This window comes from Kitasatospora sp. NPDC127035, from assembly GCF_042726075.1.
In the GTDB taxonomy this organism is placed as follows: domain Bacteria; phylum Actinomycetota; class Actinomycetes; order Streptomycetales; family Streptomycetaceae; genus Kitasatospora.
The window spans coordinates 34,857-77,268 of the sequence record NZ_JBHXDN010000047.1 but is presented as its reverse complement, the minus strand read 5'-3'; the positions used below and the strand labels follow the sequence as shown (position 1 = coordinate 77,268).

General features: G+C 74.6%; 33 protein-coding genes. 19 read left to right on the top strand and 14 right to left on the bottom strand.

What is annotated here, in order from left to right:
• Positions 1-91: 91 nt before the first annotated feature.
• Both ACFWIC_RS27835 and ACFWIC_RS27830 read right to left on the bottom strand, forming a co-directional pair.
• Positions 92-1,672: an alkaline phosphatase family protein gene (locus ACFWIC_RS27835; RefSeq protein ID WP_380520295.1), complete on the bottom strand. Its 1,581-nt coding sequence runs from the start codon at positions 1,670-1,672 to the stop codon at positions 92-94.
• 178 nt (positions 1,673-1,850) lie between these two features.
• Entirely contained in the window at positions 1,851-2,624 is a 774-nt protein-coding gene (locus tag ACFWIC_RS27830) for a GntR family transcriptional regulator (RefSeq protein ID WP_329952576.1), read from the bottom strand.
• A 425-nt stretch (positions 2,625-3,049) separates the two neighbouring features.
• Here ACFWIC_RS27830 and ACFWIC_RS27825 point away from each other — a divergent pair, with 425 nt between their 5' ends.
• The 3 genes from ACFWIC_RS27825 (at position 3,050) to ACFWIC_RS27815 (ending at position 9,470) form a co-directional block, all read left to right on the top strand.
• Complete coding sequence (locus tag ACFWIC_RS27825; protein ID WP_380520294.1) at positions 3,050-4,186, top strand: glycoside hydrolase family 19 protein; 1,137 nt, start codon at positions 3,050-3,052, stop codon at positions 4,184-4,186.
• Between the two features lie 144 nt (positions 4,187-4,330).
• The gene (locus tag ACFWIC_RS27820; protein WP_329952575.1) at positions 4,331-5,410 is read left to right on the top strand and encodes a serine hydrolase domain-containing protein; all 1,080 of its coding nucleotides are present in this window, start codon (positions 4,331-4,333) and stop codon (positions 5,408-5,410) included.
• Between the two features lie 331 nt (positions 5,411-5,741).
• Positions 5,742-9,470, top strand: coding sequence for a SpoIIE family protein phosphatase (locus ACFWIC_RS27815; RefSeq protein ID WP_380520293.1), 3,729 nt, complete (start codon positions 5,742-5,744; stop codon positions 9,468-9,470).
• 69 nt (positions 9,471-9,539) lie between these two features.
• On the opposite strand, the gene ACFWIC_RS27810 is transcribed toward ACFWIC_RS27815, so the two are convergent.
• From ACFWIC_RS27810 to ACFWIC_RS27800, 3 genes are all read right to left on the bottom strand, one after another.
• Complete coding sequence (locus ACFWIC_RS27810; protein WP_380520292.1) at positions 9,540-10,616, bottom strand: S-adenosylmethionine:tRNA ribosyltransferase-isomerase; 1,077 nt, start codon at positions 10,614-10,616, stop codon at positions 9,540-9,542.
• Complete coding sequence (locus ACFWIC_RS27805) at positions 10,613-11,494, bottom strand: SDR family NAD(P)-dependent oxidoreductase (RefSeq protein WP_380520291.1); 882 nt, start codon at positions 11,492-11,494, stop codon at positions 10,613-10,615. Before ACFWIC_RS27805 ends, ACFWIC_RS27810 begins: the two co-directional genes overlap by 4 nt.
• 86 nt (positions 11,495-11,580) lie before the next feature.
• Positions 11,581-12,600 carry a pseudouridine synthase gene (locus tag ACFWIC_RS27800; RefSeq protein ID WP_380520290.1) on the bottom strand — a complete coding sequence of 340 codons (1,020 nt, stop codon included), beginning with the start codon at positions 12,598-12,600 and terminating at the stop codon, positions 11,581-11,583.
• A 178-nt stretch (positions 12,601-12,778) separates the two neighbouring features.
• Here ACFWIC_RS27800 and ACFWIC_RS27795 point away from each other — a divergent pair, with 178 nt between their 5' ends.
• The 3 genes from ACFWIC_RS27795 (at position 12,779) to ACFWIC_RS27785 (ending at position 15,298) form a co-directional block, all read left to right on the top strand.
• The gene (locus ACFWIC_RS27795; RefSeq protein WP_380520289.1) at positions 12,779-13,879 is read left to right on the top strand and encodes a PP2C family protein-serine/threonine phosphatase; all 1,101 of its coding nucleotides are present in this window, start codon (positions 12,779-12,781) and stop codon (positions 13,877-13,879) included.
• Positions 13,880-14,005: 126 nt separating this feature from the next.
• Positions 14,006-14,401, top strand: a complete 396-nt coding sequence (locus ACFWIC_RS27790; protein ID WP_329884162.1) for a DUF3224 domain-containing protein — start codon at positions 14,006-14,008, stop codon at positions 14,399-14,401.
• Between the two features lie 114 nt (positions 14,402-14,515).
• The gene (locus tag ACFWIC_RS27785) at positions 14,516-15,298 is read left to right on the top strand and encodes a DUF5995 family protein (RefSeq protein ID WP_380520288.1); all 783 of its coding nucleotides are present in this window, start codon (positions 14,516-14,518) and stop codon (positions 15,296-15,298) included.
• A gap of 3 nt (positions 15,299-15,301) precedes the next feature.
• Here the strand turns inward: ACFWIC_RS27785 and ACFWIC_RS27780 are convergent, their stop codons facing one another.
• A complete protein-coding gene (locus ACFWIC_RS27780) occupies positions 15,302-16,741 on the bottom strand; it encodes a GuaB1 family IMP dehydrogenase-related protein (RefSeq protein ID WP_380520287.1) in 1,440 nt (479 codons plus the stop codon).
• A 302-nt stretch (positions 16,742-17,043) separates the two neighbouring features.
• On the opposite strand from ACFWIC_RS27780, the gene ACFWIC_RS27775 reads away from it, so the two are divergent.
• A complete protein-coding gene (locus ACFWIC_RS27775; protein WP_380520286.1) occupies positions 17,044-18,549 on the top strand; it encodes an SDR family NAD(P)-dependent oxidoreductase in 1,506 nt (501 codons plus the stop codon).
• Between the two features lie 47 nt (positions 18,550-18,596).
• Positions 18,597-19,052, top strand: a complete 456-nt coding sequence (locus ACFWIC_RS27770; RefSeq protein WP_380520285.1) for an NUDIX hydrolase — start codon at positions 18,597-18,599, stop codon at positions 19,050-19,052.
• 69 nt (positions 19,053-19,121) lie between these two features.
• Here ACFWIC_RS27770 and ACFWIC_RS27765 read toward each other — a convergent pair whose 3' ends face one another.
• From ACFWIC_RS27765 to ACFWIC_RS27755, 3 genes are read right to left on the bottom strand one after another with little or no spacing between them, the layout of a single operon-like run.
• Positions 19,122-21,353 carry an FtsX-like permease family protein gene (locus tag ACFWIC_RS27765; protein WP_380520284.1) on the bottom strand — a complete coding sequence of 744 codons (2,232 nt, stop codon included), beginning with the start codon at positions 21,351-21,353 and terminating at the stop codon, positions 19,122-19,124.
• Positions 21,350-22,060 (bottom strand): ABC transporter ATP-binding protein, encoded by a 711-nt coding sequence (locus ACFWIC_RS27760; protein ID WP_329948584.1) that lies wholly within the window; start codon positions 22,058-22,060, stop codon positions 21,350-21,352. The genes ACFWIC_RS27765 and ACFWIC_RS27760 overlap by 4 nt, the downstream gene beginning before the upstream one ends.
• Positions 22,057-22,581 carry a PadR family transcriptional regulator gene (locus ACFWIC_RS27755; protein ID WP_329948583.1) on the bottom strand — a complete coding sequence of 175 codons (525 nt, stop codon included), beginning with the start codon at positions 22,579-22,581 and terminating at the stop codon, positions 22,057-22,059. The genes ACFWIC_RS27760 and ACFWIC_RS27755 overlap by 4 nt, the downstream gene beginning before the upstream one ends.
• A gap of 503 nt (positions 22,582-23,084) precedes the next feature.
• Here ACFWIC_RS27755 and ACFWIC_RS27750 point away from each other — a divergent pair.
• The 4 genes from ACFWIC_RS27750 (at position 23,085) to ACFWIC_RS27735 (ending at position 25,109) form a co-directional block, all read left to right on the top strand.
• Positions 23,085-23,495, top strand: a complete 411-nt coding sequence (locus ACFWIC_RS27750; RefSeq protein WP_380520283.1) for a hypothetical protein — start codon at positions 23,085-23,087, stop codon at positions 23,493-23,495.
• A gap of 188 nt (positions 23,496-23,683) precedes the next feature.
• Positions 23,684-24,349, top strand: a complete 666-nt coding sequence (locus ACFWIC_RS27745; protein WP_380520282.1) for a hypothetical protein — start codon at positions 23,684-23,686, stop codon at positions 24,347-24,349.
• A gap of 8 nt (positions 24,350-24,357) precedes the next feature.
• The gene (locus tag ACFWIC_RS27740) at positions 24,358-24,882 is read left to right on the top strand and encodes a GNAT family N-acetyltransferase (RefSeq protein ID WP_380520281.1); all 525 of its coding nucleotides are present in this window, start codon (positions 24,358-24,360) and stop codon (positions 24,880-24,882) included.
• Entirely contained in the window at positions 24,879-25,109 is a 231-nt protein-coding gene (locus ACFWIC_RS27735) for a hypothetical protein (protein WP_380520280.1), read from the top strand. The genes ACFWIC_RS27740 and ACFWIC_RS27735 overlap by 4 nt, the downstream gene beginning before the upstream one ends.
• Before the next feature lie 109 nt (positions 25,110-25,218).
• Here ACFWIC_RS27735 and ACFWIC_RS27730 read toward each other — a convergent pair whose 3' ends face one another.
• From ACFWIC_RS27730 to ACFWIC_RS27720, 3 genes are all read right to left on the bottom strand, one after another.
• Positions 25,219-25,899, bottom strand: coding sequence for a YoaK family protein (locus ACFWIC_RS27730; RefSeq protein ID WP_380520279.1), 681 nt, complete (start codon positions 25,897-25,899; stop codon positions 25,219-25,221).
• A gap of 319 nt (positions 25,900-26,218) precedes the next feature.
• Positions 26,219-28,051 (bottom strand): asparagine synthase (glutamine-hydrolyzing), encoded by a 1,833-nt coding sequence (gene asnB, locus ACFWIC_RS27725; RefSeq protein WP_329876715.1) that lies wholly within the window; start codon positions 28,049-28,051, stop codon positions 26,219-26,221.
• 252 nt (positions 28,052-28,303) lie between these two features.
• Complete coding sequence (locus ACFWIC_RS27720) at positions 28,304-29,101, bottom strand: DUF2785 domain-containing protein (protein ID WP_380355046.1); 798 nt, start codon at positions 29,099-29,101, stop codon at positions 28,304-28,306.
• 242 nt (positions 29,102-29,343) lie between these two features.
• Here ACFWIC_RS27720 and ACFWIC_RS27715 point away from each other — a divergent pair, with 242 nt between their 5' ends.
• Positions 29,344-30,279: a TIGR01777 family oxidoreductase gene (locus tag ACFWIC_RS27715; protein ID WP_380355049.1), complete on the top strand. Its 936-nt coding sequence runs from the start codon at positions 29,344-29,346 to the stop codon at positions 30,277-30,279.
• Positions 30,280-30,346: 67 nt separating this feature from the next.
• Here ACFWIC_RS27715 and ACFWIC_RS27710 read toward each other — a convergent pair whose 3' ends face one another.
• Positions 30,347-30,931, bottom strand: a complete 585-nt coding sequence (locus tag ACFWIC_RS27710; RefSeq protein WP_355402027.1) for a helix-turn-helix domain-containing protein — start codon at positions 30,929-30,931, stop codon at positions 30,347-30,349.
• 138 nt (positions 30,932-31,069) lie between these two features.
• Here ACFWIC_RS27710 and ACFWIC_RS27705 point away from each other — a divergent pair, with 138 nt between their 5' ends.
• From ACFWIC_RS27705 to meaB, 4 genes are all read left to right on the top strand, one after another.
• Complete coding sequence (locus ACFWIC_RS27705; protein ID WP_380520278.1) at positions 31,070-32,548, top strand: MFS transporter; 1,479 nt, start codon at positions 31,070-31,072, stop codon at positions 32,546-32,548.
• Between the two features lie 304 nt (positions 32,549-32,852).
• A complete protein-coding gene (locus ACFWIC_RS27700; protein ID WP_380520277.1) occupies positions 32,853-34,769 on the top strand; it encodes a methylmalonyl-CoA mutase family protein in 1,917 nt (638 codons plus the stop codon).
• The gene (gene scpA / locus ACFWIC_RS27695) at positions 34,769-36,973 is read left to right on the top strand and encodes a methylmalonyl-CoA mutase (RefSeq protein WP_329876728.1); all 2,205 of its coding nucleotides are present in this window, start codon (positions 34,769-34,771) and stop codon (positions 36,971-36,973) included. Before ACFWIC_RS27700 ends, scpA begins: the two co-directional genes overlap by 1 nt.
• Positions 36,974-36,984: 11 nt before the next feature.
• On the top strand, positions 36,985-37,983 hold the full coding sequence (meaB, locus tag ACFWIC_RS27690) for a methylmalonyl Co-A mutase-associated GTPase MeaB (RefSeq protein WP_329876730.1): 999 nt from the start codon (positions 36,985-36,987) through the stop codon (positions 37,981-37,983).
• 192 nt (positions 37,984-38,175) lie between these two features.
• Here the strand turns inward: meaB and ACFWIC_RS27685 are convergent, their stop codons facing one another.
• Positions 38,176-38,778 carry a superoxide dismutase gene (locus ACFWIC_RS27685; protein ID WP_329876732.1) on the bottom strand — a complete coding sequence of 201 codons (603 nt, stop codon included), beginning with the start codon at positions 38,776-38,778 and terminating at the stop codon, positions 38,176-38,178.
• Between the two features lie 203 nt (positions 38,779-38,981).
• Between ACFWIC_RS27685 and tsaD the strand changes: the two genes are divergently transcribed.
• Entirely contained in the window at positions 38,982-40,034 is a 1,053-nt protein-coding gene (gene tsaD / locus ACFWIC_RS27680; protein ID WP_355402116.1) for a tRNA (adenosine(37)-N6)-threonylcarbamoyltransferase complex transferase subunit TsaD, read from the top strand.
• 221 nt (positions 40,035-40,255) lie between these two features.
• On the top strand, positions 40,256-42,412 hold a 2,157-nt coding region (locus tag ACFWIC_RS27675), incomplete at its 3' end, for a collagenase (RefSeq protein WP_380520276.1).

The following is a 42,412-nucleotide window of genomic DNA, read 5'->3' as shown; positions in this document are numbered from 1 at the left end:
CGCATCCGCAGTGAGAAGGGTCTGCGCTGGGGCGGCAGGCCCGTCCTCGCCGCGTGATCAAGCAACCCGGTGAACGAATGCGGTCACAGCACTAGCTCTGGCCGACCCGGACGTTGTCGAGCACCCAGTACCAGTTGTTGCTGCCGGTGTACCGGAACCGCAGCCGCAGGCGGCTCGCGCCCGCCGGGACGGCCAGGTTCAGGGTCTGCCGGCCGTTGGTCTCCGCGGTGTAGCTCTTCACCTGGACCGGCGCGCCGCCGTCCCAGACGGCGAGCACCTGGGCGGTCTGGGCGCCCTCCTGCTGGTAGTAGGTGGTGAAGGAGACCGGCACGGTGGCCAGTCCGGCGACCGGGTACTCGGGGCTGACCAGGGTGGAGTCGTAGCTGCCCTTGAAGGTCTTGTCGGCCCACTCGTCGGAGTCCGCGACGGCGAACACGTTGCGGGCGCGGACGTTGAGCTCGCGGGACTGGTCGCGCTGGGCCTTGGTCCAGAACTCGTCGGTGGTGAACGACCAGCCGCGCCACTCGGTGACACCGCCGGTGCCCATCGCGGAGTTGTCGACCGACCAGCCGCTCGGCGGGGTGTGGGTGAAACCGAGGACCCCGGCCGGGATGCCGGTCTCGTCGACCCGGCCGGTCAGCTGCGGGCGCAGCGCGTCGAAGGCGTCCGGGACGAGGCTCGGGACCGGGCTGCCGTCGAGGCCCCAGGCCGGGTCGACGGCGATGCCGAGGTGGGCGAGGGCGGTGGGGGCGATGTCCACCATGCGCACGTCGTACCGGACCGAACCGGCCGGGAAGGCCGAGCCGTTGGCGATCACGAAGGTCTGCCGCTCCTCCCAGGTGGAGCCGCCGTGGCCGCCGGTGGGGGTGTGCCCGTGGTCGGCGGTCACCATGACCAGCCAGTCCTCCTGCGCGTACCCGGTCCGGCCGCGGACGGCGGCGAGGATCTGGCCGACCTGGGCGTCCACGCCGCGGATCGCCTCCAGGTAGGCCTGGCTGGCGGAGCCACTGCTGTGGCCGGCGTGGTCGACGTTGTCGAGCTGCACGAAGACCGCGTCCGGGTCGGTGTCGCGGAGCCTGGCGACGGCGCGGGAGGTGGTGCCGGCGTCGTACTCGGCGGACGGCGTGGCCACCCGGGTGTCGACCCGCCCGGAGTAGATGATGTCGGCGATCGGCGCCCAGGAGGCGACCACGTAGGTGTTGAGCGCGGGCCTGGCGGTCTCGGCCCGGGTGAGGAAGTCGGGGTAGGCGGCGAAGGCGGGGGCGGTGAAGTTGTTGTCGCGGACGTTGTGCTTGTCCGGCCAGACGCCGGTGGCGACGGTCGACCAGCCCGGGCCCGAGCTGGTGCCGGCCATCGGGTTGGCGTAGAGGCTGCCGGCGGCGGTGAGTCCGCCGGCCATCAGCGCGTTGAGGTTGGCGGCGCCCGAGTCCTTGATGCGGTTGAGCATGGTGCCGTCGAGGCCGATGACCAGCACCTTGGGGGTGCGGCCGGCCACGGCGGCGGTGGCGGCACGGGCGGCGCCGGCGGTCAGCGGGGCGGCGGCGAGTACGGCGGCGGCGGAGCCGAGGAGCAGGCCGCGGCGGGAGAGGCCGGAGGCGGCCGGGGCGGCGGGGATGGCGGCGGGCGTGGCGGGGGTGTGCGGGGTCACGTCGTCCTCCTGATGCTGCGTCATGGCGGGGAAGGGGGCGGTGACCACGGTCGGATCGGCGGATGGACGGCGGTGGCCCGGCTTCCGACCCGGGCATGAACAGCGCTCGAAATTCGGTCCAGACCCGTTATCTCGACGTGATCAACAAGGGGTTGGGGCAGGGTCGGGGACAGGACCGGGGCCGGGCCGGGCCCCGGGGTCGTCAGCCGGCTTCGAGACGCGTGGTGAAGCTGAAGCGGTCACCCCGGTAGAGCGAGCGCACCCGCTCCACGGGGGCACCGGCCGGATCCCTGGTCAGCCGGTGCAGCAGCAGCATCGGCAGCGCCGGCGGCGTACCGATCAGCAGTGCCTCGCGCGGCGAGGCCAGCACCGTCTCGATCCGCTCGTCGGCCGCACCGAAGGTGATGCCCGCCTTCTCGGCCAGGAACGCGTAGAGCGAGGATCCCGGATCGAACTCCCGGTCCAGCGCCGGGACCCGCCGCACCGCCAGGTAGGTGCTCTCCAGCCCGACCCGCTCTCCGTCCGCGAGCAGTACCCGCTCCAGGTGCCAGACCGGCTCGCCCGGCGCGATCCGCAGCTGTCCGGCCAACTGGGTCCCGGCATCGAGCCGTTCCAGCCCGATCAGGGTGCGGCCGGGGACCCGGCCCTGGCGGCGGACCCCCTCGGTGTAGCTGGCCAGCGAGAGCGGCTGCTCCAGCTTGGGGCCGGCCACCACCGTGCTGCGCCCGCGCCGGCGGACCCGGCCCTGGATCAACAGGTCGCGCAGGGCCTGGCGGAGCGTCTCGCGGGCCACCTCGAAGCGGGCGGCCAGCTCGCGCTCGGTCGGCAGCACGCCACCCTCGCCGAGCTCGTCGAGCAGTTCCTCCAGCCGGCCCTTGACGGCGTAGTACTTGGGCACCCGGCCGTGCTCCGGGATACCCGACCTGATCGGTGCACCGGGGCCGGACAGGGCGGCGGGGTCGGGGGTCTCGTCCACCCCGCCATCCTCCCAGACCACCGGGCGGAGCCTGCGCAGGTGCACGGCCGGGGCGGGGCCGGTGGGGCGGGCGGGGCCTGTGGGACGGGCCGGATCCGCGCGTCGGCCGGAGACGGAGGGCGAGTTTCGGCCGGGGCGCGACCGGGGTGCGACCGGGGTGCGGAGACGGGCAGGTCGGGGCAGGGGGCGGGCACCGTGCGAACGGTGACGGACCGGGGGCCGCAGCCGCCGAATCCGGGCCCCGCCACGCCGTGCGCTCTTGACAGGTTTAGACCATTCCGCTTGAGTCTGGGCCAGCCCCGCACCGGCCCGCACCCCGGTCGGCCCGTCCCCCACGACGAGCCCCCACACCGCGGGGCCCCCTCCCTGCCCCGACCTTCCCGCCTCCACGACCGTGCGGCCCCCACCGCACAAGGGGTGATCAAGTGTCAACGAAACGTCTCCTCGCACTGCTGTCCGCCGTCGTCGCGGCCCTGGCAGTCGTCCTGCTGCTGCCCGCCGCCAACGCGAGCGCCGCCGTCTGTGCCACGCCCTGGAGCTCGTCGGCCGTCTACACCGGCGGCACGAGCGCCTCGCACAACGGCCACAACTGGTCCGCGAAGTGGTGGACCCAGGGCGAGGCCCCGAGCACCGCCGGCTCCGGCGTCTGGGCCGACCAGGGCACCTGCGGCACCGGCCCGACCCAGACCCCCACCACGACGCCCACCGCCACTCCCACGGTGACGCCCACCGCGACGCCGACTCCCGGGAACTGCGCCTACCCGGACTGGGTCGCCGGACGCACCTACACCACCGGCACGATCGTCCGGTACGTCAACGGCAGCTTCTACCGGGCCACCCACGACAACCCGGGCTACGACCCGGTGATCAGCACCTGGTACTGGGAGCCGTACAGCTGCGGCCCGACGCCGACGCCGACCACCACCGTGACCCCCAACCCGGGCGGATTCCCGGTCAGCCAGGCGCAGTTCAACCAGATGTTCCCTAACCGGAACACCTTCTACACCTACCAGGGCCTGCTCGACGCCCTCTCCGCCTACCCCGCCTTCGCGGGCACCGGCACGGACACCGTGCGCAAGCAGGAGGCCGCGGCCTTCCTCGCCAACGTCAACCACGAGACCGGCGGCCTGGTCTACGTGGTCGAGCAGAACACCGCCAACTACCCGCACTACTGCGACGCCGCGCAGTCGTACGGCTGCCCGGCCGGTCAGGCTGCGTACTACGGGCGCGGCCCGATCCAGCTGAGCTGGAACTTCAACTACAAGGCGGCCGGCGACGCCCTCGGCATCGACCTGCTGCGCAACCCCAACCTGGTGCAGACCGACCCGGCCGTGGCCTGGAAGACCGCGCTCTGGTACTGGAACACCCAGAACGGGCCCGGCACCATGACCCCGCACAACGCCATCGTCAACGGGTACGGCTTCGGCGAGACCATCCGCAGCATCAACGGCAGCCTGGAGTGCAACGGCGGCAACCCCGCGCAGGTGCAGAGCCGGATCAACGCCTACCAGCGCTTCACCCAGCTGCTCGGCACCGTTCCGGGCAACAACCTGAGCTGCTGACCGGCACGACGGCCGCCCACCGCCGCCCGCCCCCACGCATGCGGGCGGCGGTGGGCGCGTACCTCCGGCGGACGAACGGCGGGGGCCCGAAATCGTCGCCACGGTGGACGTCGCGACCGGCCGGGGGATCCTAGGCTCGGGGTCATGAACGACCTTGGCAGCCTCGTCCAGCAGACCGCCGACCGCCTCGCCGGCCAGCACGTCGGCGCGGTGGTCGCCGGCCTGGCCGGCGGCACGGTGGAGATCCGCGGCGCCGGCCGCACCGGCCCCGGCAGCGCCGGCGGTGCCCCCGGCCCGGACACCCTGTTCGAAATCGGCTCGGTGACCAAGGTGTTCACCTCTCTCGCGCTCGCGCGACTGGCGCTCGCCGGCACCGTCGCCCTCGACGAGCCGCTCGCCGACGTCCTGGCCGACGCGCTCCCGGCGGGCGTCACCGTCCCGGCCAAGGGCGGCACCCCGCTCACCCTCCAGCACCTCGCGACCCACTCCGCCGGGCTGCCCCGCCTCCCCGCCGGGATGCTGCTGCCGGCCCTGCTCACCCCCAACAAGCCCGACCCGTACGCGCACTGCACCGCCGAGTACCTGCTCGCCGGACTCGCCCGCACCCGGCTGCGGGCCGCCCCCGGCCGAAGCTTCCGCTACTCCAACCTCGGAGCCGGACTGCTCGGCCTCGCGCTCACCCACCGGACCGGCCTCGGCTACCAGGAGCTGGTGACGCGGGAGATCTGCGCCCCGCTCGGCCTGACCGACACGACGGTGACGCCGGACGCCGAGCGCGCCGCCCGGCTGGCCCCCGGACACACCTCCGGCGGTCGCCCCGTCCCCGGCTGGGACCTCGCCGACCTGGTCGGCGCCGGCGGCCTCCACTCGACCGTCGCCGACCTCTCGATACTCGTGCGGGCCCAGCTGGCGAACGGCACGGACGGTGACGACTCGCCACTGGCGCCCGCGATCGCACTCAGCCGGGAGGTCCGCCACCGGGTCAACCCGTTCGCCTGGATGCACCTCGGGTGGCTCGGCCACCGCCTGCACGCCCGCCAGGGCGGCCACCTGCAGATCTGGCACAACGGTGGGACGGGCGGCTACCGGTCGTTCGTGGCCTTCGACCCGGAGAAGCAGGTGGGCGTGATCGCCGTGGTCAACACCCGCCGTTCCGTCGACCCGGCGGGCGTCGCGCTGTTGCGCACGCTCCAGAACACCCACGCCTCGGGCGGGACGGCGTAGGAGCGCAGCGACGCCCACCGCGGCGGGCGGCCGGGCAGGCCCCGGCCCGGCCCGGAGTACCGGTGTCGCCCGCCCGGACGCCGGGCGTGACCGGCCGGTCGCCGCCGGTCGCGGCCGGGCGGCCCGGGCCCGCCGTGCACCGGACGTCGGACCCGCCGACTTCCTGTGCGGGCGGCCGGAGGGGCCGGAGGGACCGGGGCGGGCCCACCGGTCGCGGGCGCCGCCCACCGGTACCGGGGCGCGTGCCGCGCGGGCGGGGCAGGGCGCGTGGGAAGATGGCAGGGCTGGCGAAAACGATCTCCGGGCGGTTCTCTGGCCATGGTGACCGAGCATGGTGAACGAGCGGCGTGACCTCGGCGGGCCCGGGCGGGCTCGCCGTGACGAACCGGGCGGCGAACCCGGCGCGGGGCCGCACCAGGACGCCCTCCTCATGGTGCCGATCGCCACCGCGCTGATCGAGTCCGACGGCCGCATCCTGCACTGGAGCAACGACGCCGAGGCGCTGCTCGGCTACTCCCCGGAGGAGGCCATCGGCGCCCGGGCCGCGCAGCTGCTGGCCCCCGACGACCAGCGGCCCGAGGTGCTGGAGCTGTTCCAGGAGATCCTCGACGGGCGCGGCTGGTCCGGCGTGTTCCCGGTCCGGCACCGGGACGGCCACCACGTCAACCTGGAGTTCCGCACCCACCCGATCGCCGGGCCGGGCGGCAGCCCGCTGGTCCTGGCCGTGGCGTCGGACGTGACGACCCTGCGCCGGATCCAGGCGGACCTGGCCGTGCTGGACGGCTTCTTCACCCAGTCCCCGGTCGGCATGGGCGTCTTCGACAGCCGGCTGGCGTTCGTCCGGCTGAACGAGGCGCTGGCCCGGGTGAACGGGTTGCCGGTGGACCGGCACGTCGGCAGCCGGCTGACCGAGCTGCTGCCCGGCATCGACGGCGAGGAGAGCGAGGCGGTGATGCGCCGGGTGCTGGAGACCGGCGAACCCGTCCTGGACGCCCGGTCCCACGGCCGGACCCCGGGCGACCCGACGCACGAGCACGCCTGGTCGGCCTCGTACTTCCGGCTGGAGGACCCGAGCGGCCGGGTGCTCGGGGTCAGTTCGACGGTCATCGACATCACCGAGCGGTTCCGTGCCGACGCCCGCGCCGCCCGGGCGCAGGAGCGGCTGGCCCTGCTGGTCGACGCCAGCGCCTCGATCGGCACCACCCTCGACCTGCGGCAGACCGCCCGCGAGCTGGCCGACGCCATGGTGCCCAAGGTCGCCGACATCAGCGGCGTCTTCGCGCTGGAGGCGCTGGCCGCCGGCCGGACCGTCGAACCGCTGGACCCGTCCGCGCCGCAGCAGGTCCGCCGGCTCGCCCTGGCCACCACCGACCCGCTCTACCCGGCGGAGGCCCTGCCGGTGGACGCCGTGTACGAGGTGGCGCCGGAATCCCCCTACGCGAGGGCGCTGGCCACCGGCCGGACGGTGGTGGTGCCCTCCTGGGAGCTTCCGCCACTGAGCAACGGGATCAGCGAGAGCCGCCGCCAGGCCTACCTGGGCGACCGGCCGCGGTCCGTGCGGATCACCCCGCTGGTGGCGCGCGGCACCACCCTCGGCATGATCGTGTACTCGCGGCGCGGGGAGCGGGAGTCCTTCGCCGAGGCGGACATCACGCTCGGTGACGAGCTGGCCTCCCGGGCGGCCGTCGCCATCGACAACGCCCGCCTCTACCTGCGCCAGCACCAGATCGTGCTGGCGCGGCAGCAGGCCCTGCGCGAGGCGAAGGCCGCACAGGAGCGGCTGGCGCTGGTGAACGTGGCCTCCACCCGGATCGGCACCACGCTCGATCTGGCCCAGACCGCACTGGAGTTGGCCGAGGTGGCGACGCCCCGGCTGGCCGACACGGTGGTGGTCGAGGTGCTGGACGACCTGGTACGGGGCGAGCGCGAGGCCCGGCCGTCGACGGACGGCTCCGCGGTGCTGCGGCGGATGGCGTTCCACTCGGCGCACGGCTCGACGCTCGAACCGATCGACCGGACCGGCGGCGTGCAGCGGTTCCTGCCCGGCTCGCCCTACGCCTGGGCCCTCACCCGTCGCAGGCCGGTGCTGGTGCCGAGGATGGACGAGGCCGGGATGGCCTGGTTCGCGAACGACCCGGTCCGCACGGCGGCCGTCCACGAACAGAACGTCCGCTCGTTCATGGTGGTGCCGCTGATCGCCCGGGGCTCACCGGTCGGTGTCGCCGCCTTCTACCGGACGGTGATGGACCATCCGTACGAGGACGACGACCTGGCGCTGGCCGGGGAGCTGTCCGTCCGCGCGGCCGTCGCGATCGACAACGCCCTGCTGTTCACCCGGGAACGGGACGCGGCGGCGGCCCGCCAGCGCGCCCTGGACGAGGCGCGGGCCGCGCAGCAGCGGCTGTCCCTCCTCAACGAGGCCTCCACCAGGATCGGCACCACGCTCGATCTGGACCGCACCTCCGAGGAGTTGGTGGAGGTGGTGATCCCCCGCTTCGCCGACTTCGTCACCGTCGACCTGCGCGACGCGGTGCTCGGCGGCGAGGACCCGTCCCCCGTCCCGGCCGACGGCTCGGTGCTCATGCGGGCCGTGGCCGTCGGCGAGGCCGCCGCCGACGGCACCATGTCCCGGGCGGCCGACCAGGTCGGCACGACCTCGCAGTCCGCCCAGGTGTACGCGGAGAGCCTGCGCACCGGCCGCTCGATCCTCGTCTCGGAGGTGGACGAGGCGGCGCTGCGCCGGATCGTGGCCTCGGAGGACCGGGTGCAGCCGGGGCTCGACGCCGGCGTGCACTCCTACCTGATGGTGCCGCTGCTGGCGCGCGGACTGGTGCTCGGCGGCGTGGAGTTCATCCGCACCCGCAACCCGCTGCCGTTCGGCGCGGCGGACCGCTCGCTGGCCGAGGAGCTGGCCGCCCGCACCGCGCTGGCCATCGACAACGGCCGGCTCTACCGCCGGGAGCGGGAGACCGCGCTCACCCTGCAAAGGAGCCTGCTGCCGCAGGAGATCCACCGCACCCTGGGGCTGGAGATCGCCTACCGGTACCTGCCCAGCAGCGTGGTCAGCGAGGTCGGCGGCGACTGGTTCGACGTCGTCCCGCTCTCCTCCGGCCGGGTCGCCCTGGTGGTCGGCGACGTCATGGGCCACGGCATCCGGGCCGCCGCGACCATGGGGCAACTCCGCACGGTGGCCCGCACCCTGATCACCCTGGAACTGTCGCCGGACCGGGTCATGCACCGGCTGGACGAGGCCACCACGGCGATCGGCGAGGGCCAGTTCGCCACCTGCGTCTGCGTGGTGTACGACCCCGTCGGCCGGCACTGCATCGCCTCCTGCGCGGGCCACCTGCCGCCGGTGGTGGGCGACGGCCGGGGCGGCGCCCGGCTCGTCGAGCTGCCGCCCGGGGCTCCGCTCGGGGTGGGCGGAGTCCCCTTCGAGAGCGTCGAGTTCACCCTCCCCGAGGACGGCCTGCTGGCCCTGTACACCGACGGGCTGGTGGAGCGGCGCGGCCGTGACCTCGACGAGGGCCTCGACCTGCTCTGCCGCACCATCGCCGCCGGCACCCACCGCTCACCGGAGCAGACCTGCGACGCGGTGCTGGCCGAACTCACCGGCCGCACCAGCGAGGACGACATCGCCGTCATCATCGCGCAGGCCCGGCCGGTCGGCTCCGACCGGATCGCCACCCTCCCGCTCGGCGACGACCACGCGATGGTCGCCCACTCGCGCCGCTTCACCCGTGACACGCTCGGCGACTGGGGGCTGGGCGCGCTCGCCGACTGGGCCGAACTGCTCACCAGCGAGCTGATCACCAACGCCCTGGTGCACGCCGGATCCCCCACCCAGCTGAGGCTGTTGTGCAACCGGACGCTCACCGTCGAGGTCGCCGACCAGGACGCCGAGTCGCCCCGGATGCGCCGCGCGCGGGAGGAGGACGAGGGCGGGCGCGGTATCCACCTGGTCAACGAGCTCGCCCACCGCTGGGGCAGCCGGAAGACACCGGACGGGAAGGTGGTCTGGTTCGAACTGGAGCTTCCGCCGGGCCTGGTGGAGCGGTAGCACGGCCGGGGACCGGCACGGCACGGCACGGCACGGCCCGGCTGCGCGGGATTCCGGGGGCGCCGCCGGTCAGTCCGGGAGCAGCAGGTTGACGTCGCCGAACTCGTGCCACAGGTACCGCTGCCGGACCGCCTCCCGGTAGCAGCGCGCCAGCAGCGGCAGGCCCGCGACGGCAGCGAGCAGGTGCAGGTGCGAGGCCCGCGGCTCGTGCCAGCCGGTGAGCAGGCCGTCCACCGCCCGCACGCCGCGCTCGGGGGTGACCACCAGCTCCGTCCAGCCCTCGGCCTCCCGGACCGCGCCGTCCGGGCCGGCCGCCGACTCCAGGGCACGAACGGCCGTGGTGCCCACCGCGATCACCCGCCCGCCGCCGGCCCGGACGTGGTCGACCAACCGGGCGGTGGCGGCCGGTACCCGGAACCACTCCGCGTACGGCGGCTCGTGCGCCTCCGGGGAGGCGACCCCGGTGTGCAGCGTGATCGGTGCCAGCAGCACGCCCCGACCGGTCAGCCGGGCCACCACCTCGGCGCTGAACGGCCGCGCCGCACTGGGCATCTCACTGCTTCCCGGGACGGTCGCGAACACCGTCTGGTAGGCCTCGATCGGCCAGTCGCGGTCGACGTAGCCGTAGCGGACGGCCCGGCCGTGCTGCGCGAGGTACCCGGTCAGCGGACCCGGGAGGACGAGCCGGGCGTGCCAGAGCCGGGGCGTGAACGGTGCGGTCAGCTCGGCCGAGCCGCCCGCCGGCAGCGACACCCGCAGCCCGGGCCGGGCGGGCGACTGCGCCGGCGGGAAGTAGGCGGGCGCCCTCCCCGGGACGACGCGGCGCAGTTCGACCAGGTGCGCGCCGTGCCGGTCCGGCCGGCTGGAGGACAGGTGCAGGGCGACCGGGCCCCCGTCGGGCAGCCGGCCCAGCAGCGCGGCGGGCAGGGTGGCCGAGTTGTTGACCACCAGGAGGTCGCCGGGGCGAAGCACCTCGGGCAGCTCGGTGAAGCGGTGGTGCGCGACGGTGTCGGTGCCCCGGGCGTTCCGGCGGCCGACCAGCATCCGGACGCCGTCCCGGGCCGTGCCGCGGGCCTCCGCGGGTGCGCGGGCGGAGAGTTCGGGCGGGACGGTGACGTCGAGGGCGGGCTCGGCGACCGCGGTCACCGGTCCCCCCGGCGGGCGGACGACGCGGCCAGGGGCACGGCACCGACGGGGGCCTCGGCGAAGGCGTGGCCGGGGGCCTCGGCGGCGGGGGCGGCGGGGTCCGGTCCGGCCGTCACGGCGCCGGCGGGGCCGACCCGGTCGGCGAGCAGCTCGGAGGCGCGGTACCGGCCGGAGGCGGCCCGGTCGCGGACGAGGGTGAGCAGCGCGGGCGCCACCTCCTCGGGCAGCGGCTCACCGGAGATGTCCTCGCCCGGGCTCGCCTCCTGGAGCATCCTGGTGCGCATGCTGCCCGGATCCACCGCCCAGACCCGCAACTCTGGCTCCTCGACGGCCAGTACGGCCGAGGCGAGGTCCAGCGCCGCCTTGCTCGCGCCGTAGCCGCCCCACCCCTCGTACGCCACCGCCGCCGCGTCCGAGCTGATGTTGAGGACGTCACCGGTGTGGGCGCGCAGCTGCGGCAGGACGAGCTGGGTCAACGCGATCGGGGCGAGGACGTTGACCTCGAACGTCTCCAGCAGCTCGGGCAGCGGGAAGTCCGCCAGACGGGGCAGGGGTTCGCAGCCGCCGTCGGCACCGGCCGCGTCGGCGCCGTTGAGGGTCCCGGCGTTGTTCACCAGGAGCCGTGCCCCGCCGAGGGCCGCCGCGGCCGAGGCGAGACGGGCCCGGTGGTCGTCGTCGACGATCGAACCGGCGAGTGCCACCACCGTGGTGAGCTCAGCCAGCTCGGCCTCCGCGGTGGCGAGTTCGGCCCCGCCCCGGGAGGTGATCACGAGCTGCCAGCCGTCGGCGGCGAGGGCCCGGGCGAGCGCCCGGCCGAGACCGCGCGAGGCGCCGGTGACCAGGGCGACGGGGCGGTTGCTGATCTGTTCTGCGTTCATGGCACCACGATCACCCCGGACCGGTCCGATCCGGATCGGCCGCCGGACCCGCCCCCACCTCGGCCCTTCGTCCTCCGCCCTCCGGCCTAGGACAGTCGGCCCGCCTGCGGTGGGGCGGACGGCGGCGGGCTCGGGGCGGGTCGGACCTCCGGGTCGGCCGGCCCGGCCCACCCGGCCGGGTCGGCCCACGCGGACAACGTCCGGCGGCTCTCGAAACGGCGCGGGCGCCCGCTCAGCGGATCGGTGAACTCGACCACCGAGGAGAGCAGTTGGAGCGGGCGGCGAAAGTCGTCCGGGGCCGGCTCGGGCAGCACCACGGGGTACACCGGGTCGCCGAGGATCGGCACGCCCAGGCCGCTCATGTGCAGGCGCAGCTGGTGCGTCCGCCCGGTCGACGGCAGCAGCAGGTAGCGGGCCAGCGCGCCGCGCCGCTCGGCCAGGTCGATCCGGCTCTCGCTGTTCGGCGGCGCGTCCACGTCGCGGGCCGCGATCTCGCCGCGCTCCTTGAGGATGTGGCTGCGCACCGTCCGGGGCAGCTCCAGGTCCGGGTCGTACGGCGCGACCGCCTGGTACTCCTTGTGGACCAGGCGGTCCCGGAACAGCGTCTGGTAGGCGCCCCGGTCCTCCGGGCGGACCACGAACATCGCCAGCCCGGCCGTCAGCCGGTCCAGCCGGTGCGCCGGGCTGAGGGCCGGCAGGGCGAGTGCGTGGCGCAGCCGGGAGAGCGCCGTCTCCACGACGTGCCGGCCGCGGGGGGTGGTGGCCAGGAAGTGCGGCTTGTCGACCACCACGAGGTGCTCGTCGTGGTGCAGCACGTCCAGCGCGAACGGGACCGGCACCTCCGCCGGCAGCTCCCGGTAGAACCACAGGTGCGTCCCGGGCCGGAACGGCTCGTCCGGCGCGATCGGCAGCCCGTCCTCACCGACGATCCCGTGCTCGTCCAGCAGGGCGCCGACCCGCTCGACCGCCGCGGCGGGCAGCCGCTCGGCCAGGTACGCGCGCACCGTCGGCCACGGGCCGCCGACGACCGGCAGCCGCAGGTGCACCGGGTCCACTCCGAGGCGTTGCGGGAGGGGGGCGGCCGGCGGCGTGCTCTTGCGTCTCATCTCGCCGGCCAGCCTATCCGGCCCGCCGGACCGGACCGGGCGGGCGGACCGGGCGGAGCAGGCCGGCCCGCCGGGATGCCGTCCGCGGCGGCCCCGGTGGAGAGTGGAGGGTGGAAGAGGGTGGAAGCGCGCAGGCGCCCCTCCCGGTGCCTCCGTCGACCTCCTGGGAGGCGAGTGCGTGACCGTGACCGCCGACGGCCCGCGGGACGGGGCACGGCCGCCGCGCCTGCCGCGGCGGACCCGGCTGCTGCTCCACTGCGCCTTCCTGCTGCTGGTCGCGGCCGTGGTGGCCGATCTCCTCACCGGCCCGGGGACGACCCTCTCCCCCGTCCTCGCGGTGGCACCCGTGCTGGTCGGGGCGACCACCCGCCGTGCCCGGGTGCCGTTGGCCACCGGGGTGGCCGCGGCCGTCGCGGCCGGGCTGCTGGAGCGGGGCAACACCGCCGTGTCGGGTTCCGTCCACCTCACCGCGCTGGTCACCATCCTCGCGGCGACCCTCGCGAGCACCGCCAACGTCGTGCTGATCTCCTCCCGGGAACGCGAGCTGCTCCAGGTCCGGACGGTCTCCGAGGCGGCGCAGCGGGCGCTGCTGCGCCCTCCCCCGGAACGGATCGGCCCGCTGCGGATCGCCGTCCGGTACGTCGCGGCGGCGGCCGAGGCGCGGATCGGCGGCGACCTCTACGAGGTGGCCGACACGCCGTTCGGCATCCGGGTGCTGCTCGGGGACGTCCAGGGGCACGGGCTGTCGGCCGTCGAGACGGCGGCCGACGTCCTCGGGGCCTTCCGTGCGGCGGCCCGCACCGAGCCCGACCTCGCCCGGCTCGCCGGGCGGCTGGACGCCGCGCTGGTCGCCCGGCCGGACAACGAGCGGTTCGCCACCGCCGTGCTGCTCGGCGTCGGCGGACCGGGGGGCTCCGCCCTCCTGGTCAACTGCGGCCATCCGCACGCCCTGCTGCGCCGCGCGGGCCGGGTGACCGAACTCGTGCCCTCCCGGCACGCGCCGCCGCTCGGCCTGCTCGATCTCCTCGGCGGCGGCCGCTACCGGGCCGATCCGTTCGAACCGCTCGCCGGGGACCTCCTGCTCCTGCACACCGACGGGTTCTCCGAGGCCCGCGACCCGGCGGGCCGCTTCTACCCGATCACCGACCGTCTCGCCGCCCTGCACGCCACCGCGCCCGACGCCCTCCTCGACGCCCTCCTCGACGATCTGGCGGCGTGGGTCTCCCCGACCGGTCTGGACGACGACGCGGCCGCGCTGGCCCTCCGCTGGGAGTACTGAGCGGCCGCGGGGCCGCCGGGCCGGCCGCCCGCACGGCGCCGCGGCGCGCTTGTCGGTGGGGCGTGCAAGGGTGGGTCTGCGGTCGGCGACGGGCCCGGCCGCGGGGTTCGGTCGAGGGACGGTGCCATGGGGAGCAGGACGAGCGGGGCGTTCGAGCTGACGGCGTTCGAGCCGGAGGAGACGGACGAGCAGCCGGGGTCGACGGTCGGCCGGGTGCGGATCACCAAGGACTTCACGGGCGGGCTGACGGGGACGAGCCTGGTGCGGATGTTCTCGGTGATGGACGGCGAGGGCGGGCCGGCCGCGTACGTGGCGGTGGAGCGGTTCACGGGCACGCTGGACGGGCGGCAGGGGTCGTTCGTGCTGCAGCACTCCGCGCCGGGGAGCCAGGGCGAGCGCCTCGCGATCCGGGTGGTGGCGGGGACCGGCTCGGGCGGGCTGACGGGGATCACCGGCACGTTCGAGCTGAACGTCGACGAGCAGGGCGCCCACACCTACGTCCTGGAGTACGAGCTGGGCTGAGTGGCGGAGGGGGACGGAGGAGCGGCCGGGGGCTCCGCGCGGCATCGACCGGGCCCGGGCAGGCGGCTGTCACGATGATGCGATCAGTGCACGATCGACATCGGAGGGTGACGGATGGCCGGCACGCACACGCGGGTGGCGATCGGGGTCGACGGCGTGATCCGTCGGCTGCGGGCGATCGGGCGCGGGCTGCCGCCCGGTGACGGCGTCGCGGTGTTCAACCGGATGTACCTGACCGTGACGGAGACGGTCCGTGCCCGACTCGGGGAGTTCGCGGACCCCGGCGCCGTGGCCGAGCTGGACGTCGTGTTCGCCGGGCGCTACCTGCTGGCCGTGGACGCCGTGGCGGCCGGGCGCCGGCCGCCGGCCAGCTGGCAGCCGCTGTTCGAGCGGCGGGCGTGCCCGGAGGTGCACCCGGTCCAGTTCGCGCTGGCCGGGATGAACGCGCACATCCAGCACGACCTGCCGCTCGCCGTGATCGACACCTGCCGGCGGCTGGGCCGCGAGCCCGGGCAGCTCGCGGCCGACTACCACCGGATCAACGGTCTGCTGGCCGGGGTGGAGGCGGCGGTCCGGGAGCAGCTGATGCCGGGGCCGGACCTGCTGGAACGGATCGAGCCGCTGACCCACCGGATCGGCGCGTGGTCGGTCGACGCCGCCCGGGACGCGGCCTGGTCGTCGGTCCGGGTGCTCTGGGAGCTGCGCGGGCTGCCGGGCGCCGCCGTGGCGTTCACCGCGACGCTGGACGGCGCGGTGGGGCTGCTCGGCCGGGCGCTGCTCGCCCCGACGGGCCTGCACCCGGCCACGGCGGAGGCCCGCCCGCACCCCGCCACGACGCCGGCCGGGCGGCTCCCCGTCGCGAGGAGCCGCCCGGCCGGCGGTGGGCTTCAGCGCTAGGCGTCAGGCCCAGCTGGAGTGCAGCGGCTTGCCCTCGGCGTAGCCGGCGGCGCTCTGGATGCCGACGACGGCCTTCTCGTGGAACTCCTCCAGGGAGGCCGCGCCCGCGTAGGTGCAGGAGCTGCGCACGCCGGCCACGATCGAGTCGATGAGGTCCTCGACGCCCGGGCGGGCCGGGTCCAGGAACATCCGGGAGTGCGAGATGCCCTCCTCGAACAGGGCCTTGCGCGCCCGGTCGTAGGTGGAGTCCTGGGAGGTGCGGTTGCTCACGGCCCGCTTCGAGGCCATGCCGAACGACTCCTTGTACTGGCGGCCGTCGGCGGTGACCTGGAGGTCGCCCGGCGACTCGTAGGTGCCGGCGAACCAGGAACCGATCATCACGTTGGAGGCGCCGGCGGCCAGCGCCATCGCGACGTCGCGCGGGTGGCGGACGCCGCCGTCGGCCCAGACGTGCTTGCCGAGCCGGCGCGCCTCGGCGGCGCACTCCAGGACGGCGGAGAACTGCGGACGGCCCACGCCGGTCATCATCCGGGTGGTGCACATCGCGCCCGGTCCGACCCCGACCTTCAGGATGTCGGCGCCCGCCTCGACGAGGTCGCGGACACCGACCGCCGAGACGACGTTGCCGGCCACGATCGGGACCTGCGGGTCCAGGCCGCGGACGGCCCGCAGCGCGCTGATCATCGACTCCTGGTGGCCGTGCGCGGTGTCGACGACCAGGGTGTCGGCGCCGGCCTCCAGGAGGGCCTTGGCCTTGCCCGCGACATCGCCGTTGATGCCGACGGTGGCGGCGACCCGCAGGTTGCCGGCGGCGTCGACGGCCGGGGTGTAGAGGGTGGCGCGCAGCGCGTTCTTGCGGGTCAGGATGCCGACCAGGCGGCCCTCGGCGTCGACGACGGGGGCGAGCCTGCGGTGGGCCTCGCTGAGCCTGTCGAAGGCGGCACGCGGGTCGATGCCCTCGTCCAGGAGGAGCAGCTCGCGGGACATCACGTCGACGAGCGAGGTGAAGCGGTCGACGCCCTGGCAGTCGGAGTCGGTGACGACGCCGACCGGCCGGCCGTCCTCGACGACCACGAGCGCGCCGTGGGCGCGCTTGGGCAGCAGCGAGAGGGCCTCGGCGACGGTGGCGCCGGGGCCGAGCGTGAGGGCGGTGTCGTGCACCAGGTGGCGGCGCTTGACCCAGCCGATGACGTCGGCGATCACCTCGGTCGGGATGTCCTGCGGGATGGCGACCAGGCCGCCGCGGCGGGCGACGGTCTCGGCCATCCGGCGGCCGGCGATGGCGGTCATGTTGGCGACCACCAGCGGGACGGTCGTGCCGGTGCCGTCGTTCGAGGAGAGGTCGACACCCTGTCGGGAGCCCACTGCGGAGCGGCTGGGGACCATGAAGACGTCGTCGTACGTCAGGTCGTACGACGGCGTGAGGTCGTTCAGGAAGCGCATGAAACGGGGCTCTCTGGCTGGGAGAAATGACACCTCGGGTGCGGGTGCGGCACAGCCGCAGGGCGCACTCGGGCGCCCCTGCACCCAACGTTCGATTCTCCGGCACCCCGCGGTCAAAAGCCAGTTCGACCCCGTTTGCTGGTGCACCGCACAAGCCATGATCACCGAACGGGGACCCTGCTTGGAGGTTCCTCCAAGGTTCCCGGGTTTCGCCCCGGCCGGGGCCGCTCCCGTAGCATTCACGCGGTAACGGCGGTGGCGAACAGCAACGGCGAACAGCAACCAGGGAAGCGGCAACAGGCATGACGGCGGGCGTGGGCATCGAGCAGGACAACGGCACCGGGACCGCCGAGGAGATCGACTACGGCCCCGGCCTCGACCCGGAGCGGCTGAAGCTCTGCCTGGACGTCATCGCCGAACTGGACCGGATGCACGTCGACCACCCGGACGCGATCACCGTCCGCCAGGCCGTCGGCGGCATATTCCGCACGCTCAAGCAGCGCCGCCGGCAGGAGACCCGGGCCCGGAAGACCGCCAACGACCGCGAGGTCACCGCGAAGACCGCGACCGGCGCACCGACCCGGATCGACGACGAGACCGCGGGCGCCTTCGGCCTGACCACCGTCACCACCAACGAGATCGCCGGCATCCTGGAGCGCCCCCGCTCCTGCTACATCTGCAAGCAGCGGTACACCGAGGTCGACGCGTTCTACCACAACCTCTGCCAGGACTGCGCCGTCAAGAACCGGTCCCGCCGCGACGCCCGCGCCGACCTCACCGGCAAGCGCGCGCTGCTCACCGGCGGCCGGGCCAAGATCGGGATGTACATCGCGCTGATGCTGCTGCGCGACGGCGCGCACACCACGATCACCACGCGCTTCCCGAACGACGCCATCCGCCGGTTCACGGCGATGCCGGACAGCGCCGACTGGCTGCACCGGCTCAAGGTCGTCGGCATCGACCTGCGCGACCCGGCCCAGGTCATGGCGCTGGCCGACGAGGTCGCCGCCGACGGCCCGCTCGACATCCTGATCAACAACGCCGCGCAGACGGTCCGCCGCCCGCCGGAGTCCTACCGCGAGCTGCTCGCCGCCGAGTCGGCTCCGCTGCCGGCCGGCATGCTGCCGCAGTCCACCACGATCGGCCGCTTCGGCAGCGGCAGCGTCGACCTGCCGGCCCTGCCGCACCAGGCCGGCGGCGGGGGCGAGCGGATCTCCGCCGAGGACGTCACCTCGCTCGCCCTGCTCACCGGTTCGGCGGCGCCCGATCGGATCCGGGCGGGCACGGCGATCGACGCCGGCGGCCTGGTCCCCGACCTCGCGGACACCAACAGCTGGGTGCAGACCGTCAGCGAGGTCGGCCCGGTCGAGCTGCTGGAGGTGCAGCTCTGCAACTCCACCGCGCCGTTCATCCTGATCAGCCGGCTCCGCCCGGCGATGGCCGCCTCGCCGTCCCGGCGCAAGTACGTGGTCAACGTCTCCGCGATGGAGGGCGTGTTCCAGCGCGGCTACAAGGGCGCCGGCCACCCGCACACCAACATGGCCAAGGCCGCGCTGAACATGCTCACCCGCACCAGCGCGCAGGAGATGTTCCAGAACGACGGCATCCTGATGACCGCCGTCGACACCGGCTGGATCACCGACGAGCGCCCGCACCCGGACAAGATGCGGCTCGCCGAGGAGGGCTTCCACGCCCCGCTCGACCTGGTCGACGGCGCGGCCCGGGTCTACGACCCGATCGTGCGCGGCGAGCAGGGCGAGGACCTGTACGGCGTCTTCCTGAAGGACTTCGACCGCTCCGCCTGGTGACGCCCGCGGGCCCACCCTCCGGCAGCACCCACGGGGAGGAACAGCAGTTGACGACCGCACCGATGCTCGGGGCCGGGGTGATCGTGCCCACCAGGGACGGCCGGGTGCTGCTCGGCCGGCGGACCACCGCCGGCGAGCCGCCCACCTGGAGCCTGCCCGGCGGCAAGGTCGACGGCGGCGAGTCCTTCGAGCAGACCGCGGCGCGCGAACTCGCCGAGGAGACCGGGATCGTGCTGCCCGCCGAGGAGATGCGGGTGCTCGCCGTCCTGCTCGACCACGAGCTGGGCCGCCCCCGGGTGACCGCGGCCGTGCTCGCCCCGCCGAGCCTGGCCGACGCCGTGGTCACCGAGCCGCACGCCTGCGGCGGCTGGGAGCGGTTCCGGCTGGACGCGCTGCCGGGCCCGATGTTCTACCCGTCCGCGCTGGTCCTCGGCAGCTGGCGCCCGGAGCTGGGCGACGTCCGGCGGGCCGGGACGCACGCGTACCCCGTCCCCGGCCGGTGACCTGACACGGGGACGGGGACGGGGTACGGGCGCGAAGGACCCTGGTGCGGGCGCCGCGGTCCGGGGCGGTCAGCCGTTGCGGGCCGCCTCCGGGCCGGTGATCCGCTTCAGCAGGGGCAGCGTCGAGGCGATGATCCCGAGCGAGGCCGCGAGCCCCAGCACGACGAGGACGAAGTACACCGCTCCCGGGGAGACCAGGTCGTACCCCATCTGCGACTTGAGGAACATCGCCGCCGCGCCGAAGCCCGTCCCCGTGGAGACCGCGGCGACCACCAGCAGCGGCAGCGCGCTCTCCAGACCGACCACCCGCTGCAACAGCCCCAGCGGCGCACCGGTGAGCCGGAGCATCGCGAACGGCCGGCGCCGGTCGGAGAGCCCCGCCACCACGCTGACCGCCAGGCTGCACCCGGCGATCGGCAGGGTGGTGAGCAGCACCACGTCCGCGAGCTGGCGCCAGCCGGCCAGTTGCTGCTGCTGGCTGGAGCCCCAGTCGTCGACCATCCGCGCGACCTGGTCCGGGAAGGCCCGGGACAGCAGGGTGCGGACCTGCTCCATGGCCGCCTTCGAGCCGTCGGTCGTCACGTAGAGCGCGTTGACGGGCAGTTTCGCGACCTCCTCCACGGAGAGCGGCACGGTCGGCCACTGCGTCCCCGTCCGGGACCGCAGGTCGAGGAGGCCGTGGTGCGGGACGGCGGCCACACCCGCGCCGGCCGCGCAGTGGCCCACCACCGGGGTGGTGGCGAGTTCCGAACAGAGGGTCAGGACGGGCTCCCGGCCGCGCGGGTCCTCCGGGTCCCGGCCCACGCCGTCGGGGTTGGCGTGCGCCACGACGAGCCCCTTGAAGCCCGGGACGGCGCGCAGTGCGGCCAGCACCCGGTCCGGGACGGCGGCGGTCATCGGCGGCCCGTCGTCCAGCACGCCGTGCTCCACCGCGACCCGGGTCCCCGGGTCCCCGCTGAGCACACCGCGGTTGGCGTCGATGGTGCCGATGATGGCGACGGTCGCCGTGGTCACGAAGAGGGCCAGCACCAGGCCGGCGACCGAGCGGAACCCGGCCCTCGGATCGTCCGCGAGCCGCCGCACGGCGATCAGGGTGGCCGGGCGGCTCGTCCGGACGGCGACCAGCCGGGCGGCGGCCATGGTCAGCCAGGGTCCGGCGACCACCAGTCCGAGCATGATCACCAGGAAGCCGGTCAGGTAGGCGGCGGTCTGCCCGTCGGTCGACTGCGGGCGGCGGCCGACGAACCAGCCGAGTTCGGCGAGTCCCGCGACCAGCGGCACGACCCGCCAGGCCGTCGGCGGCTTCGGGGTGACGCGGCGGGAGACGCCGAGCGGGGAGACGGTGACCCGGCGCAGCGCCAGCCGGGCGGCGGCCGCCGCGACCAGTGGGACGCCCAGCAGGACGGCCGTCACCTGGACGGGCGTGAGCGAGAGGTCGTCGAGGAAGAAGCGCCGACCGGTGAACGGGACCGTCGCCACCAGCGGGCGCAGCAGCAGGTAGGTGGCGAAGCCGAGCACCGTTCCGGCGGCCGCGGCGACGGCGGACTCGACGGTCGAGATCACGGTGATCTGGCGCGGGGTCGCGCCGACCAGGCGCATCGCGGCGTAGCGCTGCTCCCGGGTCGCCGCGGAGAGCCGGGTCGCGGTGCCGATGAAGACCAGCACGGGGAAGAGCAGCGCCCCCGCGACGACGGAGAGGATGAGCGTCATCGCGTCGCCGCGCACGCCCGCGCCCGGGCATTCGTTGCCGTCGCAGCCGGCCGGCAGGGCGGTGGCGATGGTGGTGAACTGCCGGGCGCCCGGCCGGGCGGCGAGCTCCTCGGGGCTCCGGCCGACCAGGACGAGCAGCGAGTCCGGGGACGGCAGGGCCGCGGCGCCGATCTCCCCGGCGAGCCGGCCCGGGAAGCGGTCGCCCAGCTGCACGGCCGGGGTCTCGCGGATCCGCTTCGCCAGGGCCGGCGAGGCGTAGTACTCGCCGGCCTTCGGGAGCGCGGGAACCCCCGGCGGGACGGGCGAGGTCGGGCCGGTGGCGGCGACCTCGACGTGGAGGAGTTCCTCGCCGTCGTAGTACTCGGCGCTGTGGCGCCACCGGAGCGGGTCGACGGGCGCCGTCTCGTTCCGGCTCGCGGCCGCGGAGTTGAGCCAGAGCGCGCGGTCGTTGGACTTCTCGACCGCGTTGATGCTCGCCAGCGTCGAGAGGAGCAGTCCGACGCCGATCGCCACCGCGGCGGTGATCGTCAGCAGTCGGACGGCGGCGGCACGGCCGCCGCCGACGGCGAGCCGGAGGGCGAAGGCGATCACGAGGCGGCCCGCCCTGCGGCGACGCCCGGCGCCGGGCCGGAGGAGAGGGTCCTGGCCCGGCCGTCGCGGACGACCGCCTCGCGGTCGGCGTAGGCGGCGACCCGGGCCTCATGGGTGACCAGGACCACGGTGGTGCCCTGCGAGCGGGCGGCGTCGACCATCAGCTCCATCACCTGCTCACCGGTGAGCGAGTCCAGCGCGCCGGTCGGCTCGTCGGCGAAGAGCACCTGCGGACGGGTCACCAGGCCGCGGGCGAGGGCCACCCGCTGGGCCTGACCACCCGACAGTTCGCCGGACCGGCGGCGCTCCATGCCGTCCAGGCCGAGCCGGGCGAACCACGGACGGGCCTCCGCGAGCGCGGCGGCCCGGCGGACGCCGTTGAGCAGCAGCGGCAGGGCGACGTTCTCCTCGGCGGTCAGTTCGGGGACGAGCTGGCCGAACTGGAAGACGAAGCCGAAGCGGTCCCGCCGTAGGGCGCTGCGCCGGGCCTCGTTCATGGTGTCCATGCGCTGCCCGTCGAAGTGCACCTCGCCCGCGTCGGGCACCAGGATGCCGGCCAGGCAGTGCAGCAGGGTGGACTTGCCGGAGCCGCTCGGGCCCATCACGGCCAGCACCTCGCCGGCCTCGACCGACAGGTCGGCGCCGCGCAGGGCGGGGGTCTCGCCGAAGGCCAGCTCGACGGAACGGGCTTCGATCAGCGGGCTCATGCGCGTACCTCCGCGGCGAGGGCGTCCAGGCGGGCGGTGGTCAGGTCGATCCACCGGAGGTCCGCCTCCAGGTGGAAGAGGCCGTGGTCGGCGAGCAGGCCGTCGATCAGCGGGCCGGTCCGGCGCAGTTCGGTCAGTTCGCGCATCCGGCGCAGGTGGGCGGCGCGCTGGGTGTCGAGGTACTCCTCGGCGTCGCGGCCGAGCATCAGGGCGAGGACGACCTTGGTGAACAGCACCGACTGCAGGGTGGGTTCGGGGGCGACCGGCTCGGTGAGCCAGTGCTCGAACTCGGTCACCCCCGCGTCGGTGATGACGTAGCGCTTGCGCTCGGGGCCGTCGCCGGGCTCGGCCTCGCCGGCCACGACCTTGCCGTCCCGCGCCAACCGGCCGAGCGTGGCATAGACCTGACCGTACGGCAGGGGCTTGCCGCGCCCGAAGAAGGCGTCGTAGTCGCGCTTGAGGTCGTAGCCGTGGCTCGGTTCCCGCTCCAGCAGCCCGAGAAGGGTCAAAGGAACACTCATGGGGTGACCATACACCCGACGTATACTCCGAGTGTATAGCTGGGGAGAATACGGCGCCGAGCTGGGAGAACGCCTCACGGGGCGGAGGTTCCGGTGGCAGGTCGGCTTCGGCGGCAGACGTGAGCGGAGGGCGGCCCCACACCGCCCTCCGCTCCGCACGGCGGCCCGGCGAGCCCCCACAGCGGGCCGGACCTCCGCGTCCCGGCACGACGAGGACGCGGTCACCGACAGCCTGCCCCCTCACCCCCGCCCCGGCCGAGGGCCGAACGTCCCGGTCCTGCGCGCTCTCCCGGCCGACGCCGGGGCCGACACCGGGGCCGGGGCTCCGGTCCCGCGGCCCGGGGCGGCGTTCGGGACGGCGTTCGGGACGGCGTTCAGGGCCTCATTCAGGGCGGCCTGACGGAGGCCCAGAACCGATCGGGGACGGCGGACCGTCCTCCCGGGGAAACGGGGACGGCTCCCGCCCCCACCGGGCGGGAACCGGGGGGACGGGGGTGGCGCGGATGGCACCGGAGGGCCGGGACGGAACCGGACGGCACGGCGAGGGCGTTCCGCCGGCCATGCCGGGCGCGGACGGGGAGCGCGCGAAGCAGGCGGACGGAGCGGACCGGGCGGACGGGGTGGACCGGGCGGCCCTCGCGCTCCTCGGGGGCCTGCTCGTCGCCGGCAACCTGCTGACGGCCTGGCTCCTGCTGAAGTCCTTCCTCGTCCGGCCGCCCGACGGGCACTGGGACCAGGAGAGCGTCACGGCCGCCGGGGTTCCCGCGATGTGCGCCCACATCGGCTCCTGGCTCACCGACTGGGGCACCGTGCACCTCGTCCGGTGGGGTCTGCTGCGCCCGTGGTGGTACGCGGTGCCGATCGCCGTCGGGGTGGTCTCGCTGGTACGGATGCTGATGCTCACGGGGAGGTGACCCGACCACCCCGGGGCCGGGGCGGGCGGGGAGCGGAGGCAGCGGCGGAGAGACACCCGTGGGCGACGGACGAGCGGGCAGGCCCCCGGGCCGGGTGGGGCCGCACGGCTCTTGTGCACGGGGGCCGGAGCTGGAAAATGGTTCCGACGGGGGCCGAACAGCGCCAACAGCCGTGAGGAGCACGCATCGTGTCCACCACACCCCGCCCGGCCCGGCCAGCGTCGGCGCCCCGGCGGGTGGGCCGTCAGCTGCGTCGGGCCCTCGGCCGCTCGGCGGACCCCCGCGAACCGCTCATCCGCCCCGTCGACCGGGCCCGCAGCCGGGCCTGGCTCGCCGCCGCGCTCGCCCTCGCCCTCGGAGTGGCCGGTGTCGTCGCCGCCGCCCTGGTCGGCTACCGCACCGCCGCAGGCACCGCCCAGACCGAACGCGGCCGGCTGCACCGGGTCGAGGCCGCGGTGCTCGGCAAGGCCGTGCCGGAGCCGCCGGCGAACAGCCGATGGGCCGGCGGCTACGAGAACCGGGTGGAGGTCTCGACCGCCTGGGCGGCTCCGGACGGCCGCCTGCACACCGGCACCGTCGAACTGCCGCGCACCACCCTGACCAGGCCCACCGTTACCCTCTGGGTGGACGACGCCGGCGAGCCCGCCAGGGCACCGGACACCCGGATCGGCCTCACCGTCGCCGCCGTCTGCACCGGCCTGGCCGGCTCCACCACCCTGGCCACGCTGATCGGTGTCGCGCTCGCCCTGCGGCTGCGCGCGCTCGCCCGGCGGGCCGACCGCGACTGGCAGCGGTCCTGGGCCCGTTGGGAGCCCCGTTGGAGCGGCCGGGCCAACCAGCCGCAGGAGGACTGAGGAGCACCGTGTTCGTCACCGACCGTCTGACCGCCCGGCTCTGGACCGGCGCCGACACCGACCGCGCGTTCGACCTGTACTCCCGCTGGGAGGTCGCGCGCTGGCTCGGCGCCACCCCGCGGGCGCTGGAGTCCCCCGACGAGGCGCCCGCGCTGATCGACCGGCTGCGGGCCCGCTCCACCGACCCCCGCCACGGCGCGTGGGCCCTGGAGCGGCGGGACACCGGCCTGGTCGTCGGCACGGTCCTGCTCGCCCCGCTGCCCGACGGTGACGGCGAGGTCGAGGTCGGCTGGCACCTCCACCCCGACTCCTGGGGCCACGGCTACGCCACCGAGGCCGCCCGCGCCGCCCTGGCCAAGGGCTTCGCCGACGGCCTCCGCGCGATCCACGCCGTCGTCCGGCCCGGCAACGACCGCTCGGCCGCCGTGTGCCGACGCCTCGGCATGACGCCCCAGGGCCGCACCGACCGCTGGTACGGGGCGGAGCTGGACGCCTTCCTGGCCGTCCCGGACGCGGCGGAGCCACCGCGGTGACCGGCTCCCGCGCGACCGGCCCGCGGTCGGCCGGTCGGCGGCGGCCGGTGGTCGAGTCGGACGCCGGACTCGTGGAGTGGGTCCGCGCGTTCGCGGAGCTGTCCCACCGCACGGTCGAGGACGTGGTCGGCTCGCTGCCGGCGGCCGAGCGCTCCCGCATCGAGGCGCACCGGACCAGCGACCCGGGTGACCCGAGCGGCGCGGACCGAACGGACGACGCGGACTGAACGGACCGAACGGACGGGGCCGACGGGGCGGGCGGTGCTGGCGGTGCGGGCGGCGTCCACGGTGCGGCGGCGCAGGCGGGCGCCTGCGGGGCGGGAGGCGGAACGCCCGTCAGGGGGCGGCGCCCCCGGGCCGGGTCCACGGCGGGGTGAGGCGGCCGGCCCGGTGGGTGGCGGCGGCGACCGCGAGGACGAGGACGAGGGCCGCCGCGAGCGCCGCCGGGACGCCGGGCCCGAGGACGAGGGCGGCCCCGGCGAGCGCTCCGGCGAACATCCAGCCGGCGGAGGCCAGACGGCGGGCCCCGGCGCGGTCCGCGGCCAGGGCGGTCAGCGTCATGGTCAGCACGGTGGTGGTCAGGTCGGGGACCTTCAGCGCCCGGACGACGGCGTTCTGCAGGCCCATCGCGAAGCCCAGCACGCCGATCAGGGTGTAGCGGACCGGGTCGTGGGTGTGGCCGAACACGGCCGCCGCCACGGTGCAGCCGGCCAGCAGCACCGCCTGCACGGTGACGGTGGTGACCAGCAGCCGGCCGCGGTGGTCCGGCCGGTGTTCGGCGAGACGGCCGCCCGACACCGCACCGGCCAGGAAGGCGGCGAGCGCCGCGAGCGAGGCCGAGGCGGAGAGCCCGGGCGCACCGACCAGTGCGAAGCCGAGGAAGACCACGTTGCCGGTCATGTTGGCGACGAAGACGTGGCCGAGGGCGAGGTAGCTCACCGCGTCGACCAGCCCGGTGACCACGGTGAGCGCCAGCAGCATCGCCACCAGCGGGCCGTGGCGGGGATCGTCAGGCATCCGCGTCCTCCTCGGAACGACCCGGCCCGCCTTCGGTGGGCCCCGGCCCGGCCTCGGTGTGCGCTCCGGGCGTCCGGGACCTCCGGCGGTCCCGTCCGTTCTACGCCCGACCGGTCTCCGGAGCGGGCCGACCCGGCCGGAGCAATTGAATCTACATCCCTGTAGAGGACTTGCCGAACCCGGGGCGGTTGCGTGGGGCGGTTGCGCGGGGCGAAGACGCGCGGGGCGAAGACGCGCGGGGCGCGCAGGCCGGGCGCGCAACGAGGAGCGCCCGCCCCCGGGTGCGGCGGGGGCGGGCGCTCGGCTCTCGGGCGGGCACTCAGACGGCGAGCGCCGGGCGGTGGTGGTCGAGCCAGAGGGCCAGGTCCACGACCCGCTCCAGGCGGAGCCGGTGGCCCCACTCCAGCTGGTCCGCCGGGGTGTCCAGACTGCTCTTGATGACCGTCTCGTCGGCGATGTCCCGCACGTGCGGCGCGTCCAGCGCCTCGCGCGCGAGCCGCTGGAGGCCGCTGTTGTAGTCGGCGTGGTGGGTGGCCGGGTAGTGGTTCTTCGGCCGCCAGAGCACCGAGTCCGGGGCGATGCCCTGCCCGGTCGCGCGCAGCAGGCTCTTCTCCCGACCGTCGTAGCTCTTCATCGCCCAGGGGGTGTTGAAGGCGTACTCGACCAGGCGGTGGTCGCAGTAGGGCACCCGCACCTCCAGGCTCTGGGCCATCGAGAGGCGGTCCTTGCGGTGCAGCAGCTGGCGCAGCCAGCGGGTCAGCGAGAGGTGCTGCATCTCGCGCTGGCGGTGCTCGGTCGGGGTCTCGCCGTCGACGTGCGGGACGGCGGCGAGCGCGGCGCTGTAGGTGTCGTCGCGGAACTCGCCGATGCGCAGGTGCGCGGCGAGGTCCGGGTTGATCGGCATGGCCGCCTCGTCGCCGGTGACGAGCAGCCAGGGGAAGGTCTGCGCGGCGAGCGCCTTGGGGTTGTGGAACCACGGGTAGCCGCCGAACACCTCGTCCGCCGCCTCCCCGGAGAGGGCGACCGTGGAGTGCTTGCGGATCTCGCCGAACAGCAGGTACAGCGAGGTGTCCATGTCGCCGACGCCGATCGGCGAGTCCCGGGAGATCACCACGGCCCGGCGGTGCTCCAGGTCGAGCAGGGTGCGCGGGTCGAGCACGACGGTCGAGTGGTCGCTGCCTATGAAGGCTCCGGCCTCGGCCGCGAACGGGGTGTCGTGCCCGGTGCGCAGCACGTCGCCGGTGAACTCCTCGGCCTGGTCGCTGTAGTCGACGGCGTAGGAGCGCAGCTTGGCCTGCGGGCCCTCCTGGAGCCGGAGTTCGTCGGCGACCAGGGCGGTGACGATGGTGGAGTCGAGGCCGCCGGAGAGCAGGCTGCAGAGCGGGACGTCCGCCTCCAGCTGGGCCCGGGCGGCGCGGTTGACCAGCGACCCGATCTGCTCCAGGGTGACGTCGAGGTCGTCGGTGTGCGGACGGGCGGTCAGCTCCCAGTAACGGCGCTCGCGGACGCCCCCGCGGTCGAGGACGAGCAGGCCGCCGGGGTGGACCTCGCGGACGCCGGCCCAGACCGTGGGGCCGGTGTTGAAGAGCAGGCTGTACGCCTCCCGCAGGCCGTCGGCGTCCACGGTGGGCGTGACGTCGGGGTGGGCGAAGAGCGCCTTGGGCTCGGAGCCGAAGACCAGACCGCCGTCGACCTCGGCCCAGAACAGCGGCTTGACGCCGAGCCGGTCGCGGACGAGCAGCAGGCGCTGGTTGCGCTCGTCCCAGATGCCGAAGGCGTACATGCCCTCCAGCCGGTCGACCAGGGCGTCGCCCCACTCCTGGTAGGCGCGGAGGACCACCTCGGTGTCGCTGCGGGTCTCGAAGCGGTGACCCTTGGCGGTCAGCTCGGCCCGCAGCTGGTGGTGGTTGTAGACCTCGCCGCTGTAGGTGAGGACGACACCCGGCTCGTCCCGGCGGTCGACCATGGGCTGCGCACCGCCCTGGATGTCGATCACGGCGAGGCGGCGGTGACCGAGAGCGGCGTGACGACCGAGCCAGACGCCGCCGGCGTCGGGGCCGCGCAGGGCCATGGTGGCGGTCATCGCCTCGATGACGGGGGCGCTGTGGCGGACGTCCTGATGAAAGGACACCCAGCCGGTGATTCCGCACATGCGCGAGCACTCCTTGGACGGGCAGACGAACGGACGGGCAGGACGGGCACGGGCGACCGCGCCGAGGTCCGGTCCACCAGTCGGGCGGGGAGCAGCCGCAGTTCCACGAAATCGGACACATTTCCGGCCAACGCTCGGATGCCCGGTCCGGACGGCCGGTCCGGACGCCCGGCCCGGAGGCACGCCCCGGACGCCCGCTCCGGCCGCCGGGCCGGCCGGAGGAGCAACCGGGGAGCGACCGGGGAGCGGGCCTCAGACCGGGCCCAGCGCCCGCAGCAGCGCGTCCGTGACGGCGGGGCCGTGGGCCAGAGGCAGCAGCGGCGTGCCCGGGCCCGCCGCCCGCACCCCGGTCCGGGCGAGGACGAGCAGCGCCCGCAGGGTCCGCGCGCAGTTGGACACCCAGGCCGGGGCCGGGCCCCGCCGGTGGTCCGCGAGGGCGGCGGCCGACCGCTCGACCCAGTCGACGCACTCCTTCTCGGTCAGCTCCGGCCTGGTGAGGGTGCGCGCGACGCCGGTCGCCGTCCGCTCGTCCTCGCGCTGGCCGAACAGGTGGTCGGTGCGGGCCAGCAGCCGGGCGGCGGCGAGGTCGAGCACCGGCCCGGGGGCGACGGCGGGGTGCCGGCCGAACGTGCCGAGCAGGTCGGCGCCGTGCGCGGCCGCGTGCAGCCAGCCGAGTTCGGGGTGGTGGCCGCGCAGGTCGGTCTCGGCCGGGTACCAGCGGGCGAAGGCCCCGAACCAGGCCGGGTCGTGGTCCCCCCGGGAGACGATCATGTCGAGGACGAGGGCGGCGAAGCTCCGCGCCTCGATCGCCGGGTCGCCGAACCGCGCCGCCATCCGGTGCCCGAGGGCGGTCCGCAGCTCACCGGCCACCACGTCGCGTTCGATCCAGGTGCCGAGGACCGCGTACGGGTCACCGTCCCGGACCAGCGGGTCGGGGTCGGCCAGGGCCGCGGCGAGTTCGTCGACGAGGGCGTCCAGCGGGCGGCCGGCCGGGACGGCGAAGTCACGGGCACAGACCTCCGACCAGTCGGTGGCGGTGGGGACGGACATCGGAGGCAGGCCCTCTTCTCGGTCGGTGCGGGTCCCGGCGCGGGTCCGGGTGCGGTCCCGGCGCGGGCCCGGGCGTGAATCCGGGCGCGGGTCCGCGCGGTCGGGTACGCGCCATCCGTATCACCGCGGCGGGCGCGCGGACCATCGAATTTCCCTCGGCCGCCGAGTGCGGCGGAGGCCGTTTTGAACGCGTTCACATATCTCGCTACGCTGGCCGCGAACCACACCGAGGGGGGAACTCGATGAAGATCGTCATACCCGGGGGAACCGGGCAGGTCGGACGCATCCTGGACCGGGCGCTGACCGCCGAGGGCCATGAGGTCCTCGTCCTGACCAGGCAGCCCCGGCGCGACCGGGAGATCTACTGGGACGGCCGCACCCTGGGCCGCTGGACCGAGGTGATCGACGGCGCCGACGCCGTCGTCAACCTCGCCGGGCGCAGCGTCAACTGCCGCTACACCGAGCAGAACCAGCGCGACATGAGGGACTCGCGGGTGCACTCCACCCGGACCGTCGGCCGGGCCGTCGCCGGCGCCCGGCGCCCGCCCCGGGTCTGGCTCCAGATGAGCACCGCCACCATCTACCCCCACACCTACGGCGCCCCGCACGACGAGGCCGGCCCGCTCGGTGGCGGCGAGCCGGGCGCCCCCCGGTCCTGGGACCGCAGCGTGCAGATCGCCCGCGCCTGGGAGCGCGAGCAGACCGACGCCGCGACGCCCGCGACCCGGCGGGTCGCGCTGCGCTGCGCCATGGTGATGAGCCCCGACCGCGGCGGCGCCTTCGAGCAGTTGGTCAGGCTGGCCCGGACCGGCTTCGGCGGGCCGATCGACGGCGGTACCCAGTACATGTCCTGGATCCACGACCGGGACCTCGTCCGCGCCGTCCGCTTCCTGATCGAGCGTGACGACCTCGAAGGCCCCGTCAACCTGGCGGCGCCCGCCCCGCTGTCGCAGCGGGCCTTCATGCGGGCCCTCCGGCGGGCCAAGGGCGTCCCGATCGGCCTGCCCGCCACCCGCTGGATGGCCGAGGTCGGCGCGTTCGCCCTGCGTTCGGACACCGAACTGCTCCTCAAGAGCCGCGCGGTGGTGCCCAGGCGGCTCCTCGACGCGGGGTTCGGCTTCGAACACCCGCACTGGTCGGCGGCGGCCGGGGACCTCGTCCGGCGGATGCGCCGCTGATCCCGCCGGGGCCGGCCCCCGTCGGCGGGCGGGGGCACATCCGGCCCGCCGGCCCACCGGTCCGCCGTCAGGCCTTCGGCCTCGCCCGGACGTGCATCCGCTCGCCCTGCCGCCCGAACAGGCTGAGCAGTTCCACCGGGCGCCCGTCCGCGCTGGTGAACCAGTGCGGAACCCGGGTGTCGAACTCGGCCGCCTCGCCGGGGCCGAGGACCACGTCGTGCTCCCCCAGCAGCAGCCGCAGCCGGCCGTCCAGCACGTACAGCCACTCGTAGCCCTCGTGCGTCCGCAGGTCCGGCTCGGTGCCACGGTCGACGATCACCAGCTTGTACGCCTGGAGCGGGCCCGGGCTGCGGGTCAGCGGGACGACCGTCCCGCCGTTCGGCAGCGCACGCGGCGTCAGCCGGACCCGGGGGTCGCCCACCTCCGGGGCGCCGACCAGTTCGTCCAACGGCACCCGGTAGGCGCCGGCGAGCGGCAGCAGCAGTTCCAGGCTCGGGCGCCGCTGGCCGGACTCCAGCCGGGACAGCGTGCTCTTGGAGATGCCGGTCGTCTCCGACAGGGCGGCGAGCGTGATGCCCCGTTTCTCCCGCAGCCGGCGGAGCCGGGGCGCCACCTCGTCGAGCACCGCCCGGTAGCCCTCTGGTTCGTCCATCCGCGCTTCCCACCTCCGTCGTCCCGGAACCGGCAACAAAGTTTGCCACCCCGACGCGCCCGGAGCACGCTCCCCCACGTGTGCCGCGCAGCGGCCACGGGACGGCCCCACCCCGGGCCGCGGAGAACGGAGTTCGGGTTGACCACCACAGACGCGGGACAGAGTCCGGCGGCGGCCGGACGGGCGACGCGGGCGGACTCCGTCCGGTGGGCGCTCGCCGGCCTCTCGCTCTCCATGCTGCTGTCCTCGCTCGGCACCAGCATCGCCAACGTCGGCCTCCCGACCCTGGCCCAGGCGTTCGGCGCCTCGTTCCAGGCCGTGCAGTGGGTCGTCCTCGCCTACCTGCTGGCCGTCACCACGCTGATCGTCACCGTCGGCCGGCTCGGCGACCTGGTCGGACGGCGGCGGCTGCTGCTGGGCGGCCTGCTGCTGTTCACCGCCGCCTCCGTCCTGTGCGGTCTGGCCCCCACCCTCGGGCTGCTGGTCGCGGCCCGGGCGGCGCAGGGCCTCGGCGCGGCCGTCATGATGGCGCTCACCATGGCGTTCGTCGGGGGGATCGTCCCGAAGGAGCGGACCGGCCGCGCCATGGGGCTGCTGGGCACGATGTCCGCGGTGGGCACCGCGCTCGGCCCCACGCTGGGCGGGGTGCTGCTCGCCGGTCCCGGCTGGCGGGCGGTGTTCCTGGTCAACGTGCCGCTGGGGGTGACGGCCCTGCTGCTCGCCCGTCGCCACCTGCCGGCCGACCCGGCCGACCGAACGGCGTCCGGCGCCGCCCGGGCCCGCTTCGATCACCTGGGCACACTGCTGCTCGCCCTGACGCTCGGGGCCTACGCACTCGCCATGACCCTCGGCCGCGGACACTTCGGCGTTCTCAACCTGGCCCTGCTGGCGGCGGCGGCCGTGGGCGTCGTGCTCTTCGGACTCGCCCAGACCAGGGCGGCGGCGCCGCTGGTCCGCCCGGGCGTCCTGCGCGACCGGCGGCTGAGCGCGAGCCTGGCGATGAGTGCCCTCGTCTCCACGGTGATGATGGCGACGCTGGTGGTCGGCCCCTTCTACCTCGCCCGGACGCTCCGGCTGGACGCGGCCCTGGTCGGGCTCGCCCTGTCGGCCGGCCCGCTGGTCGCCGCCCTGACCGGGATCCCGGCCGGGCGGATCACCGACCGGTTCGGCGCGCCGCGCACCACGGCGGCCGGCCTGGCGGCCGCGTCGGCCGGCGCGCTCGCCGTCGCCCTGCTGCCGGACTCGCTCGGCGTGGCGGGCTACCTCGTGCCGGTCGCCGTCGTCACCGCCGGCTACTCGCTCTTCCAGACCGCCAACAACACGGGCGCCATGGCGGACGTCCCCGCCGACCGCCGGGGCGTCGTCTCCGGCCTGCTCAACCTGTCCCGCAACCTCGGCCTGGTCACCGGCGCCTCCCTGATGGGCGCCGTGTTCACCCTCGCCTCGGCCACCTCCGACGTCGCGACCGCGGCCCCCGGCCCGGTCGCCACCGGCATGCGCGTGACCTTCGCGGTCGCGGCGGGTCTGCTGCTCGCCGCGCTCGGACTCGCGCTCGCGCCGGCGCTCGCCGCCACGCCGCGCGCCGGCCGCCGCGGACGCCGGATCCGGACGGAGTAGGACGGAGCAAGGCGGGGAACCCGACCGCGGCGGGGCGGGCCCGTGGCAAGCGGGTGGCAAGCGCGCGGCAAGCCGCCGGTAACCGGCCGGTAAGCGAGTGACGGGTGGGCGGTGAGCGGGTGGTGGGCCGCCGGTAGGCCATCGGTGAGCGGGTGGCGGGCGGGTGGTGGGCGGAGCAGCGGCAAGCCCGTCGCGCCGCCCCGGTGACACCGGCGGCACCGTTAGTGCAACAGAGTGCACAGCGAGGGCAAGGTCACACCATCCACCCCTGCTACGCCTTGCCACGGAGCGCTAACCTGCGGGCATGACGGTCCCGCCCGAAGGGCTCCCCCTGGCCGCCGAGTTCCCGGCCGCACACCGAGAGCAGTGGCAGACCCTCGTCGAGGGTGTGCTGCGCAAGTCCGGTGCGCAGCACGCGGACGGCGCAGCGGCCGAGCAGGCGCTCACCACCGCACTCCAGGACGGGCTGCGCGCCCGCCCGCTGTACACCGCCGAGGACGGCCCCGCCGACCCCGGCCTCCCCGGCTTCCCGCCGTTCGTCCGCGGCAGCCGGCCCCAGGGCTGTTCGGTCACGGGCTGGGACATCCGTCAGCGGCACGCCCATCCGGACCCCCGGCGGACCAACGAGGCGGTGCTGGCCGACCTGGAGCACGGCGGAGGCTCGCTCTGGCTGGAGCTCGGCGGGAACGGCCTGCCGGTCGCCTCGCTGCCCGAGGCGCTGACCGGCGTCTACCTCGACCTGGCCGGTGTGGTGCTCGACGCGGGGCCCGAATTCCCGGACGCGGCCGAACAGTTGTTCCAGCTCTACCAGGTTCGCGAGGTCTCCCCCAGCGCCGCCGCGGGCAACCTCGGCGCCGACCCGCTCGGTCTGCAGGCCCGCACCGGGGAGGCCGGACGGACCGACGCACTGCTCGCCGCGGCGACCGCCCTCGCCGCCCGCTGCGCCGGGGACTACCCGGACCTGCGCGCACTGACCGTCGACGCCCTGCCGTACCACGAGGCCGGCGCCTCGCCCGCGCAGGAGCTCGGCGCCTCGCTGGCCACCGGCGTCGCCTACCTGCGTGCGCTGACCGCCGCCGGGCTGTCCGTGGACGCCGCGCTGGGCCAGCTGGAGTTCCGCTACGCGGCCGACGCCGACCAGTTCCTGACGATCGCCAAGTTCCGGGCCGCGCGCCGGCTCTGGTCCCGGGTCGCCGAGGTGTCCGGCGCCGCCGCGGAGTCCTCCGCACAGCGCCAGCACGCCGTCACCTCCGCGGTGATGATGACCGCCCGCGACCCGTGGGTGAACATGCTCCGCACCACGATCGCCTGCCTGGCCGCCGGGGTCGGCGGGGCGGACGCGGTGAGCGTCCAGCCGTTCGACAGCGCGCTCGGCCTGCCGGACGCCTTCGCCCGCCGGATCGCCCGCAACACCCAGTCCATCCTCCTGGAGGAGTCGCACCTGGCCCGGGTCGTCGACCCGGCCGGCGGCTCCTGGTACGTGGAGCGGCTGACCGACGAGCTGGCGCACGCCGCCTGGGAGTGGTTCCAGGAGATCGAGCGCGCCGGCGGGCTGCGGTCCGCACTGGAGTCCGGGCTGGTCGGCGAGCGGATCGCGGCCACCTGGGCGGAGCGCTCGGTGCGACTGGCCAAGCGGCGCGAACCGGTCACCGGCGTCAGCGAGTTCCCGAACCTGGGCGAGCAGTCGCCGGTCCGCGAGCCGGCCCCGGCCGCACCGGGCGGCGGGCTGCCGAGGGTGCGCCGCGCGGAGGCGTACGAGGCCCTGCGGGACCGCTCGGACGCGTACCTCGCGGCCACCGGCGCCCGGCCCGGGCTCTTCCTCGCCTCGATCGGCTCCGCCGCCGCGCACACCGCGCGCACCACCTTCGCCGCCAACCTGTTCCAGGCCGGCGGCATCGCGACCACCTCGGTGGAGGGCACCGAACCCGCCGCGTTCGCCGAGGCGTTCGCCGCCTCGGGCGCGCGGGTCGCCTGCCTCTGCTCCAGCGACGCGCTGTACGGCGAGCGGGCCGAGGCCGTCGCCGCCGCGCTCAAGGCGGCCGGCGCGCAGCGGGTGCTGCTCGCGGGGCGGCCCGGCGAGCAGCGTGAGGCGTACCTGGCGGCCGGGGTGGACGAGTTCGTCTTCGCGGGCGGCGACGCCGTCGCGACCCTGACCGCCCTGCTGGACCGGATCACCGACGAGATCCCCGTGGAAAGCCTCGACGAAAGCGGAGTGGCGTGATGATCCCCGACTTCACCGGAATCGGGCTGGACGGGGACGCCGGCGCGGACGTCACCGACGGCCAGTGGCGCAACGCCTGGCGGCAGGCCACCGGCAAGGACGTCGACGAGCTGCTCTGGGACACCCCCGAGGGCATCGGCGTCAAGCCGCTGTACACCTCCGCCGACCTGGCCGGCCTGGACTTCCTGGACACCTACCCGGGTATCGCCCCGTACCTGCGCGGCCCGTACCCGACGATGTACGTCAACCAGCCGTGGACGGTCCGTCAGTACGCGGGCTTCTCCACCGCGGAGGAGTCCAACGCCTTCTACCGCCGGAACCTGGCCGCCGGTCAGAAGGGCCTCTCGGTCGCCTTCGACCTGCCGACCCACCGCGGCTACGACAGCGACCACCCGCGCGTCACCGGCGACGTCGGCATGGCGGGCGTGGCGATCGACTCCATCTACGACATGCGCCAGCTCTTCGACGGCATCCCGCTGGACCGCATGTCGGTGTCGATGACCATGAACGGCGCGGTGCTGCCCGTGCTGGCGCTGTACATCGTCGCGGCCGAGGAGCAGGGGGTGCCGCCCGAGAAGCTGGCGGGGACCATCCAGAACGACATCCTCAAGGAGTTCATGGTCCGCAACACCTACATCTACCCGCCGCAGCCGTCGATGCGGATCATCTCGGACATCTTCGCGTACACCTCGCAGAAGATGCCCCGGTACAACTCGATCTCCATCTCCGGCTACCACATCCAGGAGGCCGGGGCCACGGCCGACCTGGAGCTGGCCTACACCCTCGCCGACGGCGTGGAGTACCTGCGGGCCGGACTGGACGTCGGGCTGGACGTGGACGCGTTCGCGCCGCGCCTCTCGTTCTTCTGGGCCATCGGCATGAACTTCTTCATGGAGGTGGCCAAGCTCCGCGCGGCCCGCCTGCTCTGGGCCAAGCTGGTCAAGCAGTTCGACCCGAAGAACGCCAAGTCGCTCTCGCTGCGCACCCATTCGCAGACCTCCGGCTGGTCGCTGACCGCCCAGGACGTGTTCAACAACGTCGCCCGCACCTGTGTCGAGGCGATGGCCGCCACCCAGGGCCACACCCAGTCGCTGCACACCAACGCGCTGGACGAGGCGCTCGCGCTGCCGACCGACTTCTCGGCCCGGATCGCCCGCAACACCCAGCTGCTGCTCCAGCAGGAGTCCGGCACCTGCCGGGCCATCGACCCGTGGGGCGGCTCGGCGTACGTCGAGAAGCTCACCCACGACCTCGCCAACCGTGCCTGGCAGCACATCCAGGAGGTCGAGGCCGCCGGCGGCATGGCCAAGGCGATCGACGCGGGCATCCCCAAGCTCCGCGTCGAGGAGGCCGCCGCCCGCACCCAGGCCCGGATCGACTCCGGCCGCCAGCCGGTGATCGGCGTCAACAAGTACCGGGTGGAGAGCGACGAGCAGATCGAGGTGCTCAAGGTCGACAACTCCTCGGTGCGCACCCGGCAGATCGAGAAGCTCCGCCGCCTGCGCGACGAGCGCGACGAGGCCGCCACCCAGGCCGCCCTGCACGCGCTGACCCGCGCCGCCGAGGCCGGCCCGCAGCGCGGCGGATCGCTGGACGGCAACCTGCTCCACCTCGCGGTGAACGCGGCCCGCGCCATGGCCACCGTCGGGGAGATCTCGGACGCCCTGGAGAAGGTGTACGGCCGGCACTCGGGCCAGATCCGTACCATCTCGGGTGTGTACCGAGACGAAGCGGGCCAGTCGGCGCCCCTCCAGCGCACCCGGGACCTGGTCGAGCGGTTCGAGCGGGCCGAGGGCCGCCGACCGCGCATCCTGGTCGCCAAGATGGGCCAGGACGGCCACGACCGCGGCCAGAAGGTGATCGCCACCGCCTTCGCCGACCTCGGCTTCACGGTGGACGTCGGCCCGCTGTTCCAGACGCCCGCCGAGGTGGCCCGCCAGGCGGTCGAGGCGGACGTGCACATCGTCGGCGTCTCCTCGCTGGCGGCCGGGCACCTCACGCTGGTGCCGGCGCTGCGCGCCGAGCTGGCCGAGGCCGGCCGGGAGGACATCACCATCGTGGTCGGCGGGGTGATCCCCCCGCAGGACTTCGAGGCGCTGTACGCGGCGGGTGCCGCGGCGGTCTTCCCGCCCGGCACGGTGATCCCGGACGCCGCCTACGACCTCCTGGAGTCGCTCGCCGCCGACCTCGGCCACGAGCTCTGAGGCGCTGAGCGATGGCGCCCCGGACGATCGACCTCGACAGCTACGCGACGGGCGTGCGGGAGGGCTCGCGCGCCTACGTCGCGCGGGCCATCACCCTCGTCGAGTCCACCCGGCCCGACCACCGCGCGCTGGCGCAGCAGCTGCTGACGATGCTGCTGCCGCACGCGGGCGGGGCGGTCCGGGTGGGCATCACCGGGGTCCCCGGTGTCGGCAAGTCGACCTTCATCGATGCCTTCGGCACCATGCTCACCGGACTCGGCCACCGGGTCGCGGTGCTCGCCGTCGACCCGACCTCCAGCCGGACCGGCGGTTCCATCCTGGGTGACAAGACCCGGATGGAGCGCCTCGCCGTCGACCCGGCCGCGTTCGTCCGCCCGTCCCCCACCTCCGGCACGCTCGGCGGGGTGGCCCGGGCCACCCGGGAGTCGATGGTGGTGATGGAGGCCGCCGGCTACGACGTCGTGCTGATCGAGACGGTCGGCGTCGGACAGTCGGAGACCGCGGTCGCGGGCATGGTGGACAGCTTCCTGCTGCTCAGTCTGGCCCGCACCGGTGACCAGCTGCAGGGCATCAAGAAGGGCGTGCTGGAGCTCGCCGACGTGATCGCGGTCAACAAGGCGGACGGCCCGCACGAGACCGAGGCCCGTGCGGCGGCCCGCGAACTCGCCGGCGCGCTGAGGCTGTTGCAAGCCCCGGACGCGCCGTGGACGCCCCCGGTGCTGACCTGTTCCGGCCGCGACGGCAGCGGGCTGGACACCCTCTGGGAGCGGCTCCAGCAGCACCGCAAGGTGCTGGACGCGACCGGCGCGCTGGCCGCCAAGCGGCGCGACCAGCAGGTCGAGTGGACCTGGGCGATGGTGCACGACCAGCTCCTCGCCCGGCTGCACGCCCACCCGGAGGTCCGCCGGCTCGCCCCCGCCCTGGAACACCGGGTCCGCGAGGGCACCCTGCCGGCCGGGCTCGCGGCCCAGCGGATCCTGGACGCCTTCCGGACGCCCGACGAGGACTGACGAGGACTGACGGCCGGGGGCACCCCGCCGGGAGCCCGGGGCGGGGCGACGTCCCGCCCCGGCGTCCCACGGAGCGCCGTCCCACGGAGCGCCGTGACACGGAGAGGCCCCCGACCGGGCAGGTAGCCGGTCGGGGGCCTTCCGTCACCCGCCCTCGCGGGTCAGGTGCTCACGGGCGGTTCACCCGGAAGGTCAGGCGCTCGTGACCGCCGCGAAGCGGGTCGAGACGTCCTGCCAGTTGACGACGTCCCACAGACGGGTGACGTAGTCCGGGCGCACGTTGCGGTACTGCAGGTAGTACGCGTGCTCCCAGGCGTCGAAGGCCAGCAGCGGGGTGGTGCCCTGGCCGACGTTGCCGTGGTGGTCGTAGACCTGCTCGACGACCAGGCGCTGACCCAGCGGCTCCCAGGAGAGGATGCCCCAGCCGGAGCCCTGCACACCGACGGTCGCGGTGGTCAGCTGCTTCTTGAAGGCCTCGAACGAACCGAAGTGCTCGGTGATCGCGTCGGCGAGGGCGCCGTCGGGACGGTCGCCGCCCTCCGGGGAGAGGTTCTCCCAGAACAGCGAGTGCAGCACGTGGCCGGAGAGGTGGAAGGCGAAGGTCTTCTGGAGACCGACCAGACCGCCGAACTGCTCCTTGTCACGGGCCTCGGCCAGCTGCTCAAGGGTGTCGTTGGCGCCCTTGACGTACGCCGCGTGGTGCTTCGAGTGGTGCAGCTCCAGGATCTCGGCGGACATCGCGCGCTCAAGAGCGGAGTAGTCGTACGGCAGGTCGGGAAGCGAGTAGGTGCCCATCAGGACACGGCCCCTTTCGGCGAGTTCAACGGTGACGATCGTGCCGGAAACACACTATTGCGTATCGGTTGCAGAAACTAAGCAAGGGCTCCTGCGTATTCCTCACACCCCGGGGATCGTCACCCTTCCCTCCTATTGCACAATGGTTGCAGGTACGGACTTTCAGCAGCAAGGGCGGGTGGACGACGGTGACCGGATCGCCGGTGGTACTGGGCATCGAGTCGTCCTGCGACGAGACCGGGGCCGGGCTGGTGCAGGACGGGCGGCTGCTCGGCCAGGCGGTGGCCTCCAGCATGGACGAACACGCCCGCTACGGCGGGGTGGTGCCGGAGATCGCCGCCCGCGCGCACGTCCACGCGATGGCGCCGGTGGTCCGCGAGGCGCTGGACCGGGCCGGGCTCACCCTGGCCGACGTCGGCGCCGTGGCGGTGACGGCCGGTCCGGGCCTGTCCGGGGCGCTCCAGGTCGGGGTGGCGGCGGCCAAGGGCTACGCGTACTCGCTCGGCGTCCCGCTGTACGGCGTCCACCACCTGGCGGGGCACGTGGCCGCCGCCACGCTGGACGGCGAACCGCTGCCGAACCCGTGCGTGGTGCTCATCGTCTCCGGCGGCCACACCTCGCTCCTGCTGGTGCGCGACCTCGCCCGCGACCCGATCGTCCACCTCGGCGACACCCTGGACGACGCGGCCGGCGAGTGCTTCGACAAGGTCGCCCGGATCCTGCACCTGCCCTACCCCGGCGGGCCCGCCATCGACCGCGCCGCCCGCGACGGCGACCCGCGCGCCGTGCGCTTCCCGCGCCCGCTGACGGGCCGCAACGACGCCCCGTACGCGTTCTCCTTCTCCGGCCTCAAGACCGCCGCCGCCCGCTGGGTCGAGGCGCACCGCGCGGCCGGCACCGAGCCGCACGTCCCGGACGCGGCCGCCGCGCTCCAGGAGGCGATCGCCGACGTGCTGACCCGCAAGGCCGTCAGGGCCTGCACCGACCACGGGATCCGGACCCTGGTGGTGGTCGGCGGGGTGGCGGCCAACTCGCGGGTCCGGGAGCTGGCCGAGCGGCGCTGCGCCTCCGCCGGGATCACCCTGCGGGTGCCGCCGCTGCGGCTGTGCACCGACAACGGGGCGATGGTCGCGGCCATCGGCGACCTGCTGGTCCGGGCCGGCGCCGAGCCCGCGCCGGCCGACCTGTCGATCGACCCGTCGGCGCCGCTGGAGTTCGCGGCGCTCACGCCGCTCGCGGCCCCGCGGGCCGCCTGACCCCGCCCGCACACCCCTCGGCCCCTCGGTCGCCCCGGCGGCCGAGGGGCCGCCACGCCTGCGCTCTGACAGCCCTCTGACAACGTTTCGGTTGCGACGGTGGACAAACCCGGTCCGGGCTCTTCCCGACACGATGCGACATGTGCCATTTTACATGTCACACATCGAGTGGCCGCGTCCCCCAACCACGCGGCCCCGAACGGCCCCGGAGGCCCCCACAGATGCGTCCCTTCCGCATATCCAAGGCCGGCGCGCGCAGGCTCCCTGCGCTCGGCGCCGCCTTCTTCATCGCCCTCGGCCTGTTCGCACCGCAGAGCCAGGCCGCCCCGGCCGGTGCGGGCTCCCCCGCGGCCAAGGCCGCCACCGGGGTCACCGCCGCGTCCGCGCCGAAGGCGATCCCGGTGCCCAAGTCCCCCGACGCCGGCACCGGCGACCGCCCGCTCGCCTCCGAGAGCGCCGGCAAGGAGACCCCCGTCCGGGCCGTCACCCCGACCCCGGCCGCCGCCGCGAAGAGCGCCAAGCAGTTCTCGGCCGCCCCGGCCGCCGTCGACTGCAACCTCTCCGGCGTGCTGGGCGGCTCGGGCAGCGCGCTCGTCCAGTCGCTCAAGGCGCTCCCCGACGTCACCTGCACCTACCCGCTGTTCAACCTCACCGGGACGGACGCCGGGAAGGTCTTCCGCGAGGCCCAGATGGTCACCGTGGCCGACGCGCTGCGCACCGCCTCGGCCACCTACGCGGGCAACAACGGCGCGGGCATCGGCCAGCTGGTGATGTTCCTCCGCGCCGGCTACTACGTGCAGGGGAACAACGAGGCCGCCGTCGGCGCCTACGGCACCGCGCTGCAGACCGCGATCCGCGGCGCGCTGGACGCCTTCTTCGCCGCCCCGCGCAGCCAGGACGTCACCGAGGCCAACGGCGCCACCCTCAACGAGGCCGTCACCCTCATCGACAGCGCCGACGAGAACGGCCGGTACGCCGGCGTCGTCAAGCGCCTGCTCGCCGGTTACGGCAGCAACTGGCCGGCCTCGATGAAGCTCGCCGTGGACCACGTCGAGTGGGTCATCGAGGGCGGGTTCGACCTGAAGTACGGCGACACCGGCTTCATCGCGGCCCTCCAGGCCGACCCGACCGTCGCCACCACCTGGGCCGCCTTCGTCACCCGCAACGCCGCCCAGCTGGACGGCGGCGACGTCGCCACCCGGATCGGCATGCAGCTCGGCAACCTGCTCACCGTCGACGCGCTGAAGGCCCAGGGCCGCCCGCTGGTCAAGGACCTGATCAACCGCTACCCGCTGGTCGGCGCCACCGGTCCGCTCACGATGAACCTGGTCTGGTTCACGGAGGACGCGGACAAGGGCAACTGCTCGTACTACGGCACCTGTGACCTGCCGACCCGGCTCGTCCCGCTGGTCCTCGTCAACACCCAGACCTGCAACGCGAACCTGCGGGTCCGCGCCCAGCAGATGAGCGCCACCGAGCTGGCCGACACCTGCACCAGCCTGATCAACCAGGACGCCTTCTTCCACAAGGTCATCAAGGACAACGGGGCGGTCCCCGGCGACCTGAATACCAACCTGGAGGTCGTCGCCTTCGACGACTACTACAACTACAAGCTGTACGCCTGGATCATGTACAACATCGACACCGACAACGGTGGCATGTACGAGGAGGGCGACCCGAGCAAGGCCGGCAACCAGGCCCGCTTCATCGCCCACGAGGCCGACTGGCTGCGCCCGCAGTTCCAGATCTGGAACCTCAACCACGAGTACACCCACTACCTCGACGGCCGCTACAACATGGCCGGTGACTTCGAGGCCGGCATGACCACCCCGACCATCTGGTGGGTCGAGGGCGTCGCCGAGTACATCTCGTACCACTACCGCAACGAGCGCAACGCGGGCGCCATCGCCGAGGCCGGCAAGAAGACCTACAAGCTCAGCGAGCTCTTCGACACCGTCTACGACCAGACCCCCGACGCCGACGTCAACTCGACCCGGGTCTACAAGTGGGGATACCTGGCCGTCCGCTACATGCTGCAGTCGCACCCCGAGGACGTCAACGCGCTGCTCGCCAAGTACCGCGCCGGTGACTGGGCGGGCGCCCGCACCCTGCTCAAGTCCACCATCGGCACCAGGTACGACGCCGACTTCTCCACCTGGCTGACCGCCTGCGCGGCCGACAGCTGCGGCACCCTGCCGACCTCCCAGGCCCCGGTCTGCACCATCGCCGACCCGCGCCAGTTCGACAAGAACTGCCGCCGGGACAACCTCACCGCCACCGCCGGCAACTACAGCTACCACTTCCTGAACCTGCCGGCCGGCGTCAAGCAGCTGACCATCACCACCACCGGCGGCACCGGCAACGCCGACCTCTACTAC

Coding starts and splice junctions, on each gene's coding strand:
- ACFWIC_RS27835 (WP_380520295.1), bottom strand. CDS start 1,672: ATGACGCAGCATCAGGAGGACGACGTGACCCCGCACACCCCCGCCACG.
- ACFWIC_RS27820 (WP_329952575.1), top strand. CDS start 4,331: ATGAACGACCTTGGCAGCCTCGTCCAGCAGACCGCCGACCGCCTCGCC.
- ACFWIC_RS27815 (WP_380520293.1), top strand. CDS start 5,742: ATGGTGAACGAGCGGCGTGACCTCGGCGGGCCCGGGCGGGCTCGCCGT.
- ACFWIC_RS27805 (WP_380520291.1), bottom strand. CDS start 11,494: ATGAACGCAGAACAGATCAGCAACCGCCCCGTCGCCCTGGTCACCGGC.
- ACFWIC_RS27800 (WP_380520290.1), bottom strand. CDS start 12,600: ATGAGACGCAAGAGCACGCCGCCGGCCGCCCCCCTCCCGCAACGCCTC.
- ACFWIC_RS27790 (WP_329884162.1), top strand. CDS start 14,006: ATGGGGAGCAGGACGAGCGGGGCGTTCGAGCTGACGGCGTTCGAGCCG.
- ACFWIC_RS27785 (WP_380520288.1), top strand. CDS start 14,516: ATGGCCGGCACGCACACGCGGGTGGCGATCGGGGTCGACGGCGTGATC.
- ACFWIC_RS27780 (WP_380520287.1), bottom strand. CDS start 16,741: ATGCGCTTCCTGAACGACCTCACGCCGTCGTACGACCTGACGTACGAC.
- ACFWIC_RS27775 (WP_380520286.1), top strand. CDS start 17,044: ATGACGGCGGGCGTGGGCATCGAGCAGGACAACGGCACCGGGACCGCC.
- ACFWIC_RS27760 (WP_329948584.1), bottom strand. CDS start 22,060: ATGAGCCCGCTGATCGAAGCCCGTTCCGTCGAGCTGGCCTTCGGCGAG.
- ACFWIC_RS27755 (WP_329948583.1), bottom strand. CDS start 22,581: ATGAGTGTTCCTTTGACCCTTCTCGGGCTGCTGGAGCGGGAACCGAGC.
- ACFWIC_RS27750 (WP_380520283.1), top strand. CDS start 23,085: ATGGCACCGGAGGGCCGGGACGGAACCGGACGGCACGGCGAGGGCGTT.
- ACFWIC_RS27730 (WP_380520279.1), bottom strand. CDS start 25,899: ATGCCTGACGATCCCCGCCACGGCCCGCTGGTGGCGATGCTGCTGGCG.
- asnB (WP_329876715.1), bottom strand. CDS start 28,051: ATGTGCGGAATCACCGGCTGGGTGTCCTTTCATCAGGACGTCCGCCAC.
- ACFWIC_RS27720 (WP_380355046.1), bottom strand. CDS start 29,101: ATGTCCGTCCCCACCGCCACCGACTGGTCGGAGGTCTGTGCCCGTGAC.
- ACFWIC_RS27715 (WP_380355049.1), top strand. CDS start 29,344: ATGAAGATCGTCATACCCGGGGGAACCGGGCAGGTCGGACGCATCCTG.
- ACFWIC_RS27710 (WP_355402027.1), bottom strand. CDS start 30,931: ATGGACGAACCAGAGGGCTACCGGGCGGTGCTCGACGAGGTGGCGCCC.
- ACFWIC_RS27700 (WP_380520277.1), top strand. CDS start 32,853: ATGACGGTCCCGCCCGAAGGGCTCCCCCTGGCCGCCGAGTTCCCGGCC.
- scpA (WP_329876728.1), top strand. CDS start 34,769: ATGATCCCCGACTTCACCGGAATCGGGCTGGACGGGGACGCCGGCGCG.
- meaB (WP_329876730.1), top strand. CDS start 36,985: ATGGCGCCCCGGACGATCGACCTCGACAGCTACGCGACGGGCGTGCGG.
- ACFWIC_RS27685 (WP_329876732.1), bottom strand. CDS start 38,778: ATGGGCACCTACTCGCTTCCCGACCTGCCGTACGACTACTCCGCTCTT.